At 68.0% G+C, this 57,671-nt stretch carries 41 protein-coding genes and 1 riboswitch (2 of these 42 running past the window's edge); of the genes, 19 read left to right on the forward strand and 22 right to left on the reverse strand.

What is annotated here, in order from left to right:
* From ACYJSS_RS21605 to ACYJSS_RS21615, 3 genes are all read right to left on the reverse strand, one after another.
* On the reverse strand, positions 1-1,820 hold the 5' portion of the coding sequence (locus tag ACYJSS_RS21605) for a PAS domain-containing protein (protein ID WP_111260330.1). Its footprint begins 1,552 nt before the window's first position; only the first 1,820 of its 3,372 coding nucleotides appear in the window; the start codon lies at positions 1,818-1,820; its stop codon lies beyond the left edge, outside the window.
* A gap of 283 nt (positions 1,821-2,103) precedes the next feature.
* Positions 2,104-2,514, reverse strand: coding sequence for a PA2817 family protein (locus ACYJSS_RS21610; RefSeq protein ID WP_111260329.1), 411 nt, complete (start codon positions 2,512-2,514; stop codon positions 2,104-2,106).
* 88 nt (positions 2,515-2,602) lie between these two features.
* Positions 2,603-5,050, reverse strand: coding sequence for an acyl-CoA dehydrogenase (locus ACYJSS_RS21615; protein ID WP_111260328.1), 2,448 nt, complete (start codon positions 5,048-5,050; stop codon positions 2,603-2,605).
* A 160-nt stretch (positions 5,051-5,210) separates the two neighbouring features.
* Here ACYJSS_RS21615 and ACYJSS_RS21620 point away from each other — a divergent pair, with 160 nt between their 5' ends.
* From ACYJSS_RS21620 to ACYJSS_RS21645, 6 genes are all read left to right on the forward strand, one after another.
* Positions 5,211-5,885 carry a transglutaminase-like domain-containing protein gene (locus tag ACYJSS_RS21620; protein WP_111260327.1) on the forward strand — a complete coding sequence of 225 codons (675 nt, stop codon included), beginning with the start codon at positions 5,211-5,213 and terminating at the stop codon, positions 5,883-5,885.
* A 232-nt stretch (positions 5,886-6,117) separates the two neighbouring features.
* Positions 6,118-6,738, forward strand: a complete 621-nt coding sequence (locus ACYJSS_RS21625; protein ID WP_111260326.1) for a glutathione S-transferase family protein — start codon at positions 6,118-6,120, stop codon at positions 6,736-6,738.
* An 84-nt stretch (positions 6,739-6,822) separates the two neighbouring features.
* Entirely contained in the window at positions 6,823-7,755 is a 933-nt protein-coding gene (locus tag ACYJSS_RS21630; protein WP_111260325.1) for an ABC transporter ATP-binding protein, read from the forward strand.
* Positions 7,752-8,531, forward strand: a complete 780-nt coding sequence (locus ACYJSS_RS21635; RefSeq protein WP_021217959.1) for an ABC transporter permease — start codon at positions 7,752-7,754, stop codon at positions 8,529-8,531. Before ACYJSS_RS21630 ends, ACYJSS_RS21635 begins: the two co-directional genes overlap by 4 nt.
* A 553-nt stretch (positions 8,532-9,084) precedes the next feature.
* Entirely contained in the window at positions 9,085-10,104 is a 1,020-nt protein-coding gene (locus tag ACYJSS_RS21640; protein ID WP_111260324.1) for an efflux RND transporter periplasmic adaptor subunit, read from the forward strand.
* Positions 10,101-13,163: an efflux RND transporter permease subunit gene (locus ACYJSS_RS21645; protein WP_111260323.1), complete on the forward strand. Its 3,063-nt coding sequence runs from the start codon at positions 10,101-10,103 to the stop codon at positions 13,161-13,163. Before ACYJSS_RS21640 ends, ACYJSS_RS21645 begins: the two co-directional genes overlap by 4 nt.
* A gap of 811 nt (positions 13,164-13,974) precedes the next feature.
* On the opposite strand, the gene ACYJSS_RS21650 is transcribed toward ACYJSS_RS21645, so the two are convergent.
* A complete protein-coding gene (locus tag ACYJSS_RS21650) occupies positions 13,975-16,056 on the reverse strand; it encodes a TonB-dependent receptor family protein (protein ID WP_111261226.1) in 2,082 nt (693 codons plus the stop codon).
* Positions 16,057-16,078: 22 nt separating this feature from the next.
* On the reverse strand, positions 16,079-17,014 hold the full coding sequence (locus ACYJSS_RS21655) for a LysR family transcriptional regulator (RefSeq protein WP_111261227.1): 936 nt from the start codon (positions 17,012-17,014) through the stop codon (positions 16,079-16,081).
* 161 nt (positions 17,015-17,175) lie between these two features.
* Between ACYJSS_RS21655 and ACYJSS_RS21660 the strand changes: the two genes are divergently transcribed.
* Positions 17,176-18,405 carry an acyl-CoA dehydrogenase gene (locus tag ACYJSS_RS21660; protein WP_111261228.1) on the forward strand — a complete coding sequence of 410 codons (1,230 nt, stop codon included), beginning with the start codon at positions 17,176-17,178 and terminating at the stop codon, positions 18,403-18,405.
* A gap of 73 nt (positions 18,406-18,478) precedes the next feature.
* On the opposite strand, the gene ACYJSS_RS21665 is transcribed toward ACYJSS_RS21660, so the two are convergent.
* From ACYJSS_RS21665 to ACYJSS_RS21680, 4 genes are all read right to left on the reverse strand, one after another.
* Positions 18,479-19,507, reverse strand: a complete 1,029-nt coding sequence (locus ACYJSS_RS21665; protein WP_236204996.1) for a MerR family transcriptional regulator — start codon at positions 19,505-19,507, stop codon at positions 18,479-18,481.
* Positions 19,508-19,581: 74 nt separating this feature from the next.
* The gene (locus ACYJSS_RS21670) at positions 19,582-19,713 is read right to left on the reverse strand and encodes a hypothetical protein (RefSeq protein ID WP_276575295.1); all 132 of its coding nucleotides are present in this window, start codon (positions 19,711-19,713) and stop codon (positions 19,582-19,584) included.
* An 81-nt stretch (positions 19,714-19,794) separates the two neighbouring features.
* The gene (locus ACYJSS_RS21675; protein ID WP_111261231.1) at positions 19,795-20,790 is read right to left on the reverse strand and encodes a TerC family protein; all 996 of its coding nucleotides are present in this window, start codon (positions 20,788-20,790) and stop codon (positions 19,795-19,797) included.
* 465 nt (positions 20,791-21,255) lie between these two features.
* Complete coding sequence (locus ACYJSS_RS21680; protein ID WP_111261232.1) at positions 21,256-22,626, reverse strand: substrate-binding domain-containing protein; 1,371 nt, start codon at positions 22,624-22,626, stop codon at positions 21,256-21,258.
* A 294-nt stretch (positions 22,627-22,920) separates the two neighbouring features.
* Between ACYJSS_RS21680 and ACYJSS_RS21685 the strand changes: the two genes are divergently transcribed.
* A complete protein-coding gene (locus ACYJSS_RS21685) occupies positions 22,921-23,247 on the forward strand; it encodes a YegP family protein (protein ID WP_111261233.1) in 327 nt (108 codons plus the stop codon).
* Between the two features lie 67 nt (positions 23,248-23,314).
* On the opposite strand, the gene xthA is transcribed toward ACYJSS_RS21685, so the two are convergent.
* The gene (gene xthA / locus ACYJSS_RS21690) at positions 23,315-24,127 is read right to left on the reverse strand and encodes an exodeoxyribonuclease III (RefSeq protein ID WP_111261234.1); all 813 of its coding nucleotides are present in this window, start codon (positions 24,125-24,127) and stop codon (positions 23,315-23,317) included.
* A gap of 134 nt (positions 24,128-24,261) precedes the next feature.
* On the opposite strand from xthA, the gene ACYJSS_RS21695 reads away from it, so the two are divergent.
* From ACYJSS_RS21695 to ACYJSS_RS21710, 4 genes are all read left to right on the forward strand, one after another.
* Entirely contained in the window at positions 24,262-24,915 is a 654-nt protein-coding gene (locus ACYJSS_RS21695) for a GNAT family N-acetyltransferase (protein ID WP_111261235.1), read from the forward strand.
* Positions 24,916-24,950: 35 nt separating this feature from the next.
* Positions 24,951-26,681 (forward strand): autotransporter assembly complex protein TamA, encoded by a 1,731-nt coding sequence (locus tag ACYJSS_RS21700; protein ID WP_111261236.1) that lies wholly within the window; start codon positions 24,951-24,953, stop codon positions 26,679-26,681.
* Positions 26,678-30,322 carry a translocation/assembly module TamB domain-containing protein gene (locus ACYJSS_RS21705; RefSeq protein ID WP_111261237.1) on the forward strand — a complete coding sequence of 1,215 codons (3,645 nt, stop codon included), beginning with the start codon at positions 26,678-26,680 and terminating at the stop codon, positions 30,320-30,322. Before ACYJSS_RS21700 ends, ACYJSS_RS21705 begins: the two co-directional genes overlap by 4 nt.
* A gap of 375 nt (positions 30,323-30,697) precedes the next feature.
* Positions 30,698-30,886 (forward strand): YjfB family protein, encoded by a 189-nt coding sequence (locus ACYJSS_RS21710; protein WP_111261238.1) that lies wholly within the window; start codon positions 30,698-30,700, stop codon positions 30,884-30,886.
* 40 nt (positions 30,887-30,926) lie between these two features.
* Here ACYJSS_RS21710 and ACYJSS_RS21715 read toward each other — a convergent pair whose 3' ends face one another.
* The 9 genes from ACYJSS_RS21715 to ACYJSS_RS21755 form a co-directional block, all read right to left on the reverse strand.
* Complete coding sequence (locus tag ACYJSS_RS21715; protein WP_111261239.1) at positions 30,927-32,411, reverse strand: sensor domain-containing diguanylate cyclase; 1,485 nt, start codon at positions 32,409-32,411, stop codon at positions 30,927-30,929.
* A gap of 79 nt (positions 32,412-32,490) precedes the next feature.
* On the reverse strand, positions 32,491-33,315 hold the full coding sequence (locus ACYJSS_RS21720) for a DUF4824 family protein (protein ID WP_111261240.1): 825 nt from the start codon (positions 33,313-33,315) through the stop codon (positions 32,491-32,493).
* Positions 33,312-34,385, reverse strand: coding sequence for a DUF2157 domain-containing protein (locus ACYJSS_RS21725; protein ID WP_111261241.1), 1,074 nt, complete (start codon positions 34,383-34,385; stop codon positions 33,312-33,314). The genes ACYJSS_RS21720 and ACYJSS_RS21725 overlap by 4 nt, the downstream gene beginning before the upstream one ends.
* A 235-nt stretch (positions 34,386-34,620) precedes the next feature.
* Positions 34,621-38,262 (reverse strand): urea carboxylase, encoded by a 3,642-nt coding sequence (gene uca / locus ACYJSS_RS21730; RefSeq protein ID WP_236204997.1) that lies wholly within the window; start codon positions 38,260-38,262, stop codon positions 34,621-34,623.
* A gap of 240 nt (positions 38,263-38,502) precedes the next feature.
* On the reverse strand, positions 38,503-39,138 hold the full coding sequence (locus tag ACYJSS_RS21735; protein WP_111261244.1) for an urea amidolyase associated protein UAAP2: 636 nt from the start codon (positions 39,136-39,138) through the stop codon (positions 38,503-38,505).
* A gap of 10 nt (positions 39,139-39,148) precedes the next feature.
* The gene (locus ACYJSS_RS21740; protein ID WP_111261245.1) at positions 39,149-39,877 is read right to left on the reverse strand and encodes an urea amidolyase associated protein UAAP1; all 729 of its coding nucleotides are present in this window, start codon (positions 39,875-39,877) and stop codon (positions 39,149-39,151) included.
* 13 nt (positions 39,878-39,890) lie between these two features.
* The gene (locus ACYJSS_RS21745; RefSeq protein WP_111261246.1) at positions 39,891-40,691 is read right to left on the reverse strand and encodes an ABC transporter ATP-binding protein; all 801 of its coding nucleotides are present in this window, start codon (positions 40,689-40,691) and stop codon (positions 39,891-39,893) included.
* Complete coding sequence (locus ACYJSS_RS21750; protein WP_111261247.1) at positions 40,688-41,503, reverse strand: ABC transporter permease; 816 nt, start codon at positions 41,501-41,503, stop codon at positions 40,688-40,690. Before ACYJSS_RS21750 ends, ACYJSS_RS21745 begins: the two co-directional genes overlap by 4 nt.
* A 108-nt stretch (positions 41,504-41,611) precedes the next feature.
* Positions 41,612-42,679, reverse strand: coding sequence for a putative urea ABC transporter substrate-binding protein (locus ACYJSS_RS21755; RefSeq protein WP_111261248.1), 1,068 nt, complete (start codon positions 42,677-42,679; stop codon positions 41,612-41,614).
* A gap of 66 nt (positions 42,680-42,745) precedes the next feature.
* Positions 42,746-42,845, reverse strand: a riboswitch (guanidine-I (ykkC/yxkD leader).
* Positions 42,846-43,165: 320 nt separating this feature from the next.
* Here ACYJSS_RS21755 and ACYJSS_RS21760 point away from each other — a divergent pair.
* The gene (locus tag ACYJSS_RS21760) at positions 43,166-43,687 is read left to right on the forward strand and encodes a hypothetical protein (protein ID WP_111261249.1); all 522 of its coding nucleotides are present in this window, start codon (positions 43,166-43,168) and stop codon (positions 43,685-43,687) included.
* A 129-nt stretch (positions 43,688-43,816) separates the two neighbouring features.
* Here ACYJSS_RS21760 and ACYJSS_RS21765 read toward each other — a convergent pair whose 3' ends face one another.
* Entirely contained in the window at positions 43,817-44,722 is a 906-nt protein-coding gene (locus tag ACYJSS_RS21765) for a LysR family transcriptional regulator (protein ID WP_111261250.1), read from the reverse strand.
* 96 nt (positions 44,723-44,818) lie between these two features.
* On the opposite strand from ACYJSS_RS21765, the gene ACYJSS_RS21770 reads away from it, so the two are divergent.
* From ACYJSS_RS21770 to ACYJSS_RS21795, 6 genes are all read left to right on the forward strand, one after another.
* Complete coding sequence (locus tag ACYJSS_RS21770) at positions 44,819-46,606, forward strand: alkyl/aryl-sulfatase (protein ID WP_111261251.1); 1,788 nt, start codon at positions 44,819-44,821, stop codon at positions 46,604-46,606.
* A gap of 48 nt (positions 46,607-46,654) precedes the next feature.
* Entirely contained in the window at positions 46,655-48,028 is a 1,374-nt protein-coding gene (locus tag ACYJSS_RS21775; RefSeq protein WP_236204998.1) for a DUF1254 domain-containing protein, read from the forward strand.
* A 97-nt stretch (positions 48,029-48,125) separates the two neighbouring features.
* Entirely contained in the window at positions 48,126-48,371 is a 246-nt protein-coding gene (locus ACYJSS_RS21780; RefSeq protein WP_111261253.1) for a DUF1145 domain-containing protein, read from the forward strand.
* Positions 48,372-48,928: 557 nt separating this feature from the next.
* Positions 48,929-49,561, forward strand: a complete 633-nt coding sequence (gene lapG, locus ACYJSS_RS21785) for a cysteine protease LapG (RefSeq protein WP_236205044.1) — start codon at positions 48,929-48,931, stop codon at positions 49,559-49,561.
* A 10-nt stretch (positions 49,562-49,571) separates the two neighbouring features.
* Entirely contained in the window at positions 49,572-51,521 is a 1,950-nt protein-coding gene (lapD, locus tag ACYJSS_RS21790) for a cyclic di-GMP receptor LapD (protein ID WP_111261254.1), read from the forward strand.
* A gap of 111 nt (positions 51,522-51,632) precedes the next feature.
* Positions 51,633-52,604, forward strand: coding sequence for an aldo/keto reductase (locus tag ACYJSS_RS21795; RefSeq protein WP_236204999.1), 972 nt, complete (start codon positions 51,633-51,635; stop codon positions 52,602-52,604).
* Between the two features lie 40 nt (positions 52,605-52,644).
* Here the strand turns inward: ACYJSS_RS21795 and ACYJSS_RS21800 are convergent, their stop codons facing one another.
* Together ACYJSS_RS21800 and ACYJSS_RS21805 are read right to left on the reverse strand one after the other, a co-directional pair.
* Positions 52,645-52,983, reverse strand: a complete 339-nt coding sequence (locus ACYJSS_RS21800) for a tryptophan synthase subunit beta (protein WP_111261256.1) — start codon at positions 52,981-52,983, stop codon at positions 52,645-52,647.
* 135 nt (positions 52,984-53,118) lie between these two features.
* A protein-coding gene (locus ACYJSS_RS21805; RefSeq protein WP_459480514.1) for a retention module-containing protein crosses the window boundary here: on the reverse strand, positions 53,119-57,671 show its end. It continues 11,506 nt past the right edge of the window; 4,553 of the gene's 16,059 nt are visible here — the last part of the coding sequence; the start codon falls outside the window, past its right edge; the stop codon is at positions 53,119-53,121.

The raw sequence follows: 57,671 nt of genomic DNA on the forward strand, positions 1-57,671 counted from the left end.
TCCGCGCGGAAGCGGCGTTCGCCGTCACGGGCTTCCAGCTCCGAGCGCACCCGCTCGATGTGCGCCCAGGAGCGCTCGGTCACCTCGGTGAGCAGGGCCAGTTCCTTGTGGCTCCAGTTGCGCGGCACGCGGTCATGGATGGCCATCAGCGCGGTGAGGCGGCCGCCCTTGACCAGGGGCAGGCAGAGGGTCGCCGCCAGGCCAATGGCCAGGAAGGTGGCGGCCTCCTCGGGGGGCAGCTGGCCGCGATTGTCGTCCAGGACCAGCGGCAGTCCCGCGCCGAGGCGTTGCACCGCCAACTGGCCGAAATCGGCGAGGTGGTAGTGGCCGACGATGCTCTGGCAGCCCGGGGCGGCCCAGTCGCCGCGGATGGTGAAGCCGTCGCCGTCGGGGTCCATGTCGGCGTAGGCGCAGACGGCCACGCCCAGGTGCTCGCCGAGCATGCGGGTGGTGATGGCGAGGATCTGGTCGGCATCGACGCTGCGGGAGGTTTCCTTGCCGAGGGCGTCGAGGAACAGCAGCCGCGCCTCGTTCTCGCGCAGGGCGTCCTCGGCCAGGTGGCGCCCGGTCATGTCGCTGGCGGCACCGAACCATTCGCTGATCTCGCCGTCGGCATCCAGCAAGGGCACGGCACGGGAGAAGGTCCAGCCCAGGCTGCCATCGAGCAGGTACACGCGGTGCTCCAGCTGGAAGATGCCTTTGGTGCGCACGGCCTGGTCGATGGCCGCGCGTACGCGGGGCTGGTCCTCGGCAGGGATGTAGTCCTGCAGCCAGTTGGCGGTGGGGTGGCGGAGGTCGGCGATCAGGCCCTTGCCGTCGAGGCGGCGCATCTCGGTCCAGTGCGGGTCCATGCGAAAGAGCATGTCGGAGGAGGCGTTGACCAGCGCGCGGAAGCGCTCCTCGCTCTTGCGCACGCGGGCCTCGGCGGCGGCGCGTTCGGTGACGTCCTGGCCCTCGACGAAGATGGCGGTGACCCGGCCCTGGCCATCCACCACCGGCTGGTAGACGAAGTCGAGCACGCGCTCTTGCTCGGCGCCGCCGGGTTCGCGTTGCAGCATGACGTGCACGCCGGTGCCGACATAGGCCTTGCCGCTGGTGCGGACCTGGTCCAGCAGCTCGATGAAGCCTTGTCGCTCCACCTCCGGCAGGGCCTCGCGCAGGGGGCGGCCGATCAGGTCGCGGTCGCCCACCAGGCGGCGGTAGACGGGGTTGGCCAGCTCGAACACGTAGTCCGGCCCGGCGAGCAGCGCCATCAGCCCCGGGGCCTGTTCGAACAGACTCTGCAGGCGGCTGCGCTCGGCGCGCATGTGCTGCTCGGCGCGGACCCGCTCGGTGGTCTCGACGACGATGGCGATGACCCCGGCGGGGTGGCCGCTCTCGTCCAGCACGGGTGAGTAGTCGAGGTTCATCCACACCGATTCGGGGCGGCCGTTGCGGTGCAGGGTGAGCTCCTGGTCCTTGTAGGCGAGGGTGCCGCCGGCCAGGCCGACCTTCATGACGTTGTCGTTGAAGTCGGCGACCTCCGGCCAGCCCTTGCGCACCTCCGAGCCCAGCAGCTGCGGGTGGCGGCCACCGGCGAACACCGAGTAGGCGTCGTTGTAGATCATGGTGCCGGCCTCGCCCCAGAGCAGGACGATGGGCACCGGCGAGAGCAGCAGCATGCCGGTGACGGTCTTCAGGCTCTGCGGCCAGCCTTCGATGGGCCCCAGGGGCGTGGCGGCCCAGTCGTGGGCATTGATCAGGCGGCCCAGCTCACCGCTGCCGGGCAGGAAGTAGGGGGTCGGGGCGCCGTCGGGACGGCGGGTCGCATCATCGGTCATCGGCTGGCGGGTCCGGAGCACGGGGGTGGCGGCTGGGGAGCGGGCCCATGGGGCCTAGCGTTTCGGCAGCATGGCGGCGGGAAAGTTGCGCCCCGAACCACGGATTCGCCTCGTCGCACGCAGGAGGGTGGTTGCGGTGCAGGCCGGGGTCAGCGGGACCCGCGCTCGCCGGGGTGGCGGTGCCTGCGTGGCCGCAGGAAACCCGAGGGGCCTGGCCCGGACTGCGGTCCGGGGCGGCCGGCGGCTCCATGCCCGGGCCGGGCACGGGCCAGGGGCGCGAGGGTCAGTGCTTGCCGCTTTCGTCGGGCAGGGCGAGGAATTGCTTTTCCTGGTTCCAGTCGAAGGGCTCGTCGTTCTCCTCGGCTTCGAAGCGGCGCTCGTCGAGGCGCTGGAACAGGGCGATCTCCTCATCGGGCATGAAGTGCAGGCAGTCGCCGCCGAAGAACCACAGCAGGTCGCGGGGGACCAGGTGGGCGATCTGCGGGTAGCGGTGGAACACCTGGGCGATCAGGTCCTGGCCCAGGTAGAGGCTGGCCTCGGGGTCGCGCGGCAGTTCGCTCATCAGCTCGTCGAAGCGTTCGACGAACAGGGCGTGGTTCTCTTCGGGAACCTGCTCGGCTTCGCCCAGGGCGACCAGGATGCCGCGCAGGTGGGCGAGCAGGGCGAGGTGGTGGTCGAGGTAGGGATTGGCCATGGCGTGCGTCCTGGGGCGGAATGAAAACGGGCGCGGAGTATAAGTCCCTCCGCGCCCGCTGTCCCGCCCGCCGGGCCGGGTGGTGGCCCTAGCGGACCCGGCCCTCGGCCAGCAGCAGCTCTTCCTTGGCGTAGTCGTCGACGTCGATCACCTTGCGCCGTGCGGCCTCGGCGGCGCGCAGGCGCTGGGCCTCGCTGGCGTCGACCACCCCGGCGGCCAGGGCGGCGTCGATCAGGCTTTCACCGGCGGCGGGTTTCACCTGGCCGTCCTTGACCGCCTTGTGCAGCTTCTTCTGCAGCGGCTGCACGGCGGCCAGGGCGTCGACGGCGTGCTGCAGCGCGCCGACCGGGTCGTTTTCGGCTTGCGGGCGGAAGCAGCCGGCGAGCAGGTTCTCCAGCGCCGGATCGCCCCGGTCGCGGCCGATGAGGGCGGCGATCTCCGCGTCCAGTTCATCCGACGGCCCCTTGTGGCGACGGCCGAAGGGGAACACCAGCACGCCGAGCAGGCAACCGAAGACACGGCTGGGGAAGTTGGCCAGCAGGCCGGCGAGGGCGTCCTCGGCCTTGCCCAGGCTTTCCTCCAGGGCCCAGCGCAGCAGCGGGCGCAGATGCTCGGGGCTGTCCAGGTCGTGGTAGCGCTTGAGCGCGGCGGAGGCCAGGTAGAGGTGGCTGAGCACATCGCCCAGACGCGCGGAGAGGCGCTCGCGGCGTTTCAGCTCGCCGCCCAGCAGCATCATGCTGAAGTCGGCGAGCAGGGCGAAGGCCGCCGAGAGACGGTTGAGGCTGCGGAAGTAGCCCTGGGCCAGGCGATCGCCCGGGGCGCTGCCCAGGTGGCCGAAGGTCAGGCCCAGCAACAGGGTGCTGGCGGCGTTGCTGACGGCGAAGCCGATGTGCTGCATCAGCAGGTCGTCGAACTCCTCCAGGGCGCGGTCGTGGTCCTCGCGGCCGGCCAGCGCCATTTCCTTGAGCACGAACGGATGGCAGCGGATGGCACCCTGGCCGAAGATCATCAGGTTGCGCGAGAGGATGTTGGCGCCTTCCACGGTGATGAAGATCGGCGCGCCCTGCCAGGAGCGGCCCAGGTAGTTGTTCGGGCCCATGATGATGCCCTTGCCGCCGTGCACGTCCATGGCGTGGCCGATGCACTCGCGGCCGCGTTCGGTGAGGTGGTACTTGAGGATGGCCGAGAGCACCGAGGGCTTCTCGCCCAGGTCCACCGCGTTGGCGGTGAGCACGCGCGCGGCGTCCATCAGCCAGGCGTTGCCGCCGATGCGCGCCATGGCCTCCTGGATGCCCTCGAAGGCCGCCAGCGGCACGTTGAACTGCTCGCGCACGCGGGTGTACTGGCCGGTGACCAGGCTGGTGTACTTGGCGGCACCGGTGCCCACCGCCGGCAGCGAGATGGAGCGGCCGACGGAGAGGCAGTTCATCAGCATCATCCAGCCCTTGCCGAGCATGGGCTGGCCGCCGATCAGGTAGTCCAGCGGTACGAACACGTCCTTGCCGGAGTTGGGGCCGTTCATGAAGGCGGCGCCCAGGGGCAGGTGGCGGCGGCCGATTTCCACGCCGGGGGTGTCGGTGGGCACCAGCGCCAGGCTGATGCCCAGGTCTTCCTCGTCACCCAGCAGGTGCTCGGGGTCATAGGCCTTGAAGGCCAGGCCGAGCAGCGTGGCCACCGGGCCGAGGGTGATGTAGCGCTTCTCCCAGGTCAGGCGCAGACCGATGACTTCCTCGCCCTTCCACTGGCCCTTGCAGACGATGCCGACGTCGGGCATGGCGCCGGCGTCGGAGCCGGCCAACGGGCCGGTGAGGGCGAAGCAGGGGATGTCCTCGCCACGGGCCAGGCGCGGCAGGTAGTGCTGGCGCTGCTCGTCGGTGCCGTAGTGCAGCAGCAGCTCGGCCGGGCCGAGGGAGTTGGGCACCATCACGGTGGAGGCGAGGTCGCCGCTGCGGGTGGCCAGCTTCATGGCCACCTGGGAGTGGGCGTAGGCGGAGAAGCCCTTGCCGCCGTACTCCTTGGGAATGATCAGGGCGAAGAAGCCGTTGGCCTTGATGTGTTCCCAGGCCTCGGGGGGCAGGTCCATGCGCTGGCCGATGTCCCAGTCGCTGACCATGGCGCAGAGCTCCTCGGTGGGGCCGTCGATGAAGGCCTGCTCCTCGGCGGTGAGCGCCGGGCGCGGGTAGTCGAGGAGCTTGTTCCAGTCGGGGCGGCCGCTGAACAGCTCGCCGTCCCACCACACGGTGCCGGCCTCGATGGCGTCGCGCTCGGTTTCCGACATGGGCGGCAGCACGCGCTGGAACCAGGAGAACAGCGGGGCGGTGATCAGCTTGCGGCGCATTTCCGGGAAGGCCAGGGGCAGGGCGACCGCCAGCCAGAGGACCCAGAGGATCGCCAGCAGCCAGCCGGGCGAGTGGCTGAACACCCCCATGGCCAGGAGATACAGGGCCACCGCGCCGAGGGCGGGCAGGGGAGCGGTGCGGCGGTGCGCCAGCCAGGCGACCCCCAGTACCAGGACGAGCAACCAGACGAACACCATGCGTGATCCTCCTTGATGACGGTGCGGCACAGGCGCGACCGTCACGAGCGTAGACGTCGCCATGGAAGGTGGCGACATGGGCAGTCAGCTTGGCCGGATCGTCGTTGGGCGGGCACCGGGGCAACCCCTAGACTGGGGCGGTTCACCCTGGAGAGACGCCATGCAGCCCTACCTGCGATCCGGTCGCTTCGTTGATAGTGACCACCCCCTGGTGGTTGAGTTCGCCTCGCAAAACTGCGGCGCGAGCGCGCAGCCGCGTGACCAGGCGGTCAGCCTGTACTACGCGGTGCGCGACGCCATCCGCTACAACCCCTACGCCTTCAGCCGCGACCCCGGCTCGCTCAAGGCGAGCACCGCGCTGGCGGCGGGGGAGTCCTACTGCGTGCCCAAGGCCATCCTCCTCGCGGCCTGCGCGCGGCATTGCGGGATTCCCGCACGCATCGGCCTGGCGGACGTGCGCAACCACCTGGCCACCCCGCGCCTGCTGCAATTGTTGAAGAGCGAGGTGTTCGCCATGCACGGCTACACCGAGCTGTATCTGGACGGGCGCTGGGTCAAGGCGACGCCGGCCTTCAACCTGGAGCTGTGCCGGTTGTTCGACGTCGCGCCGCTGGAGTTCGACGGGGCCAGCGACAGCGTCTTCCACCCCTTCAACCGCCAGGGCGAGCGCTACATGGAATACCTCGCCGACCATGGCCAGTTCGAGGACCTGCCGGAGGCGCTGTTCTTCGGCCACTTGGCGAAGGTCTACCCGCACCTGTTCGAGCCCGACGCGGCCTTCATGAGCGGTGACCTGCACAGCGAGGCCGCCGCGGCGAAGATGGCGTCGCGATGATGGGTTTCGCTTCGCTCGCGGAGCGCCGCCCGACCCATCCTACGAATGAAGGCCACCTGGGACGGGGCCGTTCCGTGGGCGGAGCGAAACCCTTGCTGCAAGCGCCCATGCATACCCCCACCAATCCGCCACCCCGCTCGGGTCGATATGCGATATCAACGCAAATCCTTGGCCAAGGAGGGGGGGATTGCCTCTAGAATCGACGCCTCGTGAAACGACAGGACAATCACAGATGCTGAAGATCTGGGGCCGCAAGAATTCGTCCAACGTGAGAAAGGCGCTCTGGGCCGCCGAGGAGGCCGGCATCGCCTTCGAGGCGATCGACGCCGGGGGCGCCTTCGGGCTGGTCAACGATCCCGAGTACCGGGCGAAGAACCCCAATGGCCTGGTGCCGTTGATCGAGGATGGCGAGCTGGTGCTCTGGGAGTCCAACGCCATCGTCCGCTACCTGGCCGCGCGCTACGCCCCGGGCGATCTCTATCCCGAGGACCCGGCGCTGCGTGCCCAGGGCGACAAGTGGATGGACTGGACCACCTCGGCCTTCGCCCCGGTCTTCCGCGACCTGTTCTGGGGCACCCTGCGCACGCCGCCGGCTGAGCGCGACCCGGCCAGGATCGCCACCGCCCTGGCCCGTTGCAGCGAGCTGCTGGCGATGCCCGAGCGGGCCCTGGCGGCACAGCCATTCCTTTCCGGCGAGCGCTTCGCCATGGGCGACATCCCCCTGGGCAGCTTCATCTACGCCTGGTTCGAGATGCCCATCGAGCGGCCCGGGCTGCCGGCCCTGGAGGCCTGGTACGCGCGGCTCAGGGAGCGCCCGGCCTACCGCAAGGCGGTGATGACCGCCCTGACCTGATGCTAGGCTCAACCCATCAAGCGGCTTGATGGTTGCGTTCGCAGCCATCAAGGCCAAGTTCAATCCCTTCTGCAAAGGCACGTCATGACATCTGCTCTATCCATCCGGCAGCTGACCAAGACCTACGGCAACGGCTTCCAGGCCCTCAAGGGCATCGACCTGGAAGTGGCCGAAGGCGATTTCTTCGCATTGCTGGGCCCCAACGGCGCCGGCAAGTCCACCACCATCGGCATCCTCTCCACCCTGGTGAACAAGACCAGCGGCACGGTGAGCGTGTTCGGCAACGACCTGGACACCTCGCCCTACGCGCTCAAGCGCTGCCTCGGCGTGGTGCCCCAGGAGTTCAACTTCAACCAGTTCGAGAAGGTCTTCGACATCGTCGTGACCCAGGCCGGCTACTACGGCATCCCGGCGAAGATCGCCAAGGAGCGCGCCGAGCAGTACCTCACCCAGCTGGGCCTGTGGGAAAAGCGCGACTCCGCCTCCCGCGAGCTGTCCGGCGGCATGAAGCGCCGCCTGATGATCGCCCGTGCGCTGATCCACGAGCCGCGCCTGCTGATCCTCGACGAGCCCACCGCCGGCGTCGACATCGAGCTGCGCCGCTCGATGTGGAGCTTCCTCACCGAGCTCAACGCCAAGGGCATCACCATCATCCTCACCACCCACTACCTCGAGGAAGCCGAGCAGCTGTGCCGCAACATCGGCATCATCGACCACGGCACCATCGTCGAGAACACCAGCATGAAGGCGCTGCTGAAGAAGCTGCACGTGGAGACCTTCCTGCTCGACCTCAAGGATTCGCTGGCCAGCGTGCCGCAGCTCGACGGCTACCCGGCACGCCTGGTGGACCACCACACCCTGGAGGTGCAGGTGGACAAGAGCCAGGGCATCACCGAGCTGTTCCGCCAGCTGTCGGCGCTGCACATCGACGTGCTCAGCCTGCGCAACAAGACCAACCGCCTGGAGGAGTTGTTCGTGTCCCTGGTCGAGAAGAACCTGTCGAAGGTGGCCGTATGAGTTCCGAACTGCGCGCCAACCTGGTCGCCCTCAACACCATCGTCTACCGCGAAGTCCGTCGCTTCACCCGCATCTGGCCGCAGACCCTGCTGCCCCCGGGCATCACCATGGCGCTGTACTTCGTCATCTTCGGCAACCTGATCGGCCGGCAGATCGGCGACATGGGCGGCTTCAGCTACATGGAATACATCGTGCCGGGGCTGATCATGATGTCGGTGATCACCAACTCGTACAGCAACGTGGTCTCCAGCTTCTTCGGCAGCAAGTTCCAGCGTTCGGTGGAGGAGCTGCTGGTGTCGCCGGTGTCGCCGCACACCATCCTCCTCGGCTACACCATCGGCGGCGTGCTGCGCGGCCTGGCGGTGGGGGTGATCGTGACCCTGCTGTCGCTGTTCTTCACCAAGCTGCAGGTGCACCACCTGGGCGTGACCGTGCTGGTGGTGCTGCTGACCGCCACCACCTTTTCCCTGGGCGGCTTCATCAACGCGGTGTACGCCCGCAACTTCGACGACATCTCCATCGTCCCGACCTTCGTGCTGACGCCGCTGACCTACCTGGGCGGGGTGTTCTACTCCATCAGCCTGCTGCCGCCGTTCTGGCAGACGGTGTCCCTGGCCAACCCCATCCTGCACATGGTCAACGCCTTCCGCTACGGCATCCTCGGCGTCTCCGACATCAACATCGGCATCGCCATCGGCCTGATGACGCTGACCACGGTGATCCTCTACATCGCCTGCATCCGCCTGCTGGTGAGCGGGCGGGGTATGCGCCAGTAAGGCATCGCTGATGAGGGCAAGGGTGCTCCAGCCGTAGGAGCGAGCTCTGCTCGCGAACCTTGAATGGCGGGGCTGGATGGCATTGCTCTGTCATGGGAGCGAATTCATTTGAACTTGGAAAACCACGTCCTTAGGGCGTGGTCATCGGTTCTGCCTGTGACGATTTGAATTGATAGCCCTGCAGGATGAACGCGTGTCGTAGGGTGTGCCGTGCGCACCTCCGCGCGGTGCTTCCGGCGAGTCCGAGGTGCGCGCAGCACACCCTACGTCCGAAGTGAGCGGCGGCTGCTTGCTCCAAGGTCTGATTGCGCCCCTTCTAGGGGGCCAAAAGCAAAGCACGTTCTAAGAACGTGGATTTTTACTCGCGAACAAAGGCCCGTACCGGGCATCGCGGTTGAAACCGCTCCCACGCGGGCCCCTCTCCGAAATGCATCCATCTCGATACAAAGCGTCACAGACTGCCTCTATCTTTACGTGCCCCTGACAAAAGTCCGCCGATACTCCCGGTAGACTTTTTCATTTCCGACAAGAACGACTCGAAAAGAGGCTGTTGATGATCGCTCGTCGCCGCGCCTGGCCGTTGCTGCTGTGTGGATTGCTCACCTGTCCGGCCTTCGCCGCCAACCCGCCGCTGGTGGAGGTGGCCGAGCCCCAGCGCACGCTGGTGCGGGACGAGCTGGTGACCTTCGGCTCGCTGCGTTCCGACGAGTCGGTGACCATCCGCCCGGAGATCGAAGGGCGCCTGGCCCGCCTGCATTTCAAGGAAGGGCAGCCGGTGAAGGGCGGCGACCTGCTGGTCAGCCTCGACGATGCCATCGCCCGCGCCGAGCTGGACCAGGCCCGGGCCAACCTGGAGCTGGCGGAGAAGAGCTACCAGCGCGCGCAGATGCTGTTCAAGCGCGGCGCCAGCAACGCCCAGGCCCAGGACGAGGCGCAGTCCCAGCAGCAGGCCGCCCGCGCCAGCCTGGCCCTGGCCCAGGCGCGCCTCGACAAGACCCAGATCCGCGCGCCCTACGACGGTTTCCTCGGCCTGCGCCAGGTGAGCACCGGCGATTACCTCAGCCCCGGCCAGGACATCGTCAACCTGGAGGTGCTCGACCCGCTCAAGGTGGATTTCCGCGTGCCGCAGAAGGCCGTGTCCCAGGTGCACCTCGGCCAGACCGTGGAGATCAGCGTCGATGCCTACCTGGGCGAGCGCTTCCGCGGCCGCATCATCGCCCTCAACCCGCGCCTGGATGAGGTCGGCCGCAGCCAGGCCATCCGCGCGCAGATCGGCAACGCCGACCACCGCCTCAAGCCCGGCCAGTTCGTCAAGGTCTCGGTGATCCTCGAAGAGCGCCCCGACGCGCTGCTGATCCCCGAGGAGGCGGTGATCCCGGTCGGCCAGCAGCTGTTCGTCGCCATCGTCGTCGACGGCAAGGTGGAGCGCCGGCAGATCCGCATCGGCCAGCGCCAGCGCGGCAAGGCCGAGGTGCGCGAGGGCCTGCAGGGCAACGAGCAGGTGATCACCGCGGGCTGGCAGAAGGCCGGGCCCGGGCAGGAGGTGCGCACTGTCGCGCGGGGTGCGCTATGACCCTGTCCGACCTGTGCATCCGCCGCCCGGTATTCGCCACCGTCCTCTCCCTGGTGGTGGTGCTGCTCGGGCTGATGGCCTACCAGCGCCTGACGGTGCGCGAGTACCCGAACATCGACGTGCCCATCGTCACCGTCAACGTCATCTACCCCGGCGCCAGCCCGGAGATCATGGAATCCCAGGTGGCGCAGCCCATCGAGGACGTGCTCTCGGGCATCGAGGGCCTGGACTTCGTGTCCTCCATCAGCCGCTCCGAGAACACCCAGATCACCGCGCAGTTCCGCCTCGGCACCGACGCCGACGAGGCGGCCAACGACGTGCGTGACCGTCTCGGCCGGGTGCGTGGCCTGCTGCCCACCGAGATCGACGAACCGGTGGTGCAGAAGGTCGAGGCCGACGCCCAGCCGGTGGTGTGGATCGCCTTCTACAGCGAGCGGCACTCGGCGATGGAAATCACCGACGTGCTGGAGCGGGTGGTGCAGGACCGCCTGCAGACCATCCCCGGCGTCTCCGAGGTGCAGATACGCGGCGCGCGCACCTATGCCATGCGCATCTGGCTGGACCCGGAGAAGCTCGCCGCCCACGACCTCACCGTGCAGGACGTGGAAGACGCCCTGCGCCGGCAGAACGTGGAGATCCCTGCCGGGCGCATCGAGTCGGTGCAGCGCGAGTTCAGCGTGCTCTCGGAAACCGACCTGAAGACCCCCGAGGAATTCAACGACCTGATCATCGACGACCGCCGTGGCTACCTGCTGCGCCTGTCCGACGTGGGCCATGCCGAGATCGGCGCCGCCGACGAGCGCTCGCTGGTGCGCTTCAACGGCCGCCCGGCGGTGTCCCTGGGCCTGGTGCGCCAGGCCACGGCCAACCCGCTGGAAATCTCCGATGGTCTCAATGCCGCGCTGCCCGATGTGCGCGAGCTGCTGCCCGAGGGCATGCAGATGGCCATCGCCAACGACAACTCGCTGTTCATCCGCGAGTCCATCGCCAACGTCTACGCCACCATCTGGGAGGCGGTGGTGCTGGTGGTGCTGATCATCTTCCTGTTCCTGCGCTCGCTGCGGGCGACGCTGGTCCCGCTGGTGACCATCCCGGTGTCGCTGATCGGCGCCTGCGCGCTGATGGCGCTGATGGGCTTCACCATCAACACCCTCACGCTGCTGGCCATGGTGCTGGCCATCGGCCTGGTGGTGGACGACGCCATCGTGGTGCTGGAGAACATCCACCGGCACATCGAGGCGGGTTTGTCGCCTGTACAGGCGGCGTTCAAGGGCAGCCGCGAGATCGCCTTCGCGGTGATCGCCATGACCCTGACCCTGGCCGCCGTCTATGCGCCCATCGGCTTCATGCAGGGCACCTCGGGCAAGCTGTTCACCGAGTTCTCCTGGACCCTGGCCGGCGCGGTGCTGGTCTCCGGTTTCGTCGCCCTGACGCTATCGCCGATGATGTGCGGCCAACTGCTCAAGCCGCACCGGGCGGAGGAGCGCCACGGTCGCGTCTACAACCTGATCGAAGGCTTCCTCAACGGCCTCACCTACAGCTACCGCCACCTGCTGGAGCGGGTGCTGCGGGCCTGGGTGCTGATCGCCGTGTTCCTGGTCGGTGTGCTGCTGGCGTGCGCCTGGATGTTCACCGGCCTGCGCAGCGAGCTGGCGCCCACCGAGGACACCGGCACCATAGTCGGCACCCTCAACGGCCCGGACGGCGCCACCCTGCAGTACACCAGCCGCTACGCGAAGATGCTCGAGGACGCCTACAAGTCCATCCCCGAGACCAACCGCTACATGGTGGTGGTGGGTTTCCCCACCGTGGCCCAGGGCCTGTCGTTCATGAAGCTGGAGGACTGGGACAAACGCAGCCGCAGCCAGTTCGAGATCCGCGACGAACTCCTGCCCAAGCTGCAGGACATCCCGGGCGTGCGTGCCTTCCCGGTCAACCGCCCGCCGCTGGGGCAGAGCGCGCGCAACCAGCCGGTGAACTTCGTCATCCGCTCGTCCCTGGAATACGCCGAGCTGCAGCAGTACGTAGACACCCTGCTGGCGCGCATCCGCGAGTACCCGGGGCTGGAGAGCATCGACACCGACCTCAAGCTCAACACCCCGCAGCTCAAGGTCACGGTCAACCGCGAGCAGGCCACCGCCGTGGGCACCGACGTCGCCACCATCGGCCGCAGCCTGGAAAGCCTGTTCGGCAGCCGCCAGGTGACCCGCTTCAAGCAGAACGGCGAGCAGTACGACGTGCTGGTGCAGCTGGCCAACGTCGACCGCAGCAACCCCGACGACCTCAACCGCGTGTACGTGCGTGGCCGCGACGACAGCATGGTGCAGCTCTCCAACCTCATCGAGGTGAAGGAGACGGTGTCGCCGCGCGAGCTCAACCACTTCAACCAGCTGCGCGCGGTGACCCTCAGCGCCAACGTCGGCAGCGGCTACACCCTGGGCGAGGCGCTGACCCATCTGGAACGCGTGGCCCGCGAGGTGATGCCGCCGGAGACCCAGTTCGACTACACCGGCACCTCCCGCGACTTCAAGGAGTCCAGCGCCGGCGTGGCGCTGACCTTCGCCCTGGCCCTGGTGTTCATCTACCTGGTGCTGGCGGCGCAGTTCGAAAGCTTCGTCGACCCCTTGATCATCCTCTTCAGCGTGCCGCTCTCCATCGCCGGGGCCTTGCTCGCCCTGGAGCTGTTCGGCGGCACCCTGAACATCTATTCCCAGGTGGGCATGGTCACGCTCATCGGGCTGATCACCAAGCACGGCATCCTCATCGTCGAATTCGCCAACCAGCTGCTGCGCGAGGGGCGCAGCCTGGATGAGGCGGTGATGGAGGCCTCGGTGCAGCGCCTGCGGCCGATCCTCATGACCACCGGCGCCATGGTCCTCGGCTCGCTGCCCCTGGCGATCGCCACCGGTGCCGGCGCCGAGAGCCGCCAGCAGATCGGCATGGTGATAGTCGGCGGCCTGCTGGTGGGCACCTTCTTCACCCTGTTCGTGGTGCCGACCCTGTACCGCAAGCTGCGCCAATGGCGGCCGATGCGCCTGGAGGAGCCGGCGCTGGCGTGATGCCCCATGGGCTTGTAGGGGCGAACTCATTGGCTATGTCTGCGTTAAGTGTTGCTATAAGAATTGAGCCCAGCTGATTGCCGAGCTCTGGTGATGTTTCTGGTTTCGCCCCCCGGCGAGTCTCTTTCTTCAGTCGCCAAGAAAGAAACCAAAGAGGCTTGCCCCATCATCCGGCCCCGGCTTCGCCGTGGTTCCCTCACTCCATCGTCGTTACTCGCTACGCTCGCCCTTCGGGCCGCACTGAAGTGCGTTCGCCGCAAGCGTCGTCTGGGGGCCGGCGCGATGGGCCATCCATGGCCTGGCGCGCCTCTCGCGGCATCCATGCCGCTCGTCCCCCGGCGCAACGACTGCGTTCGGCCTCCTGGAGGGGCGTTGGCGGCTGCTCCAACTTTCTTCGTCCAACGCATCGCCACGTGGTACGCACAGGCTTTCGTAGGATGGGTCGGGCGGCGTTCCGCGAGCGAAGCGAAACCCATGCGGTGGAGGTGGCACAAACCCTCGGGCGCCCGGAAAGCACCGTGCTTGAGCGCTTGCATTAAAACCACAACAGCTAATGCAGACAGCACCAATTCATTCGCCCGCCCTTGCCGTGGCACCGACTATCAACGGGCGTAGGGTGGAGGTCGCTTTTTACCTCCACCAGGCGGAGCCGGGACCAGCACGCGCTCATGCCCTGAGCCGTAGCCGAGGGGGAGCGCCCCGGGCTGAAGCCCGGGCTACGGGGCACGGGGGGCGCGAGCAGAGCTCGCTCCTACGGGTGGGATTTTCTTGGGCCGTAGGTCGGATGCAACCCGACGGGTTCGCGGACCCTTCAATCGAACGCGTATTCCACACCCGCTGCGACATACCAGGCCCGCCCCGGGCCGGGCTCGTAGTAGCGCTGGTTGCCGTCGCCGACGATGACCGAGCCGATGTAGCGGCGGTCCAGCAGGTTGTCCAGGCGCAGGGTCTGGCTGAAGGTCAGGCGCTCGAGTTTCTGCTCGAAGCGGGCGCGCCAGTTGAGCAGGGCGTAGCCGGGCGCCGGGCGGGCGCTGTTGCTGTCTTCCACATAGAGCTTGCTGCGGTAGAGACCCTCCAGCGCGGTGCTGATGCCCTCGCGCGGGCGCCATTCCAGTTCGCCCCAGAGGCTGGTGGCGGGCACGCCGGGCAGGTGGCGGCCGGCGGGGATGTCGCGGCCGCCGCTGGTGAAGCCCTGGTCGTAGGTGGCGCTGAGGCGGGTGTAGGCCAGGCGGGTGTGCAGGGTTTCGCCGAGCGCGCTGTCCACGGACAGCTCCAGGCCCTGGCGCCGGGTGCGCGCGGCGTTCTGGTAGCGGGTGCGGCCACCGCTGGCGGCATCCACCACCAGCTCGTCCTCGGTGTCGATGCGGAACAGCGCCAGGTTGAGGCGGGTGGCCTCGCCTACCAGGCTCTTGAGGCCCACTTCGTATTGCCGGCTGGTGGCCGCACCCAGGTCGAAACCGAAGCTGTCGCCGGGCCCTGAGTAGGACAGCTCGTTGAGCGTCGGCGTCTCGAAACCCTTGCCCCAGCTGGCGTAGAGGTTCAGCTCGGGCGTCAGCGCGTAGCTGGCGCCCAGGGTCGGGGTCAGGTCGCGGTAGGTGACCGAGCCGCTGTCGTCGCCGTTGCCAGGGCGGATGTAGTGGTCGTCCACGTCGAAGGCCACTTCGTTGTAGCGCAGGCCGCCCTGCAGGTTGAAATCCCCCAGGCGCCAGCCCAGCTGCAGGTAGGGGGCGATGCTGCTGACTTCGTCGCGCTCGTCCCGGCGCAGGTTGCCGTGCACGCCCAGCTGGGTGCCGACGAAGTTCTCGTAGCCCTGGCGGTCGTCGCTGGACTGGTCGTAGTCCACCCCGGTGGTGAGGGTGAGGTTGCCCAGGCCCGGGTCGAAGTCCTGCAGCCAGCGGGTGCTGGCGCCGTGGAAGCTGCGCTCGAAATCGATCACGCCGCCTGCGCTGCGCGGGCTGGCCTGGGCGGACGAGGGGATCGCCTGGTACTGGATCACCCGCCGCGTGCCGCCATAGAGGGTGGCCTGCCAGGTGCCGGCGGCGAAGGCGCGCTCGTAGTTGAGGCCGGCCTGGCGGTGGTCGATGGTCTTGCGCGTGTCGTAGTTCAGCGCCGCATCGGCGACGCCGCGCGGGTCGGCCTGGTAGCCGGCCCAGGTCAGGCCGAGCGGGTCCTGGGTGCCGTTCTGGTTCAGCTGGCTGAAGGTCAGCGCCAGCTTGCTTTCGCCGTCCGGGTAGAGGGTGAGCTTGGCGAAGCTCTTGTCCAGGGTGGCGGCGCTGTGCTTGCGGTAGCCGTCGCTCTCGTAATGGGACTGGTTGACCAGGAAGCCGCCCTGGTCGTTGCCGCCCTCGGCGGTGAGGCGGGTGCGGGAGGTGCCCCAGGCACCCTGGGAGGTTTCGCTGGAGACCTTGGGCGCGCCCTGGCCGTCGCGGGAGAACACCTGGATCACCCCGCCGGCGTTGCTGCCATAGATGCTGGCGAAGGGGCCGCGCAGCACTTCGATGTGGTCGAGGGTGTCGAGGTCGAAGGTGGCGGCCTGGCCCTGGCCGTCCGGGTTGGAGGCGGGGATGCCGTCGGCGATCAGCTTGATGCCGCGGATGCCGAAGGCCGAGCGGGCACCGAAGCCGCGCGAGGAAACCTGCAGGTCCTGGGCCTGGTTCTGGCGGTTCTGCACCACCAGGCCGGGCACCGCGTTGAGCGCTTCGGAGAGGTTGACCCCGGGTTGCCCGAGGCTGGCCTGCTCGCGCTCGATGCGATCGACGGAGAAGGGCAGGTCGAAGCCGCTGGCCGGGTAGCGGCTGCCGGTGATCACCAGCGGCTCGACCTGCAGCGTTTCGGCCTGGGCCAGCGGGGCGAGCGCCAGGGACAGCGCCCAGGCGGATCGATGAGTCGGCATGGGGGCGTCCTTGCGTGGCGGGTCAGGCCTTCTCGGCTTTTTCGGCGCGCTGTTCCTGGGCGGTGACCTGCTGGCAGATCTCGATCATCTGCTCGCGCATCCAGCGGTTGGCCGGGTCCTGGTCGGTGCTCTCGTGCCAATAGAGGTGGGTTTCCAGGGAGGGCACGTCGTTCACCGGCAGCTCGACGTAGTGCAGTTCGTGGCGACGGGCGAAGCGCTCGGGCACGGTCATCGCCATGTCGGTGTTCTGCATCACGGTGGAGGCCATCAGGTAGTGCTGGGAGCGCAGGGCGATCTTGCGCTGGATGCCCATCTTGCCGAGGGACAGGTCGATGTAGCCGAGGCCGCTGCGGCGGCTGGAGATATGGATGTGGGTCAGCGACAGGTATTCGTCGAGGCTGATCTTTTCCTTCGCCAGCGGGTGGCCACGGCGCATGGCGCAGACGTAGCGGTCTTCCATCAGCTTGACGTGGCGCACCTGCGGGTCGGTGTTCAGCGGGGCGTCGACGGCGAAGTCCAGACGCCCGGCGGCCAACTCCTTGGTGGTCTCGCGGCGCTTGGCCAGGAAGCTCTCGATCTGCACGTTGGGGGCGAGACGACGCAGGCGCTGGAACAGCGGCGGCAGGATCACCGTCTCGGTGAGGTCGGTCATGCTGATGCGGTAGGTCTTGTTGGCCTGGCCCGGGTTGAAGGTGCGGCTTTCCTGGACCGAGATGCGCAGTTGCTGCAGGGCGTTGCGCACCGGGCCGATGATGTTCTGCGCCATGGGCGTGGGCACCATGCCCTGGGCGGTGCGCACGAAGAGCGGGTCGTTGAAGGTCTCGCGCAGGCGGGCGAGGGCGTTGGAAACGGCGGGCTGGGTGATGCCCACGATCTGCCCGGCGCGGGTCAGGTTGGCCTCGGTGTAGATGGCGTCGAAGACGATGAAGAGGTTGAGATCGACCTTGTTCAGATTCATTTTCGAGCGCACTCCGTAGGCTGTTTTTATCGGCGGATCATATATCGGTGATGAATGTTTATACACGGCGAAAATAGGTTAGATAAATCTTAATCGCTGTTCTAGCATCATTTCCACACCTCACCCGTACCCAGAAAACATCCGTCAGAAGGTAGCTCCGCATGGATTTCGCCTACTCCCCCAAGGTTCAGGAACTGCGTGAACGCGTCACCGCGTTCATGGACACCTACGTCTATCCGGCCGAGCCGGTATTCGAGCAACAGGTCGCAGAGGGTGATCGCTGGCAGCCCACCGCGATCATGGAAGAGCTCAAGGCCAAGGCCCGCGCCGAAGGCCTGTGGAACCTGTTCCTGCCCGAGTCCGAACTCGGCGCCGGCCTGACCAACATGGAATACGCACCGCTGGCCGAGATCATGGGCCGCTCGCTGCTGGGCCCGGAGCCGTTCAACTGCTCCGCGCCGGATACCGGCAACATGGAAGTGCTGGTGCGCTACGCCAACGAAGAGCAGAAGAAGCAATGGCTGGAGCCGCTGCTGCGCGGCGAGATCCGCTCCGCCTTCGCCATGACCGAGCCGGGCGTGGCCTCCTCCGATGCCACCAACATGGAAGCCCGCGCCGTGCGCCAGGGTGACGAGTGGGTGATCAACGGCCGCAAGTGGTGGACCTCCGGCGCCTGCGACCCGCGCTGCAAGATCCTCGTGTTCATGGGCCTGTCCAACCCGGACGCGCCGCGCCACCAGCAGCACTCGATGATCCTCGTGCCGGTGGACACCCCCGGGGTGAAGATCCTCCGTCCGCTGCCGGTGTTCGGCTACGACGACGCCCCGCACGGCCACGCCGAGGTGCTGTTCGAAGACGTGCGCGTGCCCTACGAGAACGTGCTGCTGGGTGAGGGCCGTGGCTTCGAGATCGCCCAGGGTCGCCTCGGCCCAGGCCGCATCCACCACTGCATGCGCTCCATCGGCATGGCCGAGCGCGCGCTGGAGCTGATGTGCAAGCGCGCCGTCAGCCGCACCGCCTTCGGCAAGCCGCTGGCCCGCCTGGGTGGCAACATCGACAAGATCGCCGACTCGCGGATGGAGATCGACATGGCCCGCCTGCTGACCCTGAAGGCGGCCTACATGATGGACACCGTGGGCAACAAGGTGGCCAAGAGCGAGATCGCCCAGATCAAGGTCGTGGCGCCCAACGTCGCCCTGCGGGTGATCGACCGCGCCATCCAGATCCACGGCGGCGCCGGTGTCTCCAACGACTTCCCGCTGGCCTACATGTACGCCATGCAGCGCACCCTGCGCCTGGCCGACGGCCCGGACGAAGTGCACCGCGCGGCCATCGGCAAGTTCGAGATCGGCAAGTACGTACCGAAGGAAATGCTGCGCAGCGGCCACTGATCGCCCGCGCAGTAACGAAGAGGCCCGCACGGGAAACCGTGCGGGCCTCTTTCGTTTCAGGCGGCGGAAGGCCTCAGGCGCGGGCGGCCATCAGGTGCCCCATGGCCTGGCGCAGGTAATGCAGCAGCGCGTCGCTGGCCCAGGAGCCGTGGCGCAGTTCCGGCTCGCTCACCAGCGCCTGGCGGATCTTCTGCTGGGTGGCCGGGTCATCCCCCGCATAGGAGCGGAACAGCTCCAGCCAGCGCCGGGCAAGGGCCAGGGTGGCGGGGGACGAGGCCGGGGCGCCGGACTCCATCTGCCGATGCACCTCGGCGATCAGCGGCGGCCACTCGTGCATGCGCGTGCCGTAGTTGGCCTTGAGGAAGGCGAACTCCTCGGGCGTGAGGTAGCGCTGGTAGATGGCCAGCTTGGTCTCGCTGAAGGCCTGGACCACATAGGCCATGGTCTGTGGGGTGATGCCGGTTTCCTCGCGCAGCGCCGGCTCCGCCTCGTGCATGGCGTTGAGCTTGGCGAACAGCACCGGGTTGGCGCCGGTATCCGCTTCCAGCATGGTCATCCAGGTACGCGAAAGCGCCTGCGCCTCCTCGGCCTGGGGTGGCACGCCCTTGGCGATCAGCGCCTGGACCCGGGCCACGAGCGCGGCCCATTCACGCCGCCGCGCTTCGTCCGCGTACAGGCGCAGTTCCTTCAGTTCCCCGTGGGAAAAATAGCTGTCGTACATGTTCATCAACTCCAGAGTGCCGAGCCATTCGGAGAGCTCCGGTTCCTGGCCGCTCTGCAACTGGCCACCGAGGGTGGCCAGGCGTTCGCGCAGGCGCTGGCGGTGGGCGATCTCCCGGTCGAGCTGGCGGATCTGCTGCTCGATGAGCGGGGACAGCGACGCCGGCGCCTCGTCCAGCCACGTGCCGATCTCGCCCAGGGACAGGCCCAGCTTGCGCAGGACCTGGATCTGGTGGAGGCGGGCGATATCCGCGCGGCCGTAGAGGCGGTAACCGGAACCCGAGCGCGCGGAAGGGCGGAGCAGGCCGATCTGGTCGTAATGGTGCAGGGTGCGCACGGTCAGCCCGCAGCGCTTGGCCAGTTCACCGACTTTCAAAGGCATGTCCTTGTCTCTCCTCGCGTGCCTGGCGGCATCCTCGGGCCTGACGTCGCGTGAGGGTCAAGCGCGCCCTGGAGTCAATCCTGGTGGGGGTGGGAGGGCTCCTGGGAAACGGCGTTGGCGGCGTCGCGCTGCTGTCGCAGCCACTCCAGGCGCATGTGCAGCTGGGCGGCGAAGGTACGCGCGGCGAGCTCTTCGTGGAAGCTCACCCCGCGTTGTCCCATCTTTACCTGCCAGATCACTCGACCCCGTTGTTCGAGCACTACGATCTGCACGTTTCGCATCGATTCTCAGTCTCCGGCTGAAGAGGCCTGCGGGCGGTTGCGCGTCTTGAACAGGGACAGCAGCACGCCACCGGCAAGCAGGCCAAAGGTTACGCCAAGAGAGAGCAGCGCGGGAATCTTGCCGATGAAGCCGTGCAGGAAGATCTTGCCGCCGATGAAGATCAGCACCAGGGCGAGGGCGTACTTGAGGTAGACGAAGCGGTGCATCAGCGCGGCCAGGGCGAAGTACAGCGAGCGCAGGCCGAGGATGGCGAAGATGTTGGAGGTGTAGACGATGAAGGGGTCCTGGGTGATGGAGAAGATCGCCGGCACGCTGTCGACGGCGAACACCAGGTCAGCCAGTTCGATCAGCACCAGGGCGAGGAACAGCGGGGTGGCCCAGAGCAGGGTGCGGCCGGAGGCGTCCTTCAGGCGCACGAAGAAGTGCGCGCCATGTATCTCGTCGGTGACCCGCATGTGCCGGCGCACGAACTGCAGCACGCGGTTCTGCGACAGGTCGCGCTCGGCCTCTTCGCGGGCGAACAGCATCTTCACCCCGGTGAACAGCAGGAAGGCGCCGAAGATGTAGAGGATCCAGTCGAACTCCTTCACCAGCGCGGTGCCCAGGCCGATCATCAGCGCGCGCAGCACGATCACCCCGAGGATGCCCCAGAACAGCACGCGGTGCTGGTAGCGGCGGGGGATGGCGAAGAAGCCGAAGATCATCGCCATGACGAACACGTTGTCCATCGACAGCGATTGCTCCACCAGGAAGCCGGTGTAGAACTCCAGCGCCGCCTGGGCGCCCAGCTCGTACCAGACCCAGCCGCCGAAGGCGACGCCCACGCAGAAGTAGCCGCTGTAGAGCAGCAGGCTCTCGCGCATCTCGATTTCATGCTGGTCGCGGTGCAGGACGCCGAGGTCGAACACCAGCAGGCCGAGGACGATGGCCATGAACACCAGCCACAGCCAGGTGGCGGTGCCGAGGAAATCGGCGAACAGGAACGTGTGCAGAGCTGACATGAGCCCCTCCTTGCTTGTCGTGTTGAATGCTCAACAGTGACTCCGACATGGCGGGTGCAAACCGTCAGAGGGGCCCGGCGTCACATGAGGGAAGGCTAGCGCAGCGATGGAATCCGGAAAACCGGCAAGGTTTCATTTCATTGCGCGCGGTCAAGGTTTTCGACTGCGCAAGGGGCGGGGAGTGCGAAGGGAATTCGGTGCTGGCTCCGACGGGGCGACTTCATCACCGTAGTGGGCCGGGCGGCGTTCCGCTTCAGCCCACCGCTCCGGCTTTCTCCAAAATCGGCTCCGCCTGGTGGAGGTAAAGAGCGACCTCCACCCTACGCAACGGTCATGCTCGGTGTCGGGCTGCGCGCCTTGTAGGAGCGAGCTCTGCTCGCGAAGCAGCCGGCAATCCCCAGAAAGAATCGCCCCTGTACGGAGCGAACCGGGCAGGGGCGACGATGACGCGGGAGGTCGGATCGATCAGTAGACCCAGACTTCCACCCGGCGATTCTTGATGCGGCCTTCCTCGCTGTTGGCCGCCACCGGCAGCTCATCGCCCAGGCCGGTGATCTCGCGGAAGGACACGCCGGCCTTGGCCAGCTCGCGGCGCACGGCCATGGCGCGCAGCTTGGAGAGGAGGGCGGCGCGGCCCGGGTCGGCCTTGGGGTCGCCGAAGCCCACCAGGGTCACCTGGTTGCTCAGCTTGCCGTTCTCCTTGAGGTAGTCCAGCACGCGCTCGACATCGCGCAGGGCCTTGTTGTCGAGGTTGGCGCTGCCCTCCTGGAAGCGGAAGTTCACCGACAGGCGCTGGGCATCGCGGGCCAGCTGCTGGTAGGCCCTGGGCATGTCGGGCTGGGCGGCGACCTTGACCGCCTGCACCGTCTGCGCGACGAAGCCGGTCTGGGCGACGATCGCCTGGCCGCGCGGGCCCTGGGCGAAGCGCACCAGGGCCTGGGCCCAGGGGTTCTTCTCGCCGGGCTTCATATAGAAGAACAGGCGGCGCGAGAGCGGGTAGTCCTCGGTGGCGATCTGCGTCACCGACGGCGCCATGGCCTGGGACTCGCCATCGGCGATGGCGGCGGCGCGGGACTTGCCCACCGAGGCGAGGCCGACGAAGCCGATGCCGGCGGCATCGGCGCTGACGGCTTCGGAGAGCTTGTCGTTGGATTCGAAGCGCTTGGCACTGGCGGCGAGGCTCTTGCCGTGGGCGGCCAGCACCAGTTCCTTGAAGGTGTCGAAGGTGCCGGACTTGTCGTCGCGGGCGTACAGGTGGATGGCACCGCCCTTGCCGCCGATCTCTTCCCAGGTCTTCACCTCGCCGGCGAAGACGCGTGCCAGCTCCTCGGTGCTCAGGCTGGTCAGGGTGTTGCCCGGGTTGACGACGATGGCCAGCCCGTCGATGGCGATCACATGCTCGCCGTAGCGGCTCTTCAGGTCGCCGAATACCGAGAGATCGCCGGCCTCGGCATCCTTGATCGGGCGCGAGGACGCGGCGAGATCGGCACTGCCGTCCTTGATGGCGACGAAGCCGGTGCCCGAGCCGTGGGCGGCCACGGTGATCCGCACTTCCCGGCCGTTGGGCGCGCTGCCCACCAGTTGCACTTCGTTCTCCTGGGTGCCGGGCTCCTGGCGGATGCCGCCCAGGCCTTCCTCCTCCATGAGGCCGCGCACCAGGGCCGGGCCGAGCTTGGCGCCGATGGTGTTGGAGCCCTGGATGCGCAGCACCGGGCTCTTGTCGGCGGGCAGGGGCAGGGCGGCGAACACCGACCAGGGCAGGGCGTAGCAGACGAAACCGAGCAGCAGCAGGCTGAGGGTCCGGCTCCAGATATCACGTTCACAGAGGTCGCGCATCGTGCGGCGGGCCTTATCGCTAGGGGTGGCTGGGAAATGCCGCGAGATTAAGTCAGCGAGGTGACGAAGATATGACAGGGCGCTCTGCCCTGGGCTCTTTCCGGCCCCTGCATGGACCAGGGCCTACGCCGGGTGCCCCGCTCGGCCGGCATACCGCTCGCGGTGACATCGGTATGGTTCGCAACTTTGTCTGGCCGGGCGGCAGGCAAGGAAGCTCAAGCGTCCCTCGCTCGCCCGTGCCAGGCACCAGGCCTCGTTTTTGGGGTGCATCCACGCGTAGCTAAGGAGTTGGAAATGGCTAGTTGGTTCGAGCTGAAGAAGTATGGCAATGGTGAGTATCGCTTCCGCCTGAAGACCCGGGAGGCGCAGGTCGTGCTGCAGAGCGGCCGCTACCCCTGCCGGGACAGCGCCGAGAACGCCATCGCGCTGTTCCGCAACCATTGCGCCAACGAAGACCGCTACGAGCGCCGCATGGCCACCGGCGGCAAGAACTATTTCCGCCTCAAGGCCGGGCGCGAGGTGATCCTCGAAAGCCACCTCTATGATTCCGAGCCGACCCTGGAAGCGGCCATCGAGAACATCATGACCCTCGGCACCACGCCGAAGATCGAACGGGTCTGAGTGCGGCGCAAATGAAAAAGCCCATCGTGAGATGGGCTTTTTTGTGCCTGCCGGAACCCGGGCGGGGTCAGCTCAGCTCCAGCCAGATCGGTGCGTGGTCGGAGGGTTTCTCCATGCCGCGCAGCTCGTAGTCGATGCCGGCGTCCCGGATGCGTGCCTGCAGCGGGCTGGTGGCCAGGATCACGTCGATGCGCAGGCCGCGCTTGGGGTCGTCCTCGAAGCCGCGGCTGCGGTAGTCGAACCAGCTGAAGCGGTCGTTCACCTCGGGGTGGAGGTGGCGGAAGCTGTCCACCAGGCCCCAGTTCTTGAGGGTCGCCAGCCATTCGCGCTCCTCGGGGAGGAAGCTGCACTTGCCGGTCTTCAGCCAGCGCTTGCGGTTCTCCTCACCGATGCCGATGTCGCAGTCTTCCGGCGAGATATTGATGTCGCCCATCACCACCAGCGGCTGGTCCGGCTGGAAGCGGCCCTGCAGCAGTTCCTGCAGGTCGGCGTAGAAGCGCTGCTTGGCGGGGAACTTGATCGGATGGTCGCGGCTCTCGCCCTGGGGGAAGTAGCCGTTCATCACCGTCACCGGGTTGCCCTGGGCATCGGCGAAGGTGCCGTAGATGAAGCGGCGCTGGGAATCCTCGCCATCGTTGGGGAAGCCCTTGTGCAGGGCCAGCGGCTCCTGGCGCGAGAGCAGGGCGACGCCGTAGTGGCCCTTCTGGCCGTGGTAGTGCACGTGGTAGCCGAGCTTGCGGATGTCCGCCTCGGGGAACTGGTCGTCGGCGACCTTGGTTTCCTGCAGGCCGATCACGTCCGGCTGGTGCTTGGCGATCAGCGCTTCGAGCTGGTGAGGACGGGCACGCAGGCCGTTGATATTGAAGGAAACGATCTTCATGACTGAGCCACCCTGGAAAAACGCCGATCCTAGCCCATCGTCGGCACGCCCTGCCACCCGTGTGGCGAGGCCCTGGGGGCGGTGCTACCTTGCCTGTGGGCCTGATAACCACATAACAAACGAGGTCACCGTGAATGCCCGGATACGTACCCACCGCGCCGGTTGAAGTCCGCATGCTCGACGGCGGCTATGCCCGCGAGGCCCGCTCGCTGCTCTACCACGCCTACCGCCACGAACCCACCTTCGCCTACCTCTTCGAGGCCGAGCGCGCCGGCTATGACCAGCGCGTGCGTGCCACGGTGCGCGAGCTGGTGCAGCAGCATTTCCTCGAGGACCTGCCGGCCATCGGCCTGCTGATCGAGGATCGCCTGGTGGGTATCGCCCTGATCGCGCCGCCGCAGCGCCGGCTGGACATCACCGAAAGCTGGGGCTGGCGGCTGCGCATGCTGATGACCACCGGTTTCCGCTGCACCAAGCGCTACCTGGAGTACCACGACGCCGTGCTCGCCTGCCTGCCGCCCGGGCCCTACCACGTGCTGCCGCTGCTGGGCATCCACCCGCAGTTCCAGGGCAAGCACCTGGGCGAGAAGCTGCTGCAGGCGTTGCATGACTGGTGCGCCGAGGACGCCGGCTCCCAGGGCGTGGTGCTCGATACCGGCAACGCGCGCTACCTGGATTTCTACAAGCGCCAGGGCTACGAGGAGATCGGCGAAGTGGCCCTCGGGCCGGTGCGGGAGCACGTGTTCTTCCATCCCAACCCGACGCCGGCGCTGCAGGCGAACGCCTAGGAAGACTTCCGGCAAGCCGTGCTAGCATCCCGCGCATGAATGTGTTCCAAGGATTGCGTGGGCTGCTCGCGCTCGGATTGTCGTGCCTCTGTTCGACCGCGCTGGCCAAGGCCTCGCTGGACGTCAAGGTGACCCCCGCCAATGCTGCGGTGAAGGCCAATATCGAGGCCTTCATCGGCAGCCTCGGTGACCGTGACGAAATCGCCCTGCGTCGTTATCGCCGTGCCGCCGAGGAGCAGGCGCGGCAGGCCGTGCAGGCTCTCGGTTACTACCAGGCGGACATCGACAGCCGCGTACTCCCGGGCGACGACCCCAGGCTGCAGCTGGTCGTCGTGCCCGGCGAGCCGGTGCGCCTGCGCAACGTGAACGTGCGCGTCGACGGCGAGGCCCGCGCCCTCAAGGCCTTCCGTGTACCCGAGAGCAAGGCGCTGAAGCCTGGCCAGCCGCTCAACCACGGCGCCTACGAGGACGCCAAGAAACTCATCCAGAACCAGGCCCTGCGCTACGGCTTCTTCGATGGCAGGTTCACGTCCCAGCGCCTCGATATCGATCCCCGTGCCGGCGTCGCCGACATCGAGCTGGTGTACGCCAGTGGCCCGCGCTACGACCTGGGCCGGGTCAGCTTCCAGGGCGATACGCCCTTCGACGACGCGCTGCTGGCGCGACTCGTTCCCTTCCCTCCCAACACCCCCTATGACGCCGACCTGGTGGCCAAGCTCAGCCAGAACCTGCAGGCCAGCGGCTATTTCGACGAGGTGCGGGTGGATGCGCTGCCCGACCCGGGGGAGGGCCGGCGGATACCGGTCAAGGTCCAGCTCGGTGCGGTCAAGCCGCGCACCATGGGGCTCGGGGTCGGTTTCTCCACCGACGTCGGGCCACGTGCGCGGGCCAACTGGACGCGCCACTGGGTCAACCCCCAGGGCCATCGCCTGGGCGCCGAGACCGAAGTGTCCGCGGCGCGGCAGAACGTCGGTGCCTGGTACGAAATCCCCCTCGACCCGCCGCTGACCGACAGCCTGCGTTTCACCAGCGGCTTCCAGCGCGAGGAACTGGTGGACGTCGAGAGCCGCCGCTTCACCCTCGGCACCCAGTGGCAATCGAAACTGCCGGACGACTGGCAGCGCGTCGTCTCCCTGCGCTGGGAGCAGGAAAGCTACGACTTCGGCGACGGCAGCCCGGACGGTCGCAGCAGCTTCCTCATCCCCGGCATCGGCTACAGCGTCACCCGCAGCGACAACCGCCTCGACCCCAGCCAGGGCTACCACCTGCAGGCGGACCTGCGCGCCGCCAAGGAAGGCATCCTTTCCGATGCCGACATGACCTACGCCAGCGCCCTGGCCAAGGGGCTCTACACCCTGCCTGGCGGGCACCGGGTGCTGGCGCGGGTGCAGCTCGGCGGCATCGCCACCACCGACTTCGGCGCCATCCCGCCCTCGCTGCGTTTCTTCGCCGGCGGCGACCAGAGCGTGCGCGGCTACGACTACCAGACCCTGTCCCCCGAGGACCGCCAGGGCAACAAGGTCGGCGGTCGCTACCTGGTGGTGGGCAGCGCCGAATACCAGTACCCGGTGGCCGAGCGCTGGCGCATCGCCGCCTTCGTCGACCGCGGCAACGCCATGGACTCGCTCAACGCGGCGATGAAGACCGGTGCCGGCATCGGTGTGCGCTGGGTATCGCCGGTGGGGCCGATCCGCCTCGACCTGGCCAAGGCGCTGGATGACCCCGGCGGCTTCCGCATCCACTTCTCCATGGGGCCCGAACTGTGAGGCGCGGGCTCAGGCTCGGCCTGCTCGCGGTAGTCGGCGCTCTCGCCCTGTCGCTGGCGGGCGTCGCTGCGCTGCTGTTCAGCGAAGCCGGAGGCCGCTGGCTGCTGGCGCGGGTGCCCGGTCTCACGGTGGAGGGCTTCAAGGGCACGCTTGGTGGGCGCTGGAGCGCCGAGCACCTGGCCTGGCAGCAGGACGGCGACAGGCTGTCGATCACGGCCCCGGTACTGGAGTGGTCGCCTGGGTGCCTGCTCCAGCTGACCCTGTGCATCGACACGCTTGCGGCCGACGACGTGGCCCTGAACCTGGCCCCGGGCGGCGAGCCTTCCGACGAGCCGCTGCAACTGCCTGCCCTGGACCTGCCCCTGGCGATCCGCCTGGGCGAGGTGCGTGTGCAGCGCTTCGAACTGGACGGCAGCGAGCTCAGCAGCCTGCACCTGCGTGCCCAATGGCTGGGCGACGGCCTGCATATAGAGGAAGCCGGCCTGCGCCTGGGTGATCTCGCCCTGGCACTCCAGGGCACGCTGCAACCCCGCGACGGCTGGCCGCTCGAGGCCAGCGGCAGCCTGCAATTGCCCGCCGTCGACGGCCAGAGCTGGTCCCTGGCCCTGGAGGCGAAAGGCGACCTGCAAGGCACCCTCACGGCCCAGGCGACCAGCAGCGGCTACCTGGCCGCCACCCTCGACGGCCAGCTGCAGCCCCTGGCGCCGCACCTTCCCGCCAGCGCGCGCATCCGCGCTGCCGCCTTCAAGGCCCAGGCCGGGCTGCCGGACACCCTCACCCTGCAACGCGTGGAGCTGGACGCCAAGGGCGACCTGCAACAGGGCTACACGGTGCAGGGCCGCGCCAACCTGCCGGGGCAGGGCGGTGATGTCGCTCTCGACCTGGCCGGCAAGGTCACCGCCGCCGGGGCCGAGATCCAGCGCCTGCTGCTCAGCGCCGCCGCCGAACAGAGCGTGCAGCTGCAGGGGCGCATCGACTGGCAGCAGGCCCTGGCCATCGACGCCCAGCTGGCCTGGCGCGATTTTCCCTGGCAGCGCCTCTACCCCCAGGAGCAGGAGCCCCCCGTGGCCCTGCAACGCCTGGACGGCGAGGTGCATTTCAGCGAGGGCCGCTACCAGGGCCGCTTCGACGCCGCGCTCAAAGGGCCGGAAGGCGACTTCAGCCTGGCCAGCCCGCTGCAGGGTGACCTGGCCCGCGTCGAGCTGCCCGACCTGCAACTGAAGGCCGGGCAGGGCAAGGCCCGGGGCCGCCTGCTGCTGGGCTTCGCTGACGGCGTCGACTGGGACAGCGAACTGACCCTGAGCGACCTCGACCCGGCCTACTGGCTGGCCGAATTGCCGGGCCGCCTGGCCGGCACCCTGGCGAGCAAGGGCCGCTTCCGCCAGCAGCTCGAACTCAAGGCCGACCTCGATCTCAAGGGCCAGCTGCGCGGCCAGCCGGCGCTGCTCAAGGCCGTGGCCGAGGGCGCCGGCCAGCGCTGGGACCTGGGCCAGCTGCAGGTCCGCCTGGGCGACAACCGTATCGATGGCAAGGGCCGCCTCGGCCAGCGCCTGGACGGCCAGCTGGACATTGCCCTGGGTCGCCTGGGCCAGCTCTGGCCCGGCCTGTTCGGCGGGCTCACCGGCAAGCTGGTGGTGGCCGGCAGCGCCGACGCACCCCAGGGGCAGCTGGACCTCAAGGGCGATCGCCTGGGCATGGGCGACCAGCGCCTGCGCCAGCTGACCCTGCAGGCGCGGCTGGATGAACGGCAGAACGCCACCCTGCAGCTGGACGCCAGCCAGCTCCAGGCCGGCGACAAGGCCCTGGGCGACCTCAGCCTCAAGGCCTCGGGCGACAAACAGCGGCAGCAGCTGGAAACACGCCTGCAAGGCCCCTTGCTCGACCTGCAACTGGCCCTCGACGGTGTGCTGGACAAAGGCGACTGGCGCGGCCGCCTGAGCCGGGGCGAGTTGCAAAGCGGCGGCCAGGACTGGCGCCTGGAGCAACCCGCGAAGCTGCAACGCCTGGCCGACGGTCACCTGGAACTGGGCGCCCATTGCTGGCGCTCCGGCCCCGCCAGCCTCTGTGGCGGCGACCAGCGCCTGCTCCCCGAGCCCAAGCTCGACTACCGCCTGCGCGACTTCCCCCTCGACAGCCTGGCCGAATGGCTGCCGGACGACTTCGCCTGGCACGGCACGCTCGACGGCGATGTGCAGCTCGAATTGCCCGCGCGTGGCCCCAGCGGCCGCGTGCAGCTGGACGCCAGCAACGGCGTGCTGCGCCTGCGCGAGGAGGGCAAGGACGGCAAATGGGTCGACTTCCCCTACCAGGCCATGCGCCTGGAAAGCACCCTGCGCCCGCAGAGCATCGACAGTCGCCTGCTGTTCCAGGGCGAGCGCCTCGGCCGCCTGCAGGTCGACGCCCGGCTCGACCCGCGTCCGCTGCGCAAGCCGCTGTCCGGTGACTTCCGCCTTGAAGGGCTGGACCTCGCCGTGCTGCGCCCCTTCGTCGCCGGTGTCGAGGAACTGGAAGGCCAGCTGGACGGTGCCGGCACCCTCGGCGGCACCCTGCTGGCGCCCAACGTGCTGGGCCAGGTGCGCCTGCACGGCGGCAAGCTGGCCGGCGGCGACCTGCCCACCCGCATCGAAGACCTGAACCTGGATGCCCGCATCGCCGGCGAGAGCCTGGAACTGAGCGGCGCCTGGCGCAGCGGCGAGAAAGGCAACGGCACCCTCTCCGGCACCCTGGCCTGGAGCCAGGGCCTGGACATGGACCTGGCGCTCCGCGGCAGTTCATTGCCGGTGGTGGTCGAGCCCTACGCCAACCTGGACGTGGACCCCGACCTGCGGGTGCGCCTGGCCGACCAGCGCCTGGCACTGACCGGCAAGGTGCGGGTGCCCCGGGGGCAGATCAAGATCCGCGAGCTGCCGCCCCAGGCGGTCAAGGTCTCGCCGGACGCGCACCTGGTGGGTGAGCAGGAGGACGAGCAGGCACCGCTGCAACTGGCCATGGACGTCGACGTCGAGGTGGGCCAGGAGCGCCTGTCCTTCAGCGGCTTCGGCCTCACCGCCGACCTCGTCGGCCACCTCAAGGTGGGCGACAACCTGGCCGGGCGCGGCGAGCTCAACCTGAAGAACGGCCGCTACCGCGCCTACGGCCAGCGCCTCGACCTGCGCCGGGCGCGCCTGCTGTTCGCCGGGCCGCTGGACCAGCCCTACCTGGACGTCGAGGCGGTGCGCAAGATCGGTGACGTCACCGCCGGCATCCGCCTCAACGGCCGCGCCGACGAGCCCACCACCCAGGTCTTCTCCACCCCGGCCATGAGCCAGGAGCAGGCACTGTCCTACCTGGTGCTGGGCCGTCCGCTGGAGCGCGGCAGCGACGGCAACGCACTGGGCCAGGCGGCACTGGCGCTGGGCCTGTCCGGCAGTGCGCCGCTGACCTCGGAGCTGGCGCAGAAGCTCGGCCTCAAGGACTTCCAGATCGGCGACGACGGCGCCACCGGCGTGCTCACCGACCGCCTCAGCATCCGCTACGGCCTCGGCGTGCTCGAACCCACCAGCGTCGTCGCGTTGCGCTACGAACTCACCAAGCGCCTGTACATCGAAGCCGCCAGCGGCCTCGCCAGCTCCCTGGACTTGTTCTACAAGCGGGATTTCTGATCGGGCGGCACGGCTCCCACGTTGGCCTCCGCATGGGTTTCGCCAGGCTCTACCCATCCTCCGGTCGAGGCTGGACCCGTAGGCCGGGTGAAACCCGCGAGCCCTTTGTGGGAGCGCTTTCAACCGCGAAGGCACGGTGCGCGAGAATTTCGCGAATCCCACAGCACGTAGGATGGGTAGAGCCCCGCGAAACCCATCATGGGCCGTGCCGATCCGCATGGGTTTCGCTTCGCTCTACCCATCCTACGGTTCTGTGCTTTGGGAAGGCTGCCGCAAGCGCAACGGCGCGGGTTCCAGGCGACTGACGGTGCTTTTCAGGGGCGGCCATGGGCCTCAGAATCCACTCCGAACACACCGCCCCGGGACTCGAAAAGCGTGGACGTATCCGCCGCTTCCATCTCCGACGCCAGCGCCGCCCAGCTCGCCATGAAGGTGCAGATCGCCGTGCTCAAGCAGTCGATGGACATTCAGTCGCAAAGCGCCCTGGCGCTGCTGGAGGCGGTGCCTTCGCCGGTCTCCAGCAACCCGCCGAATCTCGGCAATACCATTGATGTGATGGCCTGAGCCGCTGCGCGCTCACCGTCGCCAGCCGTTCCGCCTTCCGTCACTCCCCGCCGCCCGGTTCGCTGCACACGCGGTTGCGTCCTGCCTGCTTGGCTCGATAGAGCGCGCGGTCGGCGTGGCCGATCAGGCTGTGCAGGCTGTCGTCCGGGTGCATCTCGGCCAGGCCGATGCTCACCGTCACCTGAAATTCCTTGCCCTCGAAGCGGTAGCGCTGCGCTTGCACCTGCTCGCGGAGCTTCTCCGCCAGTTCGAAGGCCGTGGCGGTGCCGGTGTCCTTGAGCAGCAGGATGAATTCCTCGCCACCCCAGCGGCAGATGATGTCCGACTGGCGCAGGCCGCTTTTCAGGTTCTGCGCGAAACCCTGCAGCACCTGGTCGCCGGCCAGGTGGCCGTGGCTGTCGTTGAGCAGTTTGAAGTGGTCGAGGTCCAGCAGCAGGGCGGTGAGCGGGCGCTGCTCGCGGCGTGCCTCCTGCAGTGCCTGGCCGGCGAGGATGTCGAAGCCCCGGCGGTTGGGCAGGCCGGTGAGCACGTCGGTGGTGGCCAGCGCGGCGATGCGCAGCTGGTAGCGGCGCACCAGCAGGTTGAGCAGGATCAGCACCACAGTGGTGACCGCCAGGCAGATGAGCAGGTTGAGGTAGAGCGTGTTGCGGATGTGCGACAGGGCGCCTTCCTCGGCCTTGTCGACGAACAGGTACCAGTCCAGTTCGGGAATGAAGCGCACGTTCAGGTAGTGGCTGTCGCCCTTTTCGCTCCAGGTGAAGTCGCCGCCCTGGGGGCGCGGCAACTTGGCCACCAGGTCGCGCATGCCATCGATATCCGCCAGGTTCTGCCCGACCTGCGCGCCCATCGGCCCGCCCTGGGCACTGGTCAGCACCAGCTTGCCGCTGGTGTCGACGAAGTAGATGGAGCGCTCGTAGCGTTCCTGGTAGGCATCGATCAGCTTGACCACCGCATCCACCGTCAGGCCTACGCCGGTGGCGCCGATGAAGCGACCGTCGTAGTCCAGCACCTTGTAGTTGATGAAGATGGTCAGGCGATCCTGGTTGGCCATGTCGACGTCGACATTGATCTCGTAGGGCTCCTTCATGTCACGCACGCGGTAGTACCAGACGTCGCGTGGCTCGTCCTCGCGCACCTTCTTCAGCACGCCCTTGGCCTGGTAGTAGGTCTGGGTGCGCTCGGAGATGTAGAAGCTGGTGAAGGCCCCGTAGTGTTCCTGCACCTCGCGCAGGTAGCGGGTCATCTGCCCCGGGTCCTGCTCGCCCTGCATGGCCCAGTCGCGCAGGAAGGTGTCGCGGCTCATCATCGAAGAGATGAGGATCGGCCGTACCAGGTCCTTCTGGATCTCCGAGTAGACGTTGTCCGAGGTCAGCGGCAGCTCGGTGTTGACGATGCTGTCGCGGATCGACTCCAGGGAGGCGTAGTAGCTCACCAGCGAGGTGACGAGGAAGCCGCTGGCGAGCAGCAGCACGAGCAGCACCACCAGCAGGTGCTGGCTCTTTCTGGAACGGGGGCTGGAAGGCATCGGGCGAGGGGGTCCCTGATCGAATGGCACTATGCTATCCACTCGTCGGGGCCGCGTCACGGGCGGCGTGCCCCGTCTTTCATCCTGCGGGTACGACCACCTCGCTGATCCACGGCTCCAGGCGCTTGCCGAAGTTCAGCTGCAGTTCCAGCGGCCCCTTGGACGGCAGGTAGGCGCTGTCGCGCACCTGGCTCTCCAGCGCCTCGCGCCAGCGCAGGGGCACCTGCACGGCCGGCACTGCGAGCCGCGAGACCTGGCCCACCATGCGCGTTTTGCTGCCGTCGGTACGCAGCCAGGCGTAGATCTCGCCACGCACCACGGCATAGCGCTGGCGATCGGGGTGGCGCGCGCGCAGCGCCTCGGCATCGAGGCCGACGTCCACCACGAACAGCCGGCTGGCGGTCTCGCGCTCTTCTTCCAGGGCCTGGCGGGCGTCCGCTTCGCGTTCCTGGCGTTCCTCGTCGCCGGGGTCGCGGGCCAGGGCCTCGCCGGCCTCGCGCAGCTGCTCCTCGGCGCGTCGCAGGGCCTGCTGGTGGGCGGGGCCGTCCAACTCCAGGACCAGGAAGGCTTCGCGGGTGTTCAGGTCGATTTCCTCGCCCGCCGCGTAGGGCGGGAAGCCGAGCTCGACGAGGCGGTCGGCCTCCAGCCAGTCGCCGCGGTAGCGCCCGGTCTCCTCGTCGAGGGGCAGCACGCGCCAGTCAAGGTCCAGCGCCAGGCCGCTGTTCTCGTCGTTGCCCCAGCCGAAACCGTTGTAGTCGCGGTGCACTTCCCGCTGGGTCAGGCGCAGGCTGCTTTCGGGCTCGCCCGAGCGGTTGTACCAGGCGCCGCCGAGCACCACGGCATTGGTGGCCAGCACCAGGGCCAGGGCGGCGGGCAGGGCGTAGGTGCGGTCGAAGGCGCTCATGGGCGTTCCTCCTCTTTCAGCCAGCTGCGGCGCAGGCGGCCCAGGACCAGCAGGATGAGCACGGCGATCAGGCCGAGCAGCAGGAAGAACAGGTACTTGGGCATCAGCTCCCACCACCAGTCGAAGAGCTTGGTGTAGAGGAAAATGATGAAGAAGGTCAGGGCGCCGTTGACCACTTCGGGCCAGTCGCGGCGGGTGCCCAGCCAGATGCCCAGGGCCGCGAGCACGAAGCCGGCCAGCTGGTAGCCGCCCTCGATCAGGTCGTGGCTGCCGGGCAGGTAGCTGGCGCTGCCCCAGTTGGCGAGGACCAGCAGGGTGAGGAACAGGGTGATCAGCCCCACCAGGCGGTAGGTGGCGGCGAAACCGGCGTAGCCGGCCTGGGAGACGAACTGCGGGATCAGGAACACCGCCAGCGCGGCGGGGAGGAAGTTTTCCGGGCGCTCACCCACCTGCAGCCAGTAGCAGCCGCCCCAGCTGCCGACCCGCGCGGAGATGAAGCCCATCAGGCAGATCAGCCCGGCCACCAGCAGCAGGCGCGCATCGCAGCCGTAGGCCAGCAGCAGGGCGAAGGCGCCCCAGGCCAGGAAGGCGCGGTCGGAGGGCGTGATGTTGAACACCTGCCCGAGCATCACCAGGTTGAGCACGAAGGCGACGAAGGTGAGCATCGCCGCCAGCTTGCTGAAGTAGCCGGACGGGTCGCGACGGCGCACCTGCCAGGTCAGCACCAGGCCGATCAGCGGGGCAGCGACCAGGATCACCACCTGCGCGCTCTCCGGCAGCAGGCCCCAGAACTGGTAGAAGAAGAACAGCAGGCTGGCGCCCAGGGCCAGGGCACCCAGCAGCGAGGCGATGCGCATGCTCAGGGACAGGCGGCGGGCCTGCTTGTCGGGGTCGATATCGAAGCGGCCGTGGAAGTCGGCCAGCACCCGGCGATGGTGCTCGCCCAGGCGCGCCATCTGCGCGTCGTCCAGGGGCAGCGCCTGCTCCTGGCGCAGGCGTTCCGCTTCACGCTGGAAGGCCTGGATGTCGTCAGCGCGTTGCTGCGCCTGATCGCGGTTCTGCGGCTGCATGGCGGGTCCTTTTGCGTGCGTTGCCGCCTCGCACTCTAAAACCGTCGCGGTGGATGGGCAATGCGCAGCGTGCGGGCGCGCGACATGGATCGCTTTATGGCAACGGGCACAGCCTTGTAGGAGCGGCTTCAGTCGCGAAAGACCCGCCGCCGGCACCTTGCTGCGAGCGGCCGGATGATCCATCGCGAATGAATTCGCTCCCACAATATGGAGAGGGGCGTGCCGTGTGTGGCCCCTACGCCTCTTCCATCACCACCACCCGCTGGCCGGCGCGCACCGGGGAACCGGGTTGCACGCGGACTTCGCGGACGACGCCATCGCGCGGGGCGGTGAGGGGGATTTCCATCTTCATCGACTCCAGGATCACCAGCACGTCGCCGGCCTTCACGCTGGCGCCGGCTTCCACCTGCACCTGCCAGAGGTTGCCGGCGATATGGCTTTCGATGGCGTGCTGGCCGGCGCCCAGCGGGGCGTCCTCGCCCAGCTCCGGCGCCGGGTCCTCGCTGTCGAAATGCGCCTGGCCGGAGGCGATCCAGCGTTCCCGCTCGGCGTTGAACGCCGCCTGCTGCTGGGCACGGAAGGCGGCGATGCCCTCGGCCTCGGCGGCGAGGAAGGCCTGGTAGTCCGCCAGGCGCAGCTCGCTGTGCTCGATGCGTAGCGGGAAGCGGCCCAGGGGGAAATCGCGGCGGATGCGCAGCAGCTCCTCGGCGCTCACCGGGTAGAAGCGGATCTGGTCGAAGAAGCGCAGCAGCCAGGGCTTGCCGTCGAAGGCGGCCACCTCGCGGTAGCGGTTCCACATCTGCAGGGTGCGGCCGACGAACTGGTAGCCGCCGGGGCCTTCCATGCCATACACGCACATGTAGGCGCCGCCGATGCCCACCGAGTTCTCCGCCGTCCAGGTGCGCGCCGGGTTGTACTTGGTGGTCACCAGCCGGTGGCGCGGGTCCAGCGGCGTGGCCACCGGTGCGCCGAGGTAGACGTCGCCCAGGCCCATCACCAGGTAGCGGGCGTCGAACACGGTGCGCTGCACTTCGTCGAGGTTGGGCAGGTCGTTGATGCGGCGGATGAACTCCAGGTTGCTCGGGCACCAGGGTGCGTCCTTGCGCACCGTGGTCATGTACTTCTCGATGGCCAGCTGGCAGGCCGGGTCGTCCCAGGACAGCGGCAGGTGGACGATGCGCGACGGCACGGTGAGGTCGCCAGCGGCGCAGACGCCGTCCCAGAGCCCCGCGACCACTTGCAGCAGGCGTTCCAGGGGCAGGGTCTCCGGCTGGTAGTGCACCTGCAGCGAGCGGATGCCGGGGGTGAGGTCGATGACGCCTTGCAGCGCCTCGGCCTCCAGCGCCTGCATCAGCGCGTGGCCCCGGAAGCGCAGCACCAGGTCCAGCTCCGCCGCGCCGATCTCCAACAGCAGGTGGGTGTCGCCGGAGAGGCGCGCGACCAGGCGTGTGGCGTCCTGGCCGAGGTCGAGGACGATGGGGCTCGACAGCTTGGCCGTACTTGTAGGAGCGGATTCACCCGCGATTTGGCTGCTACCCGCATCGCGAATGAATTCGCTCCCACGGAGGGTGGTGCATTCGCGGTCACCTGCCTTGGCCAGCTCCCGCGCCGTGGCGACATCCACCGGCTCGAAGCGCACCTTGTCGCCGGCCTTGAGCTGGCCGAGCTGCCAGAGGTCGGCCTCGATCACCGTCACCGGGCAGACGAAGCCGCCCAGGCTGGGGCCGTCCGGCCCGAGGATCACCGGCATGTCGCCGGTGAAGTCCACCGCGCCGATGGCGTAGGGGTTGTCGTGGATATTGGAGGGGTGCAGGCCGGCTTCGCCGCCGCTTTCGCGTACCCATTCCGGCTTCGGGCCGATCAGGCGCACGCCGGTGCGGCTGGAGTTGAAGTGCACTTCCCAGGCGGTGGCGAAGAAGGTTTCGATCGAGGCCGGGGTGAAGTATTCCGGCGCGCCGTGGGGGCCGTAGATCACGCGCAGGCGGCGCACCTCGGGCAGCGGTGGGTACAGGGCCTCGGGCAGGCTGGCGCCGGCTGCATGGTCGGCCAGGGGCGGCAGGTGCAGCACGTCGCCGGCGCGCAGGGCGCGGCCGCCATGGCCGCCGAACTGGCCAAGGGTGAAGGTGCTCTTGCTGCCCAGGTAGTCCGGCAGCTGCAGGCCGCCGCGCAGGCACAGGTAGCTGCGCGCACCGGCGCCGGCGATGGTGCCGAGGGCCAAGATAGAACCGGCTGGCACCCGCAGCGCGGTGTTCAGAGGCTGCGGCTGACCGTCGAGGGTGAGCGGGATCGACGCGCCGGTGACGGCCACCACCGCGTCGGTGTTGAAGCGCAGGCTGGGGCCGCTCATGGTGATTTCCAGCGCGGCGGCGCCTTCCGCGTTGCCCAGCAGGCGGTTGCCCAGGCGCAGGGCGCGGCTGTCCATGGGGCCGGATGGCGGCACGCCCACGGCCCAGTAGCCGAGGCGGCCGGGGTAGTCCTGCACCGTGGTTTGGGTGCCGGCGCCGAGCACCTCGACGGTGTGGGCGCGGTAGGCGAGGTGTTCCAGGCAGCGGGTCCAGGGCTGGCCGCTGGCGAAAGGCGCGTCGACCAGGATCTGCCGCAGGTAGTCGCGGTTGCTTTCCACGCCGTAGAGCAGCGTGTCGGCCAGGGCACAGTCGAGGGTGGCGCTGGCCTCGTCACGGGTCGGTGCCCAGGTGATCAGCTTGGCGATCATCGGGTCGAAGTAGGGCGGGATCTCGCAGCCGGCTTCCACCCAGGTGTCGATGCGCAGGGCGCGGCCGTCCGCCTCGGGGAAGCGCACGGCGGTGAGCAGCCCGGGGCTGGGCTGGAAGTCGCGGCCCGGGTCCTCGGCGTAGAGGCGCGCCTGGATGGCGTGGCCGCTGGGGCGTAGCTCTTTCGCCAGCTCGGCGAGCGGGGGCAGGGTGCCGGCGGCCAGTTCGACCATCCAGCGCACCAGGTCGACGCCCCAGACCTGTTCGGTGACGCCGTGCTCCACCTGCAGGCGGGTGTTCACTTCGAGGAAGTAGAAGCGCTCGGCCTCGCTGTCGTAGACGAACTCCACGGTGCCGGCGCTGCGGTAGTCGACCGCCTTGGCCAGCTGGATGGCGGCGGCGCAGAGGTCCTCGGCCATGCCGGCGGGCAGGTTGGGCGCGGGGGTTTCCTCCAGCACCTTCTGGTTGCGCCGCTGCACCGAGCAGTCGCGCACGCCGAGGGCGATCACCTCGCCCCGGCCGTCGCCGAACACCTGCACTTCCAGGTGGCGGGCGCGCTGGATGTACTTCTCGATGAACACCCCGGCGTCGCTGAAGTTGTTCTGCCCCAGGCGCTTCACCGCCTCGAAGGCTTCGCTCAACTCGCTGGCCGAACGGCATACGCGCATGCCGATGCCGCCACCGCCGGCGGTGCTTTTCAGCATCACCGGGTAGCCCACCTGCTCGCCGGCCACCAGCGCCGCGTCGAGGCTTTCCAGCAGTTCGGTGCCTTCGAGCATGGGCACGCCCTCGGCCTTGGCCAGGGCACGGGCGGTGTGCTTGAGGCCGAACACGCGCAGCTGCGCCGGCGTCGGCCCGACGAAGGCGATGCCGGCCGCCTCGCAGGCTTCGGCGAAGGCGGCGTTCTCGGAGAGGAAGCCATAGCCCGGGTGGATCGCCTGGGCGCCGCTCTCACGGGCCACGGCGAGGATCTTCTCCACCACCAGGTAGGTGCTGGCGGCCGGGCCGTCGCCCAGGCTGTGGGCCTCGTCGGCCTGCTGGACGTGCAGGCTGGCGACATCCGCCTCGGCGTACACGGCGACGCCGCGCACGTCGAGCTGGCGCAGGGTGCGGAGGATGCGGCAGGCGATGGCGCCGCGGTTGGCGATCAGCAATTTCTCGAACATGAGGTCGGCCTCATGGGTGGCGGGCCGTCCCGCCGGGATTGGGTCTGCACCACGGTCGTCCGCGGAGCATCAGTTGGAAGCTGGAAGCCAGAAGCCAGAAGCCAGAAGCCAGAAGCTAGAGCGTCGGCTCCGATTTTTTCGGCGGTGTTTGCAGGCATTGCCCTGAGCGGCTCTGGCACAGGCGGAACAGCCAGCGCCGAAAGGCTTCCCGCTTCCGGCTTCCCGCTTCCAGCTGCTCTTTCACTCCCATACCAACACCTGCGCCGGGGTCGGGTTCCAGCCGTTGCAGGGGTTGTTGAGCTGCGGGCAGTTGGAGATGAGGACGATGACGTCCATGTGCGCCAGCAGCTCGACGTACTTGCCGGGGGCGGAGATGCCGTCCTCGAAGGTGAGGCCGCCTTCCGGGGTGACCGGCACGTTCATGAAGAAGTTGATGTTGGCGCTGATGTCGCGCTTGGCCAGGCGGCCGTCGTGCAGGCTGGCGCGCAGGAAGTTGTCGCGGCAGCTGTGCATGTAGCGGGTGCCGAGGGCGTAGCGCACGGTGTTGCTTTCCTGGGCGCAGGCGCCGCCGAGGGTGTCGTGGCGGCCGCAGGTGTCGGCGACGATGCTCAGCATGGGGTTGCCGAGGTTCGAATAGAGCACGCTGCCGGGGCCGAGGTAGACGCGGTTTTGCTTGCGCAGGGTGCGTTGCACGTCATAGCGCTCGCGGGGGTTGCGCGCGCTGTAGAAGAGGGTGTCCACCGCCTGGTTGCCCTCCAGGTCGAGCAGACGCAGGGTCTGGCCGGCCTTCACGTCGGTCATGAAGGGTTCGCCGGCGGCGATCACGGCGGTGTAGATGGCGGCTTCGGGGTGTTTGTCGCTGGGAGTCGGGTTCATCGGGCGGCCCTCAGATGTACAGGCGTTCGGTGTTGTGGAAGCCACGGCCGTTTTCCGGGCGCGAGGTGCGGCAGAGCAGGGTGATGCCGTCGCTCTCGACCCTGTGCCAGGTCAGCTGCACGGGCTTGGGCGCGTAGACGGGGTCGGGGTCCATGGGGTGCTGCAGGGCGGTGAGCACCACCAGGGTGTCCATCGGCGCGTACAGCTCGACATGGTCGCCGGCTTTCGAGTGGCCGGGCTGGAAGTGGAAGCCGCCGTCGGCGTCCACGGTGACCTTGCTGAACAGGTTCAGGCACATCAGCAGGTCCTGCAGGTTCAGGTCCCACTTGCCCATTTCCACCAGCAGGTTGTCGACGCCGTTGCGGAAGAAGCCGTTGCGCAACTCCTGGTAGCGGCCCTGGCCGTACTTCTCGCGCACTTCCTCGGCGTTGAGCACGCCGCCGAAGCTGTCGTGCCAGCCGCAGCTGTCGGCGGTGATGGCGGCGAGCACGCGGCCCATGTCCGAGTACAGGCAATGGCCGGCGGTGAGCTTGGCGGTGTGTTGGCACTTGAGGCTGTCCGGCAGGTTCAGGCGCTCGCTTTTCTCGGCGGCGTTGAACAGCAGCAGGCTGACGTTGGCGCCGCCCTCGATGTCGCTGATGCGCAGCAGCTGGCCGCGCTTGAGGACGAAGGAGGTGTGGCCGCCGCCGGGGACGGTTTCTTCATAGAGGGTGGGGCGCAGGGCCAGGGATGCGGTCATGGGCAGGCTCCTTTCAATGGGCCGGGGCGGGCTGCAGGGCACGGGTGACGCGCTCCGGCAGGGCTTCGACGGCGGCGCGCGCGGCGCGGCGGTCGCTGTTCAGGGGGATGTCGTAGGTGATGCGCGCGCCATAGGCGCCGGGCGCCTGCGGGTCGTGGCGGACCTTGTCGAAGACCATCAGCCGGGTGCCGAGGCTGAAGCCTTCGGCCAGGTCGTGGGTGACCATGAACACGGTCAGCCGGGTTTCCTGCCAGAGGCCCAGCAGCAGGTCGTGCATGTCCTTGCGGATGCCCGGGTCGAGGGCGCCGAAGGGCTCGTCGAGCAGCAGCACGCGGGGCTTCATCACCAGGGCCTGGGCGATGGCCAGGCGTTGCTGCATGCCGCCGGAGAGCTGCGCGGGGTACTTGCCGAGGGCGTGGCCGAGGCCGACCTTCTCCAGCATCACGGCGGCCTGTTCGCGGGCCTCACGCTTGGCTGCGCCGAACAGGCGGCCGAACAGCGGTGCGCGGGGCAGCTCCAGGCCGAGGGCGACGTTGTCCAGCACCGAGAGGTGGGGGAACACCGAGTAGCGCTGGAACACCACGCCGCGGCTGGCATCGGGTTCGGCCACCATGGGCTGGCCGTCCAGCAGCAGTTGGCCGCGGCTGGGCGTTTCCTGGCCCAGCAGCATGCGCAGGAAGGTGGACTTGCCGCAGCCCGAGGCGCCGACCAGGGTGCAGAACTCGCCTTCGGCGACGCTCAGGCTGAGGTTCTCCAGCACCACCTGGTCGCCGTATTCCTGCCACAGGTTCTTCACTTCGATGAAGGCGCTCATGCCTTGGCTCCTTCGTACCAGGGGAAGGCCAGGCGGGTGAGCTGGCGCAGGCCCAGGTCCATCAGCCAGGCGAGCAGGGTGATCCACACCACGTACGGCAGGATCACGTCCATGGCCAGGTAGCGGCGGACCAGGAAGATGCGGTAGCCGAGGCCGTCGGTGGAGGCGATGGCCTCGGCGGCGATGAGGAACAACCAGGCCGAGCCCAGCACCAGGCGCAGGGAGATGAGCAGGCGCGGCAGCAGCTGCGGCAGCACCACGCGCAGCACCAGGGTCCAGGTGTTGGCGCCCAGGGTCTGCGCCTTGATCAGCAGTTCGCGGGGGATTTCCCGGGCGCGCTGCTCCAGGTCGCGGGCCAGTACCGGGGTGATGCCGATGACGATCAGCATCACCTTGGACAGCTCGCCGAGGCCGAAGACGATGAACAGGATCGGCAGGATCGCCAGCGGCGGCACCATCGACAGCACTGTGAGCAGCGGCGACAGCGGCGCGCCGAACAGCGGCAGGGTGCCGGCGGCGATGCCCAGGCACAGGCCCAGCAGCGCGGCGATGGCCAGCCCCGTGGCCAGGCGCTTGAGGCTGGAGGCGCTGTCCTGCCAGAACAGGTAGTCGCCGGAGCGCTTGTCCTCGGTGAAGGCCAGGCGCTGCACCGCCTCGACCATCTGCGTGGCGCTGGGCAGCAGCTTGTCGTTGGGGTTCTGCGCCAGACGCGATGCCGAGCCGGTGAAGTAGGCGAACAGCAGCAGGGCGAAGGGCAGCAGGACCAGCATCAGCCGGCCGGCGCGGTCGGGGTGGCGGTTGATCAGGCGCATGGCGAGGTCTCGTTCGGTGGGGCGTCGTAGGTTGGGCCGAGGTACGAGGCCCAACATCGCGGTGTTGGGCTTCGCTGCGCTCTGCGCCAACCTACGGTTCGACGTGGCTCAGAGCTTCCCTTCGGCGGCCATCTGCACGTAGGTCGGGTCGAAGCGCAGCTTGACGTTGCCCTTGTCGCCGGTGACCACGCCCTTGGCGAAGCTCATGCCGACAGCCTCGGCATCCTTGGCGCCTTCACCCAGCAGGCCGTGGCTGAAGGAGAACTGCGCCACCTTGTCCATGGTCGCCGGCAGTTTCGGGCTGGTGGCGAACTCCAGGGCGTCCTTGGGGGTGTAGAAGAGGCGGGTGGTGGCGAGCTGCGAGCGGTAGCCGGCGAGATCGGTGCCGGAGGCCTTGGCCATGTGCTCCAGGGCGGCACGGCCCTCGGCGCTGTCGCTGGACATCAGCGCCATGATCTCGAACCAGGCACCGGTCAGGGCCTTGCCCAGGGCGGGGTTGTCTTTCAGCGTCTCGCTGTTGACCACCATCATGTCCATGATCTCGCCGGGGATCTTGCTGGAGTCGAAGACCTCGGTGCTGCCCGGCTTGGCCTTGATGTCGGCGAGCATCGGGTTCCAGGTGGCGACGGCCTGGACGTCGTCGGTGTCGAAGGCGGCGGCGATGTCGGCGTCGGAGGTGTTGACCACCTTCACATCCTTCTCGCTGAGGTCGGCGCGCTCCAGGGCGCGGGCCAGGAAGTAGTGGGAGACCGAGAGTTCCACCAGGTTGATCGACATGCCCTTGAGGTCGGCCAGGGTCTTGCCCTCGCCCTTGATCACCAGGCCGTCGTTGCCGTTGGAGAAGTCGCCGACGATCAGCGCGGTGGAGTCAACGCCACCGGCGGCGGGGATGGTCAGGGCATCCATGTTGGTCATGGTGCAGCCGTCGAACTGGCCGGCGGTGTACTGGTTGATCGATTCGACGTAGTCGTTGAGCTGGGTGACCTTGATGTCGATCCCGTACTTCTTCGCCCATTTGTCGACGATGCCCTGGGTGGCACCGTATTCCCATGGCATCCAGCCGGCGTAGATCGTCCAGCAGACGTTGAAACTGTCCTTCTGCGCTGCGTGGGAGGTGAGGCTGATGGCGGCGGCTAGGCCGGCAGCGAGTACGGCGAACAGACGGGGCTTGCGCATGGATGACCTCCAGTTCGGTTAGGGACAGCAGGAGCGGCGCGGCACTTCCCTGCATTCAGGGGCGCGTTCTCCCGGGCTTTTGTCCCGCCGTGTAACCTCGGAGGAGGTCGCCGGCTCTCGGACCAGCCACCCGCTTTCGCGAGCCGGAACCCTAGCCAGCCATTGCAAATTGTGGTGCCGCGTGCCCCGGCTTCCACCGGGTTGCTCTTGCACGCCTGACTCCTAGCGAAGGCCGTGCCAAAACCAGAAGGCCCAGGCGCGACGGGGCCTGCGCGGGAGCCGGGGGGAAGATGGGGTGATCTGCGGGCGCCTGGCGTGCCCGCCTCTGGGGCGAGGCGCTTCAAGCTGGTGCGCGGTAATAACTGGAAATGGATTTTGCCGACGGAGGGATGCACACCGGCAGTAGGAATCGGTGTCGAAGATTGTGGGAGAAATCCCGGGTGCCGACATTCGTTGGCACCGTCCCAGCGGTCGAAGGAGGCCGCCATGTCCTATCGAACGATGTTGATCGCTGTGCTGGGCCTGTCCCTGGGTGGTTGTGCCGTCTACGACTACGACGACGATTACCGTGGCTATCCGCGCAGCTATGGCGGTGGGGGCTATGTGGTGCAGCAGCCGACCTACTACCAGGGCACCCCGACCTACTACTACCGCACCGAGCGCATCTATCAGCCGCGCTACTACCCGGTGCGCCCGCAGCCCTACCAGCCGCCGCGCCATGACCGCCGCTACGACGGCCGCAACGACCATCGCTACGACCGCCATGACGACCGCCACGACTCGCGTCGCTGGGACAACCGCAACCAACCCCGGCAGGACTGGAACGAGCGCCGTCACGACTACACCCCGCGCCTGCAGAACTGGGGCGGCAACCGCCCGCCCCAGCAGGGCTGGAACCAGGGTGGCGGCCGCCCGAACTACGCCGTGCCGCCGGCCTACCAGGTGCGCCCGCACGAAAACCCCATCCGCCCGCACCGCAGTGACTGGTCGCTGCAGAACCGCCGCTAGTGCGGGGTCTCTGAAACGTCGGCGAGGCCGTCAGCGCAAGGCGAAAACAGGTGAGAGAGCGGAGTCTACGAGCCGTAGATGAGCGTCTTGAGCCTGTTTTCAACGCAGCGATGGCAACGCAGAGAGTTGTCAGTAGCCGGTAATGGGCTGGGCGTCTTCTTCCAGCAGGTACTCCACCATCGCCCGCGCCGCCGGCGACAGGCTGCGCCCGGCGTGGCTGACGATGCCATAGGCCGAGCGTGCGGCCTGGTTGTCCACCGGCAGCAGAACCGCCAGGCGGCCGGCGGCGACGTCTTCGGCGAGCACGTCCCAGGGCGCCATGCTGATCACCTCGCTGTCGGCCACCAGCGCCTTGAGCACCATGAAGTTGTTGCACTCGATACCCAGCGGTTGCGCCTTGTCGTTCAGCGCGCCCAGGGTCCGCGCCACCTCTGCGGGCAGCTGGGTGCCGGCCAGCGGGTAGGCCGCCAGGTCTTCGACCCTTAGCCGTGGCCGCCGCAGCAGCGGGTGGCCCGGCCGGCAGAAGAGGGTGCCGGCATGGCGCCGCAGGGGCGTGATGTGCAGCAGCGGGTCGCCCTCGAACTCGCGCACATCCGCCACGAACAGCTCGATGGCGTCCCCCAGCAACTGGTGGCGCAGGCCGTGCCAGTCCTCGATGCGCAACTGCACCTGCACGCCCGGATGGGCCCCGGCGAAGCGGCCGAGCACGCGCGGCACCAGGCGCGCGGCGGGATAGGGGCCTGCACCCAGGCGCAGCTCGCCGCTGTCGAGGTTCTCCAGTTGGGCCACGGCGCTGTGCAGGGCCCGGCGGCCGTCCAGCAGGCGCCGGGCGTGCTCCAGTACCAGGCGGCCGTGGGCGGTGAGGGTGATCTGCCGTGGCCCGCGATCCAGCAGGCTGCAGCCGAGGCTGGCCTCCAGGGCCTGGATGCTGCGGCTCAGGGCCGGCTGGCTGAGGTTGACCGCCTCGGCCGCGCGGGCGAAGTGGCCGTGTTCGGCGAGGGCGACGAAGTGGCGGAGCTGGCGTAGGTCGTTCATGCGTGTTCCGCATCGAATCCGGTAGGGGAATGCATTGGAATTATTGATCGGCGCCTGCCAGCCTGTCGCCTCCCATAACAACAACGAGCCGACACCATGCGCATCATCACCCGCTTCGGCGGCCTGCTGCTGGCCGCCACCCTGCCGTGGGCCGCCGACGCCGCGCTGCCCGACGAGACCCTGGAACCGAGCATCAACGCCGAGCTCGCCGAGCACACCCGCCACTTCGACGAGAAGGTCTACAAGATCGCCGACAACGTCTGGTCGGCGGTGGGGTGGAACCTCGCCAACAGCGTGATGATCGAGGCGCCGGAGGGGCTGATCATCGTCGATACGGGCGAGTCCGCCGAGCAGTCGCGCAAGGTGCTGGCGGAGTTCCGCAAGATCAGCGCCAAGCCGATCAGGGCCATCGTCTACACCCACTTCCACCCGGACCACATCAACGGCGTGAAGGGCTTCGTCAGCGAGGAGCAGGTCAGGAGCGGCGAGGTGCAGATCTACGCCCAGGAGACTCTGCTGGACAACGTGGTGACCCAGGGCGCGCTGGTGGGCCCGATCCTCAGCATGCGCTCGGGCTACAGCTTCGGCGTGGCCCTGCCGCCGGCCGACCAGAAGGACATGAACGCCGGCCTCGGCCCGCTGGCCCACGGCGGCGCCTCCACCTTCATCGCGCCGACCATCACCTTCAAGGAGTCCCTCGATACCACCATCGCCGGGCTGAAGGTGCAGTTCCTCCACGTGCCCAGCGAGGCGCCGGACGAGATCGTCCTCTACCTGCCAGACAACCGCGTGCTGATCAGCGCCGAGGTGACCCAGGGCCCGACCCTGCCCAACGTCCACACCCTGCGCGGCACCAAGTTCCGCGACCCGGTGGTGTGGGTGCAGAGCCTCGACAAGCTGCGCGCCTTCCAGGCCGACTACATGGTGCCGCTGCACGGCCAGCCGGTGTCCGGGCGCGACAAGGTGGAGGAGGTGCTGCGCATGACCCGCGACGCCATCGCCTACATCCATGACCAGACCGTGCGCTGGATGAACAAGGGCCTGACCCCCGACGAGCTGGTGGAGAAGGTCAAGCTGCCGCCGCACCTGGCCGGCTACACGCCCTACCTGCGCGAGTACTACGGCACCGTGAAGCACAGCGTGCGGCAGATCTACCAGGGCTACCTGGGCTGGTTCCAGGGCGACCCGGTGGACCTCGACCCGATCCCGCCGGCGGAGAAGGCCAAGCGCCTGATCGCCCTCATGGGCGGGCGCGACAAGCTGCTGCTGGCCGCCGGCGACGCCTACCTGAAGGGCGACTGGCAATGGGCGGCGGAGCTGGCCGGCTACGCCATCCGCGTCGACCACGACGACACGCTCGCCCGCGACATCAAGGCCCGCAGCTTCCGTCGCCTGGGCTACGCCAGCATGAACATCAACTGGCGCAACTGGTACCTGATGAGCGCCATGGAGCTGGAGGGCAAGCTCGACGGCGATGCCGCGCTGCAGATGTCCCAGGGCCTGCGCAACGCCTTCCTCTCGCCGGACATGCTGAAGAACCTGCCGGCGCGCATCTTCCTGCAGAACTGGGTGACCCGCATCGACCCGGAGAAGAGCACCGACGTGAACCTCACCCTGGGCTTCGTCTTCCCCGACATCGGCGAGGAGTGGGCGCTGGAAGTGCGCCGTGGCGTGGCCCAGCTGCACCGTGGCATCCCCGAGGGCACCACGCTGAAGCTGACCTTCGACAAGACCTACCTCGACACCGTGATCAGCGGCGAGAACGGCCTGCTCAAGGGCGCGCTGCTGGGCGATGTGAAGGTCGACGGCAACCTGCTGGACATCAAGACCTTCCTCGGTTGCTTCGACTTCGAGGACGCCCCCATCGCCCTGACGGTGCGCTGACCCACCCGACCCGGCGGCGCCGTGCCAGGCGCCGCCCACGAGATCGCCATGAAGACCTCTCCGTTGCTTCGTCGCGCACTGTTGGCGCTGACCCTGCTCATCGTCCTGCCCGCGCTGCTGCTGTTCAGCCAGCGCGAGCTGATCCGCACCGCCGCCCAGGGCTACCTGTACGGCTACCCGCTGGTGCTCACCGAGATCACCCGCGACAACTTCACCGCCGACATGGCGCCGATCAACCGCCTGATGCACGTGCCGCGCTTTCCCGATGCGGGCTTCCGCGAGATCGTCCGGCCCAACGTCGACACCCTCTATTCGGTGGCCTGGCTGGACCTGGAACAGGGGCCGCTGGTGTTCGAACTGCCGGCCACCGGGCGCTACAACGTCATGCAGTTCCTCGATGCCTGGACCAACGTCTTCGCTTCCCTCGGGCCGCGTACCACCGGCAATGCCGCCGGCCGCTACCTGCTGGTGGGGCCACGCTGGCAGGGCCAGGTGCCGGAGGGCTTCAGCCTGCTGCGTGCGCCCACGCGCATGGCCTGGCTGCTGGGCCGGGTGCAGACCAACGGCGTAGCGGACTACCCGACCGTCCACGCGATCCAGGCCGGCATCAGCCTCACGCCGCTGGCGCAATGGCGCCCCGGGCAGGTACAGGCCTCGCTGGCGCCGGCCGCCGCTGGGCGCAAGTCGATGCCGCCGCTGTTCCAGATGCGCGCGCTGGATGGCCGCGCCTTCTTCCAGCGCCTGGCGGCGCTGATGGCCGACAACCCGCCGGCCGCTGCCGATGCACCCATGCTCCGGCAGTTGCAGGCACTCGGTGTCGAGCCGGGCCAGCCGGTGGCGGAGTGGCCCTGGTGGCGGCACCAGGCGGTGAACCTGGGTATCTGGCTGGCCGAGCGCCGCGTGCGCGACGCCCTGGCCAACCCGACCCAGTTGCAGGACGGCTGGCGCGTGCCGCCGATGCAGGTCGGTCGCTACGGCGAGGACCATGGCCTGCGCGCTGCGGTGGCGATGGGCGGTTTCGGCGCCAACCTGGCGGAGGACGCCATCTACCCCAACGCGGTGAAGGATGGCCGGGGCGAAGCGTTGCAGGGCGGCAGGCGCTACCGCCTGCACTTCGCCGCCGACGCGCTGCCTCCGGTACGTGCCTTCTGGTCGCTGACCGTCTACGACGGCGACGGCTTCCTGGTGGCCAACCCGTTGAACCGCTTCGCCCTGGGGGATCGCGATGCGCTGGCCTTCAACCCCGACGGCTCCCTCGACATCCTGCTGCAAAGCGATGCACCCGACGGCGCATTGCAGGGCAACTGGCTGCCGATTCCCGGGCAGGGCGCGTTCAGCGTCACCGGCCGACTGTACTGGCCGAAGGCGGAGATCCTCGACGGGCGCTGGCGCATGCCGCCGATCCAGGTGCAGGGCGACTGATCGCCCGGCAGCGCCGCCTGCCCAACGAAAGTGCGGAAGGCGAGCGCGGCCGGAGTCGGCACACTGCGGGGCTCAACCCATGCAATGGAGAACCCCTATGCACGTCCTGTCGTTCGCCAAGGGCGCCCTGGCCATGTTCTGGCTGGTGGCGATCCTCAATGTCATCTACCCCTTCGGCGAGCCGCTGCATCGCCCGCTGCTGCTGGTCGCCGGGGTGATGCTGGTGGCCCACGTCGCCGAAGCCGCGCTGTTCAACCGCAAGCTCAAGGCCCGTCCCTTCCCCTGGCTGGACCGCACCCAGGTGCTGCTGTTCGGCTTCCTGCACCTGCGCGGGTTGCGTTGATCCGTCGCCCCGTGGTCCCGGGCTGAAGCCCGGGCTACCTCTGGGTGCTCCCGGTGGCACCGCTGGTGGACGAAAAGAGCGTCGTCCACCCTACACACCGGTCAGCACGGTGGTTGGGATATGGCGGTAGGGCGGGTGAAACCCGCGATGTTGTTGTGCGACGCCCTTGTCGGGTTGCACCCGACCTACACCGGCACGGTGTTGTGCATGTCGTAGGGTGGAGGTCGCTTTTTACCTCCACCAATCGGTGCACCCGGCCCTGCACGTTCTTCCGGCGATCGCCTCACCCGACCCTGCTGCGTTGGGCTTCGTACCTCAACCCAACCTACGGAGGCTCCGTGTTTTCCGATGGCACTGAAACCCCTATGGCGGTGAGCACGGCGCAGATCCGATAGGGGCACTGTGCCATTGTTTTTTCCGCTTCCAGCCCGCACCATTCGCGCCTCGTTATCGGCGGCCGCGTGGCGGCGCCATCGGCAGGAAATCGGATTTTGCTCAGCAGTGTCGGCAAATGGCGGAGTGGCGGTACGCCGGGCGTTCTGGTCCCGGTTTCGCTGTTGCTGCTCACCCTGCTGGCCGGAGCCCTGCAGGCGGATTGGGATTTCACCCTGATCAGCCGTCGCGCCGAAACCCTCTATGGTCCCCTGGGCGATGGCAAGCAGCGCATCGATGACTGGCAGCGCCTGCTGGCCAGCCAGGTGGGGGCCAGCGAGGCGGAGCAGTTGAAGGAGGTCAACCGCTTCTTCAACGCCAAGCTGCGCTTCACCGACGACCTCGCCCTGTGGAACCAGGTGGACTACTGGGCCACGCCGGTGGAGGCGTTGCGCCGGGGCGCGGGCGATTGCGAGGACTACGCCATCGCCAAGTACATCAGCCTGCGTCACCTCGGGGTGCCGGCGGAAAAGCTGCGCATCACCTACGTCAAGGCGCTGCGCCTGAACCAGGCGCACATGGTGCTGACCTATTACGAGAAGCCCGATGCGGTGCCCCTGGTGCTGGACAACCTGATTGGCAGCATCCTGCCGGCCTCCCAGCGCAGTGACCTGTTGCCGGTCTACGCCTTCAACGGCGAGGGCCTGTGGCTGAGCAACCAGGGTGGCGGCAAGAAGGTGGGCGACGCCAAGCGTCTGTCCCGCTGGCAGGACCTGTTGAAAAAGATGAAAGCCGAAGGCTTTCCCACGAGCGAATAGCGGAGTCGAGATGTCCCTGTTCAAACAGTTGTTGATCGCTATCTGCCTGTTCCTGGTCGTCGCCTTCAGCGGCAGCTTCATGGTCAGCCTGGAAAGCTCGCGCGAGCAGTACGTCAACCAGCTGCGTTCCCATGCGCAGGATGCGGCGACGGCGCTGGGCCTGTCGCTGACGCCGCACATCGACGATGCGGCGATGGTCGAGCTGATGGTCAGCTCGATCTTCGACAGCGGCTATTTCGAACGCATCCGCGTGATCGACATGGCCACCGGCAAGGTGATGGTCGAGCGTACCGGCGTGCCCGATGCGGTGGCGGCCCAGGTGCCCCAGTGGTTCGTCTCGCTGATCGGCCTGGAGTCGGCCGGTGGCGACGCCATCGTCAGCCGTGGCTGGACCCAGGCGGCCCGGGTCGAGGTGCAGAGCCACCCGATGTTCGCCATCGCCAAGCTGTGGCAGAGCGCCCTGGGCAGCCTCGGCTGGCTGCTGCTCTGCGGCCTGGTCAGCGCCGGCCTCGGTGCCGTGCTGCTGCGCCGCCAGCTGCGCCCGCTGGACTACATGGTGGAGCAGTCCCACGCCATCGCCCGCCGCGAGTTCCTCAGCCTGCCGCAGCTGCCGCGCACGCCGGAGCTGCGCCGTGTGGTGCAGGCGATGAACCAGATGGTGGAGAAGCTCAAGGCGCTGTTCCAGGAGCAGGCCGAGCGCAGCGAGCGCCTGCGCGACGAGGCCTACCAGGACAGCCTCACGGGCCTCGGCAACCGCCGCTATTTCGAGATGCAGCTGCACGCGCGCCTGAGCGCCGAGGACCAGGCCAGCAGCGGCTACCTGCTGCTGCTGCGGGTCAACGACCTGGCCGGCCTCAACCAGCGCCTGGGTGGCCAGCGCACTGACCGGTTGCTCAAGGCCGTGGCCGAGCAACTGGTGCGCAACAGCGCAGGGCAGGGCGCGGGCCAGTTGCTGGCACGCAGCCGTGGTGGCGAGTTCATCCTGCTGGCGCCGGGCCTGGTGCGCGAGGAGGCCGAGCAACTGGCCAGCCGCCTCGACGGCGCCCTGGCCAGCCTGGCCAGCACCGGCGCCACCGACACCCATCCGGTGGCACATATGGGCCTGGTGCCCTTCGCCCCGGGCGAAGCGCAGCAGGACCTGATGATGCTCGCCGACGAGGCCCTGGCCCAGGCCGAGCGCCAGGCCGATCGCGCCTGGGCGTGCATCGAGCAGACCCGCGCCGGCAGCGTCGGCGATGACCGTCACGCCTGGCACGCGCTGCTGGACAAGGCCCTGGCCCAGGGTCGCTTCCAGCTGTTCTTCCAGCCGGTGGTGGCCAGTCGCGACCCCTCGCGGGTGCTGCACTACAAGGTGCTCTCGCGCCTGCCGGACGAGCAGGGCGCGAGCATTCCCGCCGGGCGCTTCCTGCCCTGGCTGGAGCGCTTCGGCTGGTCCGCGCGCCTCGACCTGGTGATGCTGGAGCTGGTGCTGGCGCAGATGGCCGGCCACGACCAGATGCTGGCGCTGAATCTCTCCGGCGCGCTGCTGCGTGACGAGAAGGCGCTGAACCGTGCCCTCGACCTGCTGCGCCAGAACCCGCAGCTGGGCCCGCGCCTGACCCTGGAACTGGAGGAAGACCAGTTGCCCGAGCAGGCGGTGCTGGAGGACCTGACCCGGCGCCTGCGCGAGCTGGGCTTCGCCCTCAGCCTGCAGCACTTCGGTGGCCGTTTCAGCATGATCGGCAACCTGGCGCGCCTGGGCCTGGCGTACCTGAAGGTGGACGGCAGCCACATCCGCGCCATCGATGCGGAGAACGACAAGCGCCTGTTCATCGAGGCCATGCAGCGCGCCGCCCACAGCATCGACCTGCCGCTGATCGCCGAGCGCGTCGAGACCGAGGGCGAGCTGCGGGTGCTGCAGGAAATGGGCATCCAGGGCGTACAGGGCCAGCTGTTCGGCGCTCCCGCTCCCTGGCGCTGATCCCGGGCGTAGGCGGGTGCCGCGGCCCCGCCTTCCGGCCGTTGCCTTGAACCATCCCGCGTTTCACCCGGTCCCCTGAAGTACACCGGATCACGGACTTCAGGGGGCCCCATGCGTATCAACCTGCCGCGTATCGGGCTGGGCGGCGCGCCGCTCGGCAACATGTTCCACCCGGTCACCGAGGAGCAGGCCGACGCCACGCTGGTGGCGGCCTGGCAGGCCGGTTTCCGCTATTTCGACACCTCTCCCCACTACGGCGCCGGCCTTGCGGAGGAGCGCTTCGGACGGCTGCTGCGCTCCCGCCCACGCAACGAGTACCTGCTCAGCACCAAGGTGGGTCGGGTGCTGGAGCCCGCCGCCGCGCCGGAGAACGCCCGGCCCTTCGTCGACGAGCTGCCCAACCGGCGCATCCTCGATTACTCCGCCGCCGGCGCGCGGCGCTCCCTGGAGTACAGCCTGGTGCGCATGGGGGTGGAGCGCATCGACCTGGTGTTCATCCATGACGTATCCGAGGACCAGCATGGCCCGCGCTGGCGCGAGTACTTCGCCGAGGCGATGGCGGGGGCTGCGAAGGAGCTGACGGCGATGCGCGAGGAGGGCCTGATCCGGGGCTGGGGGCTGGGTGTGAACCTTGTTGAGCCCTGCCGGCTGGCGCTGGAGCAGGCCGACCCGGACCTGTTCCTGCTGGCCGGGCGCTACAGCCTGCTGGACCACCGCGAGGCGCTGGAGACGCTATTCCCCGTTTGTATCGAACGCGGCGTGGGCATCGTCGTCGGCGGGCCGTTCAATTCCGGTGTGCTGGCCGGGGGCGATCACTACGAGTACGACCGCGTTCCCGATGAGGTGAGGGGGCGTGCGCAGCGGCTGATGGCGCTGTGCGCGCGCTTCGGCATCGATTCGCGGGCGGCGGCGCTGCAGTTCTGCCTGGCCCACCCGGCGGTGCTGTCGGTGATTCCCGGCACCGCGACGCCGGCACGCCCGGCGCAGTACATGGCGCAACTGCAGGCCGAGGTGCCTCGGGCGTTCTGGCAGGCACTACGGGAGGAGGAGCTGGTTGGCGCGGACGTGCCGTTGCCGGTGTAGGACCGGCGCAGCGGCTGCGAAGGGGGATGCGGGGACCGGGTCAGATGACCCCGGACTCCTCGTCGTTGATCAGGCGGTTCAGGCCGCCCAGGGCCTCGCGGGCCTGGTTGCGGCTGAGCAGCTTGGATTGCGCGGCCTGGGGCAGGTCGGTGATGCGGATCACGCCCTTGGTCATCAGCAGGCCGATGAGGTCTTCCAGCACGCGGATCATTTCCTGGTCGCTCTGCTTGAGCTGCATCAGGCTGGCTTCGACGGTCTGGTTGGAGTACCAGGCCAGCACGCGCTGGTCGTCGGCGGGGAGCATGCCGGTGGAGCCTTCGAACTCGGCCGCTTCCACACGCACCAGTTGACCCTGGTCGTCTTGTTGCACGTAGAGCATGGGAACCCCCCTTTTTCTTGAGGACATGAGCAGACCTGCGCAATCTACACGCGCAGGCGGGCGGGGAAAATGGCAGTGGCGATCCGAGCGCCTCCCCGCCGCCGGTTCGCGGCGACGGGGAGGGGGGGCTGCGGATCAGTGGTGCTCGGTCTTCACCAGCGGATCGGAGCCGGCCACCAGGGAGCTGACGATCTGCGAGGAGGAGGACCCGTACTGGGTCAGGTCCACGCCTTCGAGCTTGATGGTCACATCGGCACTGCTGTTGACGTTGCCGGTGGTGCTCACCTGCAGGGTGCTGGTGGCGGTGTCGACCTTGAGGTAATCGAGGAGGTTGCCGGAGTGCGCGGCATCGGGCAGCAGGTCGCTGAGGTCGATGCGGTCGCCCTGGGAGGCGTTGAAGTCCTTGATCACGTCGTTGCCGACATCGCCCGCCTTCCACATGAAGACGTCCGCGCCCGCGCCACCGGTGAGGGTGTCGTTGCCGATGCCGCCGATCAGCAGGTCGTTGCCGTCACCACCGTTGAGCAGGTCGTGGCCACCGTTGCCATAGAGCACGTCGTGGCCGTTGCCGCCGTTGATGATGTCGGAGTACTTGCTGCCATTGATCAGGTCGCTGGCTTCGGTGCCGGTGGTGGTCTGGATGGTGTGGACCGCCCAGCCGGTGCTGGTTTCCACGAATTCCTGGCCGCTGGACAGGGTGGTGGCCTGGAACAGCTGGTAATCGCCGGTACCGAGGGTCTTGTACGCCGAGTCATCACTGCCGCTGGGCTTGAGCTCGATCTTCAGGGTGGCGGAGCCGCCCTGGTCCCAGTACAGCAGTTCCAGCGCCTGCAAGCCGCCGGTGAGGCTGACGTTCTTGTAGGTGTCGGTGGTGGTGGACTGGATCTTGTCGGCGTTGGCGACGTCCTGGCCGTCGATCAGCAGGCGGTACCCGTCGTCCGCGGTGATGCGGATGTCGTAGGTTCCGCCGTTGCCGACGTCGATGAAGCCGTGGGCGCGGATGATGGCGTCGCTGGTGTCACCCAGGTTCGACCCGCCGGCCTTGAGGCTGGAGACGTTGCCGGTACTGGCTGCCGTGAGGAAGTCGTACAGGTTGTTCTGGCTGTTGTTGGATGTGCCGATGGTGGTGCCGTTGCTGACGTTGCGGTTGTCACCCAGGTCGTCGCTGAACACCGGGCTGCCGTTCTTCAGGCCGTAGTCGATGGCATTGGCGATGAAGGTGGCATTGACCGAGCCATTCGCCGCGTTGGTGTTGGAACCCACCAGGCTGCTGTTGTTGCCGGAACGGCCCTCGATGTAGTTCTCGACCTGGCTCAGGGTGGTGAGGTTCGGCCGGCTGGTGCCGTTCTCGCTGTAGCCCCAGTACTCGCCGGTCAGGCCGCCACCCAGGCTGGTGGTGCCGGTGGTGTCGGCCATGGTGATGGTGTTGGTGGTGTAGCTGGTGTGCTCCACGCCGCCATCGACGATGTTCAGCGTCAGGTGCTGGGACGCCGTGCTGGCAGTGCTGCCGTTGGGTTCGGTGCTGACCGCCTTGACGTCCAGGCCGATGTCGCCGCGCACGTCACCGGAAACCTGCAGCTTGGCGGTGGCCAGCTGGGCCGCGGTGAGGGTGTACACGCCGTTGACCGCGCTGAGGGTGGTGCCGCCGACGACGATGCTCGAACCGTTGGACAGGTTGCTCAGCTGGTAGCTCAGGCTTTCGGAACCGTCGGTGTCGGTCAGTGCGCCGCCGATGTAGTTGGCCAGGGCGATGCTGGTCTTGCCGCTGACGCCGCCATCGCCGGCCACCACGCCCTGGGACGAGGTGAGGGTGATGTTGTCGATCAGCGCGCCACGACCACTGGAGTCGGTGGAGGTGCCGGCCAGCTTGATGGTCAGGGCCTCGGTATTGCCGGTGCCGACGAAGCTGAAGTGGATGTTCTCCCAGTTCAGGCTGGTCTGGCTGCTGGTGGAGGCGTATTCGCCCACCAGGGTATTGCCGAGGTAGACGGCGATCTTGGTGAAGCTGGTGTCGAAGCCCAGGCGGCCGGCGTAGTCCATGTTCAGCTCGTAGACCTTGCCGACCTCGGTGGCGACGTTGCGGGTCACGCCCAGGGTCTGCGACATGCTGCCGCCAGCGTCGTTGAGCTCCAGGGCGTCGTTGTTGCCGGTGCCCTGCAGCTTGACGTTGACCATGTTGCCGGCCTGGTTCTGCATGCTGTCGCCGTTGGCCCAGACTTCGAACACGTTGCTGCCGCCACTGCGTACATCGCCGGTGGTGACCAGGCTCCAGTTCTCGAAGGTGGCACTGGTGACGTCCTGCGAAGTGCTGTCGCTGTTCGGCGCGCTTTCCCAGGTGGTGGTGAACAGGTTGGCCGCGGCCGCCGACTTCACGGTGAGCGTCGGGACGTCGGCCACCGGCGCGATGTCGATGCTCATGGTGCTGCTGGCGCTGCTGAGGCTGCCGTCGCTGCCGCTGTACTTGAACTCGGCGTAGGTCTGCTTGTTCAGGCCGACACCGTTGCTGCCGAAGCTGTCGTGGCCGGACTCGTTGGAATCCGGCACGAAGCGCAGGCCGCCGCCATCGATCACCGACTTGGTGACGGTGGTGTTGGCGCTGACATCGGTCCAGGTGTTGCCCACCTTGACCTGCAGCTTGCCTTCGCCCGGCAGGCTCTCGACCTTGATCGACAGGCTGCTGTTGGCGTCCACGTCGCTGACCTTGAAGTCGCTCCAGGTGAAGACGTAGTGGGTGTCTTCGTTGCCGGTGACCGCAGCGCCAGCGACCACCACGGGGGCTTCGTTGACGTTGGTCACGGCGATGGAGTAGGTCGCCGACTGGGTGCTGCCGTCGGAGCTGGTGGCCAGCACGGTGATGGTGTGGCTGGTAGCCGCCTCGTAGTCGAGTTTGCTGCCATCGGCGACGGTGACGACGCCGGTGGTGGCGTTGATGGCGAAGCGGCCGCCGGCGTTGTCGGTCAGCGCGTAGGTCACGCTGGTGCCGGCATCGCCGTCCACCCCGAGGGCGGTGACGCCCACGCGGGTGCCGGTGGCGGCGTTCTCGGCCACGGTATTGGTGGCGCTGTCGGAGTCGCTGAGGGTCACGCCGTTGTCGTTCACGTTGCTCAGGTTGATGGTGAACACCTGGGAATTGGTGCTGCCATCGGAGCTGGTCACTTTTACGGTGATGTTGTGGCTGGTGGCGGCCTCGTAGTCGAGCTTGCTGCCGTCGGCCACGGTGACGACACCGGTGGTGGCGTTGATCGCGAAGCGGCCGCCGGCGTTGTCGGTCAGCTCGTACTTGGTGATGGTCGCGCCGGCGTCGCCGTCGGTGCCCAGTACGGTGAGGCCGACGGTGGAGCCGTTGGCGGCGTTCTCGGCCACGGTGTTGGCGGCGGCGTTGCTGTCGGTGATGACCACGCCGTTGTCGTTGATGTTGCTCAGGTTGATGGTGAACACCTGGGAATTGGTGCTGCCATCGGAGCTGGTCACTTTTACGGTGATGTTGTGGCTGGTGGCCGCCTCGTAGTCGAGCTTGCTGCCGTCGGCGACGGTGACGACACCGGTGGTGGCGTTGATGGCGAAGCGGCCACCGGCGTTGTCGGTCAGCTCGTACTTGGTGATGGTCGCGCCGGCGTCGCCGTCGGTGCCCAGTACGGTGAGGCCGACGGTGGAGCCGTTGGCGGCGTTCTCGGCCACCGTGTTGGCCGCGGCATTGCTGTCGGTGATGACCACGCCGTTGTCGTTGACGTTGCTCAGGTTGATGGTGAACACCTGGGAATTGGTGCTGCCATCGGAGCTGGTCACTTTTACGGTGATGTTGTGGCTGGTGGCGGCCTCGTAGTCGAGCTTGCTGCCATCGGCCACGGTGACGACACCGGTGGTGGCGTTGATGGCGAAGCGGCCACCGGCGTTGTCGGTCAGCTCGTACTTGGTGATGGTCGCGCCGGCATCGCCGTCGGTGCCCTTCACGGTCAGGCCGACGGTGGAGCCGTTGGCAGCGTTCTCGGCAACCGTGTTGGCCGCGGCATTGCTGTCGGTGATGACCACGCCGTTGTCGTTGATGTTGCTCAGGTTGATGGTGAACACCTGGGAATTGGTGCTGCCATCGGAGCTGGTCACTTTTACGGTGATGTTGTGGCTGGTGGCGGCCTCGTAGTCGAGTTTGCTGCCATCGGCCACGGTGACCACACCGGTGGTGGCGTTGATGGCGAAGCGGCCACCGGCGTTGTCGGTCAGCTCGTATTGGGTGATGGTCGCGCCGGCGTCGCCGTCGGTGCCCTTCACGGTCAGGCCGACGGTGGAACCGTTGGCGGCATTCTCGACCACGGTGTTGGCGGCGGCGTTGCTGTCGGTGATGACCACGCCGTTGTCGTTGACGTTGGTGACGTCGACGGTGACGGTCGCGGAGACCGGGGTCTTGCCGTCGGTGGCGCTGACCTGCAACTGGTGCTGGGTGGCGGTCTCGTAGTCCAGGGTCTTGCCGCTGGCCAGGGTGATCACGCCGGTGCTGGAGTTGATGGTGAACAGGCCAGCGTCGTTGCCACCGGTGATGCTGTAGAACAGCGGCTCGCCATCACGGTCCTGGTCGGTGCCGGTGAAGCGGTCGCTGAGGTCGGCGATGGTGCTGCCGGAGGCGATGTTCTCGGCGAAGCTCACGGTGCTGTTGGCCAGGCCCGGGGCACTGTCCAACGCCGCGACCTGGACGG

It is taken from the genome of Pseudomonas sp. No.21 (genome assembly GCF_054558415.1).

What these genes read in the sequence shown, in the direction of transcription:
- ACYJSS_RS21650 (WP_111261226.1), bottom strand. Translation starts at nt 16,056, where the DNA reads ATGCCGACTCATCGATCCGCCTGGGCGCTGTCCCTGGCGCTCGCCCCG.
- ACYJSS_RS21675 (WP_111261231.1), bottom strand. Translation starts at nt 20,790, where the DNA reads ATGTCAGCTCTGCACACGTTCCTGTTCGCCGATTTCCTCGGCACCGCC.
- ACYJSS_RS21755 (WP_111261248.1), bottom strand. Translation starts at nt 42,679, where the DNA reads ATGCGCAAGCCCCGTCTGTTCGCCGTACTCGCTGCCGGCCTAGCCGCC.
- ACYJSS_RS21640 (WP_111260324.1), top strand. Translation starts at nt 9,085, where the DNA reads ATGATCGCTCGTCGCCGCGCCTGGCCGTTGCTGCTGTGTGGATTGCTC.
- ACYJSS_RS21630 (WP_111260325.1), top strand. Translation starts at nt 6,823, where the DNA reads ATGACATCTGCTCTATCCATCCGGCAGCTGACCAAGACCTACGGCAAC.
- ACYJSS_RS21635 (WP_021217959.1), top strand. Translation starts at nt 7,752, where the DNA reads ATGAGTTCCGAACTGCGCGCCAACCTGGTCGCCCTCAACACCATCGTC.
- ACYJSS_RS21660 (WP_111261228.1), top strand. Translation starts at nt 17,176, where the DNA reads ATGGATTTCGCCTACTCCCCCAAGGTTCAGGAACTGCGTGAACGCGTC.
- xthA (WP_111261234.1), bottom strand. Translation starts at nt 24,127, where the DNA reads ATGAAGATCGTTTCCTTCAATATCAACGGCCTGCGTGCCCGTCCTCAC.
- ACYJSS_RS21725 (WP_111261241.1), bottom strand. Translation starts at nt 34,385, where the DNA reads ATGCAGCCGCAGAACCGCGATCAGGCGCAGCAACGCGCTGACGACATC.
- ACYJSS_RS21800 (WP_111261256.1), bottom strand. Translation starts at nt 52,983, where the DNA reads ATGCTCTACGTGCAACAAGACGACCAGGGTCAACTGGTGCGTGTGGAA.
- uca (WP_236204997.1), bottom strand. Translation starts at nt 38,262, where the DNA reads ATGTTCGAGAAATTGCTGATCGCCAACCGCGGCGCCATCGCCTGCCGC.
- ACYJSS_RS21645 (WP_111260323.1), top strand. Translation starts at nt 10,101, where the DNA reads ATGACCCTGTCCGACCTGTGCATCCGCCGCCCGGTATTCGCCACCGTC.
- ACYJSS_RS21795 (WP_236204999.1), top strand. Translation starts at nt 51,633, where the DNA reads ATGCGTATCAACCTGCCGCGTATCGGGCTGGGCGGCGCGCCGCTCGGC.
- ACYJSS_RS21610 (WP_111260329.1), bottom strand. Translation starts at nt 2,514, where the DNA reads ATGGCCAATCCCTACCTCGACCACCACCTCGCCCTGCTCGCCCACCTG.
- ACYJSS_RS21700 (WP_111261236.1), top strand. Translation starts at nt 24,951, where the DNA reads ATGAATGTGTTCCAAGGATTGCGTGGGCTGCTCGCGCTCGGATTGTCG.
- ACYJSS_RS21715 (WP_111261239.1), bottom strand. Translation starts at nt 32,411, where the DNA reads ATGCCTTCCAGCCCCCGTTCCAGAAAGAGCCAGCACCTGCTGGTGGTG.
- ACYJSS_RS21770 (WP_111261251.1), top strand. Translation starts at nt 44,819, where the DNA reads ATGCGCATCATCACCCGCTTCGGCGGCCTGCTGCTGGCCGCCACCCTG.
- ACYJSS_RS21615 (WP_111260328.1), bottom strand. Translation starts at nt 5,050, where the DNA reads ATGGTGTTCGTCTGGTTGCTCGTCCTGGTACTGGGGGTCGCCTGGCTG.
- ACYJSS_RS21735 (WP_111261244.1), bottom strand. Translation starts at nt 39,138, where the DNA reads ATGAACCCGACTCCCAGCGACAAACACCCCGAAGCCGCCATCTACACC.
- ACYJSS_RS21685 (WP_111261233.1), top strand. Translation starts at nt 22,921, where the DNA reads ATGGCTAGTTGGTTCGAGCTGAAGAAGTATGGCAATGGTGAGTATCGC.
- ACYJSS_RS21765 (WP_111261250.1), bottom strand. Translation starts at nt 44,722, where the DNA reads ATGAACGACCTACGCCAGCTCCGCCACTTCGTCGCCCTCGCCGAACAC.
- ACYJSS_RS21720 (WP_111261240.1), bottom strand. Translation starts at nt 33,315, where the DNA reads ATGAGCGCCTTCGACCGCACCTACGCCCTGCCCGCCGCCCTGGCCCTG.
- ACYJSS_RS21625 (WP_111260326.1), top strand. Translation starts at nt 6,118, where the DNA reads ATGCTGAAGATCTGGGGCCGCAAGAATTCGTCCAACGTGAGAAAGGCG.
- ACYJSS_RS21665 (WP_236204996.1), bottom strand. Translation starts at nt 19,507, where the DNA reads ATGCCTTTGAAAGTCGGTGAACTGGCCAAGCGCTGCGGGCTGACCGTG.
- ACYJSS_RS21695 (WP_111261235.1), top strand. Translation starts at nt 24,262, where the DNA reads ATGCCCGGATACGTACCCACCGCGCCGGTTGAAGTCCGCATGCTCGAC.
- ACYJSS_RS21745 (WP_111261246.1), bottom strand. Translation starts at nt 40,691, where the DNA reads ATGAGCGCCTTCATCGAAGTGAAGAACCTGTGGCAGGAATACGGCGAC.
- ACYJSS_RS21750 (WP_111261247.1), bottom strand. Translation starts at nt 41,503, where the DNA reads ATGCGCCTGATCAACCGCCACCCCGACCGCGCCGGCCGGCTGATGCTG.
- ACYJSS_RS21780 (WP_111261253.1), top strand. Translation starts at nt 48,126, where the DNA reads ATGCACGTCCTGTCGTTCGCCAAGGGCGCCCTGGCCATGTTCTGGCTG.
- ACYJSS_RS21680 (WP_111261232.1), bottom strand. Translation starts at nt 22,626, where the DNA reads ATGCGCGACCTCTGTGAACGTGATATCTGGAGCCGGACCCTCAGCCTG.
- ACYJSS_RS21775 (WP_236204998.1), top strand. Translation starts at nt 46,655, where the DNA reads ATGAAGACCTCTCCGTTGCTTCGTCGCGCACTGTTGGCGCTGACCCTG.
- lapD (WP_111261254.1), top strand. Translation starts at nt 49,572, where the DNA reads ATGTCCCTGTTCAAACAGTTGTTGATCGCTATCTGCCTGTTCCTGGTC.
- ACYJSS_RS21740 (WP_111261245.1), bottom strand. Translation starts at nt 39,877, where the DNA reads ATGACCGCATCCCTGGCCCTGCGCCCCACCCTCTATGAAGAAACCGTC.
- ACYJSS_RS21655 (WP_111261227.1), bottom strand. Translation starts at nt 17,014, where the DNA reads ATGAATCTGAACAAGGTCGATCTCAACCTCTTCATCGTCTTCGACGCC.
- ACYJSS_RS21760 (WP_111261249.1), top strand. Translation starts at nt 43,166, where the DNA reads ATGTCCTATCGAACGATGTTGATCGCTGTGCTGGGCCTGTCCCTGGGT.
- ACYJSS_RS21620 (WP_111260327.1), top strand. Translation starts at nt 5,211, where the DNA reads ATGCAGCCCTACCTGCGATCCGGTCGCTTCGTTGATAGTGACCACCCC.